Raw genomic sequence first — 57,671 nt, 5'->3', positions numbered from 1 at the left:
GTCCTCGGCGGGGACACTGGTGAGCGCCCACTGGACCTTCGCCGGACGCTTGCCCGACGCGGCCCACGCAGCTTCCAGCTGCGCCTTCGCCCACGCGACCTTGGCGTCGACGTCGAGGCCGGTCACGAGGAACTCGATGCTGTTGCGGAACCCACCGAGCTCGTTGAGGCAGACCTTGAGCTGCTCCGGCGGCGCCGATCCGGTGACGCCGCTGATCGCGACGCGGTCCTCGGACTCCTGCGCGATCGCGATCGACTCGAGGTGCGTGGTCACGTCGGGGTTGAGGTAGTGCGCGGACTGGATCTCGTAGACCAGCTGCGCGGTGACGGTGTCGACGGTGACCGCTCCCCCGGTGCCGGCGTGCTTGGTGATCACGCTGGATCCGTCGGCGGCGATCTCGGCGAGCGGAAAGCCCATCTTCTGCTCCCGCGCGGCGGCGGGCAGCGACATGAAACCGGAGAAGTTGCCGCCGGTGGCCTGGGTGCCGCACTCGATGACGTGTCCGGCCACGACCGCACCGGCGAGGGCGTCGTACTGGTCGGGCGTCCAGCCGTGGAAGTGCGCAGCCGGCCCGACCACGAGGGAGGCGTCGGTGACGCGACCGGTGACGACGACGTCGGCACCTGCGCTCAGGGCAGAGGTGATGCCGAAGGCGCCCAGGTAGGCGTTGGCGGTGAGAGCGTTGTCCCAGCCGAGTTCCTTGGCCGAGGCGCGCAGGTCGTCGCCGACGACAGTGGCGATCCGCGGTGCGAGCCCGAGACCGGACGCGACCTCGCGGAGCTTCTCGACCAGGCCGGTCGGGTTGAGGCCACCGGCGTTGACGACGATCTTGACGCCCTTCTCCAGGGCGAGACCGAGGCTCTGCTCGGCCTGACGCACGAAGGTGCGGGCGTAGCCGAGGTTCGGGTCCTTGAAGGTGTCCTTGCCCAGGATCAGCAAGGTGAGCTCGGCGAGGTAGTCGCCGGTCAGGTAGTCGAGGCTCTCAGATTCAGACGTGGCGCGGGCGAGCATCTCGTGCATGGCCGAGAGCCGGTCTCCGTAGAAGCCGGACATGTTGCCGATGCGGGCGGCGCGGCCCTGGCTGCTGGAGGCGACAGTCCCCTTGTCGCTCATGGCTCAGTTCCCTTCGCTCTGCGTGGCCTTCGGCGGACGTCCGCCACCCGCGGGCCCGGCGAAGGCCTGCGCGATCCGCAGCCACTGCTCGGCGTCGGCGCCGACGGCGGTCAGGTCGGTGTCGTCGCGGTGGACGCGCTGGGTGACCAGCCGGCAGAAGTCGTCGGCGGATCCGGTGACCTTCTGGGCGGCGTCGTCGGGACCGTAGGTCCAGACCTCACCTGAGGGTGCGGTCAGCTCGACCCGGAACTCCTCGGTCGGCTTCTCGAACCCGGCGTTGGTGAAGGCGTAGTTGCGGGTGCGGACGCCGATGTGGGCGACGTGCTTGATCCGGTCGGTCTTCTCGAGCTCGACGCCGAGCGCGTCGGCGACGTCCAGGCCGTGGGCCCAGGTCTCCATGAACCGGGCCGACGCCATCGAGGCCGGCGACATCGGCGGGCCGAACCACATGATCTTCTCGCCGGTCGGGAACTCGGCCAGGGTCTTGGCGAGCGCCGGACGGGCGGTCTGCCAGCGGGCCAGCAACTGGGCCGGCTCGACGGCGGCACCTTCGGCTGCCTGCTCGTCGACGTAGCCGGTGGGGTTCATGATCGCGCCCATGACCTGGGCGTCCCAGGCTTCCTTGTCGGTGGCCGCGTGGACGGCGACCTCGTCGGTCCAGGCGAGGTGGGCGATGGTGGTGGCGATGTCCCAACCTGCGGCGGGGGTGGCGGTGCGCCACTGCTCCGCGGTGAGCGGGGCGACGAGCGCCTCGAGGCGGTCGCCCTCGGCTGCGAGGTCGGTGAGCACGTCGTCGAGCACGGGTTTCTCCCTGTTTCTGTGCTGCCTGCTGAGTGATGGTGAGGTGTTCGTGGGGGTGGTGGGGGTGGTGGATCCGTACCGGCGTCTCGCTCCCTCCGCGGGACGCCGGTTGGTCTGTGTGGGTACTGCCGGGTGGTGCTGGCTGGTGCGGGTGCCGGGTGTCAGCGCCCGAGTTGGGCGTCGACCGTGGCGGCCCAGGCGTCGAGGACGCGGGCCCGGCGTCGAGCGTCGTCGGTGACGGTGTTGGCCAGTCCGAGTCCGCGCAGGAGGTCGAGGGTGGCCTGGACGAGCTCGCGGGGGCCGCGCTCGTTCCCGTCGACACCGAGCGCGGTGGCCGTGAGGAAGTGGGTCTGGCGTCCGACCTTCTCCTCGAGCAGTTCGACGGCCTCGTGGAGCTGGGGTTCGGTGCGGGCCGCGACCCAGAGTTCGAGGGCGGCGGCGAAGATCGGGGCGGTGAAGTGCTCGGCGAGCAACTCCAGGACCGCGCGGGTGCGTCCGGGACCGGTGGGGGCGTCGGCGAGGGCCGCGGTGAGTTCGGCGCCGCGGGTGTCGGCGATGTGTTCGACGGCGGCGACGACGAGGTCGTTCTTGGTGGGGAAGTGGTGCAGCTGAGCGCCGCGGGAGACTCCTGCGCGCTGGCTGACGAGGGTGGTGGAGGTGCCGGAGAAGCCCTTCTCGACGAGGAGCTCGACGGTGGCTTCCATGAGGCGGGCCCGCATGGCGCGGGTGCGTTCCTCCTGGGGGACGCGGGGGGCGGTGGTGCTGGTCACAGGAACAGCGTGGACCCGAACAAACAAACAGTCAAGCCTGTCTGTTTGTTTGTTCACGCCGGTCTCGTCCAGTTCGAGATGTGACCCAGGTCGCGCCCTCGCGCCGTACTGCCTAGAGTTCGGCCCATGTCTTCGACTCCGCCCGACGACCCCAACACTCCCGACGGCCAGAATCCGTACGGCCAGGACCCGTACGGCCAGCAGCCCCCGCAGGACCCGCACGGACGCCCGATCCCGCCGCAGGACCCCTACTCCCAGCCCCAGTACGGCCAGAACCCCTACGGCCAGAACCCGTACGGCCAGCAGCCCTACGGCCAGCCGCAGGGCAAGGCGCAGTACGACGGCACCCAGCCGCTCCAGCGCTGGAGCGCGACCGACTCGTTCGGCTGGGCCTGGCGCGCGTTCAAGGGCAACTGGGGCGTGCTGGTCCTGCTGACCCTGCTCATGGGTCTGCTCACCGGTGGCGTCAGCGTCGGCAGCGTGATCGCCGACGGCGGCTTCGACGAGCTCACCAACCTCGACAGCACCGGCGCTTCGGGCGGCTTCAGCCTCGCCAGCATGATCGGGAACGTCCTAACGATGCTGATCTCGCTGCTCTTCACCGCAGCGTTCGCGAAGGCCGGCATCCTGGCCACGCGCGGCCACCGCCTGAAGTTCGGCGACCTGTTCACCGACATCAACTGGGTCCAGGTCTTCCTGGTCTCGCTGCTGACCTCGGTGATCACCATGATCGGCATCGTGCTGTGCGTCCTGCCGGGCATCATTGCCGCGGTGCTGCTCTGCTTCGCCGTCTACGCCGTGGTCGGTGCAGGCGACAACGCGATCGCCGCGCTCAAGACGTCGGTCAACCTGGTCAAGGGCGCCCCGGGGCAGGTCATCCTGCTGCTGTTGCTCTCGGTGCTCGTCGTGACGGCAGGCGTCTGCGCCTGCGGCGTCGGATTCTTGGTCGCCTACCCGATCACGACCCTCGCTCTGGCCCACGCCTTCCAGGCACTGCGCGGAGAACCGATCGTCGGCTGACGCATCAACCCCCTTTCAACGACGACGGGGACGTGCCACACTCGGCGGCCATGAAGACCGCCCGTGGCACGTCCCCGTCCCGCATGTCCGGCAAGCCCTCGACGGTTCTGGTCACCGGCGCCTCGTCCGGGCTCGGGGCGGAGATGGCCCGCCAACTCGCCGCTGCCGGCCATGACCTCGCCCTCTGCGCCCGCCGCACCGAGCGCCTCGACGCACTGCGCACCGAGATCCTCGCCGCGCACCCCGGACGGACCGTGCTGGTGCGGGCCCTCGACGTCGACGACCACGACGCCGTCTTCGCAGTGGTGCGCGCCTTCCGCGATGACTTCGCCGCCTTGGGTCGGACGCTGGACCGCGTCGTCGTCAACGCCGGGCTCGGCAAGGGCGCCCCGTTGGGCACCGGCCGGTTCGACGTCAACAAGCAGACCGCGACCACCAACTTCGTCTCCGCTCTCGCCCAGGTCGAGGCCGCGATGGAGGTGTTCCGGGCCCAGGACGGCGGCCATCTGGTGGTGGTCTCCAGCGTCTCCGCGATGCGTGGGATGCCGAAGGCGATGACCGCCTACGCCGCTTCCAAGGCGGGCGTCGCAATGCTCGCCGAGGGCCTGCGCACCGAACTCCACGGCAAGCCGCAGTTCCGCTTCACGGTGCTGCACCCCGGCTACATCGCCTCCGAGATGAGCGGCACCAAGGAGGGCGGCAGTCCGTTGATGGTCTCCACCGAGAAGGGTGTGCGGAGCATGGTCGCCGCGATCCTCGCGGAGAAGAAGCACGCCACCGTCCCGGCCTGGCCGTGGGTCCCGGTCGGGTTCGTGCTGCGGCACGCACCGCTCGGCGTCGTCCGGAAACTCGTCTGACGCATCTGCGGCGCCGTGCTACCGCTCAGCGGCTCATCGGCTCAACGGCTCAGCGGTAGGTGGTCTGCTCCCGCGTCAGGTGGACGTGGGTGTTCCAACTGACCAACGTCAGCCCACGCCGTCCCGACAGGACCGTCGTGACGGAGGTGTTGACCATCGCCGGCATCAGCTTGCGGTAGGCAGGGCGGCCACCGTCGACGAGGTGTGCGGCGACGGTCGCGATCGGTCCGCCGGAGGTGACCACGAGCGTCGTCCCCGACCCTGAGGCGTCAGCCAACGCGGCGAGGACCCTCGACTCGAAGGCGTCGCGTGACTCCTGGCCCGGCTCGTCGTCGCCTGCCAACCAGCGATCGGTGGCCTCCTCGTACCAGGTCTGGAAGAGGCGGGCGCCGTCCGGAGCGGTGGTGTCCATGCGTTCGGCCGAGCCGATGAGTTCGAACTCGTCCCACCGCTCGTCCACCGCGACGGGGACGTCCCACCCGGCGGCAGCGATCGCCAGTGCGGCGGTGTCCCGCTGGCGGCGCAGACCCCCGTGGACGATCCGGTCAGGGACGACGCCGGACGCTGCGAGTGCAGCACCGACGAGCCCTGCCTGGTGTTCGCCGGTCGTCGAGAGTCGGTCGTAGTCGGACGTCCCGAAGGACGCCTGACCGTGGCGGACGAGCAGTACCTGCCCCATGGGCTCAGCCTCTTTCCAGAACTCGGGCCAGGAACTCGCGGGTGCGGTCCTCGCGTGGTGCGGTGAAGATCTGCGACGGGGGCCCCTGTTCGAGGACGCGTCCGGCCTCCAGGAAGCAGACCTTCGTGGCGACCTCGCGGGCGAAGTCCATCTCGTGGGTGGCGAGCACCATCGTGGTGCCCTGCGCGGCCAGTTCACGGACCGCTCGTAGGACGTCCCCGACGAGCTGCGGGTCGAGGGCTGCGGTGATCTCGTCGAGCAGCAACAGCGTGGGGCGGGTCGCGAGGGCACGCACCAGGGCGACGCGCTGCTGCTGGCCGCCGGAGAGTTGGTCGGGGTGCGCGTCGGCCTTGTCGGCCAGACCGAAGCGGGCCAGGAGGTCGCGGGCCTGCGCCTCAGCGTCCTTCTTCGCGATGCCGTGAACCCGGCGCGGCGCGAGGGTGACGTTGTCGATCACCGAGAGGTGCGGGAACAGGTTGTAGGCCTGGAAGACGGTTCCGATCCGGGCCTTCACCGCACGGGCGTCGACGTGCGGGTCGGTGATCTCGGCGCCCTCGAGGTGGATGGTGCCGTCGTCGACCTGTTCGAGCAGGTTGAGGCACCGCAGCAGCGTCGACTTCCCCGAACCCGACGCACCGATCAGGCAGACGACGTCGCCGGCAGAGACGTCGAGGTCGACGTCGTCGAGCACGACGCGGTCGCGGTAGGTCTTGCGCAGACCACGGACCTGCAGCAGCGGCGCAGGTGCCTCAGAGGCGGGCGTCTCGGGGGTGGGCGTCCCAGCAGCATCCGTCATCGGGCACCTGCCCTCTCCCGCTCGACGGTGCGTCGCTGCAGGTGGTCAGTGAGGCGTGCCAACGGGATCGTGATGACCACGAAGAAGCACGCCACGACCACCATCGCGGTGTAGTTGAAGTGGTAGTTGCCGTAGTCGCGGGCCGAGAAGACGGCGTCGAAGATGCCGATCGTCGAGACCAGTGCAGTGTCCTTCTGCAGCGACACGAAGTCGTTGAGCAGCGGCGGCCCGACCCGACGGATCGCCTGCGGGACGATCACGTGTCGCATCGCCTGGAACCGGCTCAGACCGAGCGCCTCCGCACTGGCCCACTGCGAGGGGTGGATCGACTCGATGCCGGCCCGGAACACCTCCGCGACGTACGCACCGTAGGAGAGCACCAGCGCGACCAGCGCCCAGAAGAAGAGGTCGTTGGTGACGCCGACCAACCCCAGTGCCGGGATGCCGAAGCCGCACAGCAGCACCAACAGGATCGTCGGGACGCCCCGGAAGAGGTCGGTGTACGCCGTCGCCAGGAGCCGGACCGGGGTCATCAGCGCCGAACGCGACTGACGCGTCAACGCCACCGCCAGGCCGAGCAGCAGGATCAGCGGCTCCGCGATCAGGAACATCTTCACGTTGAGCCAGAACCCCGAGAGGATCTGCGGGAACGACTCCCGAGCGTGCTCGGCGGAGAAGAACGTCTCCTTGACGCGCTCCCAGCCGGGCAGTTGGGTGACGCCGAACGCGACGGCGACGAAGAAGAGCACCGTCACGACGGAGGCGACCACCAACGACCGGCGACGCAGGGTCGCGCGGACCCTGCGTCGTTCCAGTTCGTGCTCACTGGGCCGCCACGTGCCCCCGGCTCCGGGGGCAGGTGCGGTGCCCGGCGCGTCCGGCGTCACGGTCGGGTGTCCCGAGAAGTCCACCGTCGCGATCAGTCGAGGGCGGGAACGCCGACGACCTGCGAGAGCCACTCGTTCTCGATGTCGGCGAGGGAACCGTCGGCGATCATCTCCTCGAGCGCAGCGTTCACGCACGGGGTCAGCTTGCTGCCCTTGCCCAGGACCAGACCGAACTTCTCCTGGTCGGCGGTGTCGGGCTGGAACTGGCCGACGAGCTCGGCCTCGGGGATCTCGACCGCGGTGATGTAGAAGGCGGTGGGAAGGTCGGCGATGATCGCGTCGACCTGACCGTTGAGGAGAGCCTGCTTGGCGGCGTTCGTGGTCTCGAAGACCATCTCCTTCGCCTTCGGCTTGATGACCTCACGGATCGCGGTCAGCGACGTCGTGCCGGTCTGGGCACCGATCTTGAGGTCGGTCAGGTCACCGAGGGACTTCACCTGGACCGCACCGTCCTTGAGGACGATCGCGGCCTGCGCGGCGGAGTAGTAGCCGGTGGAGAAGTCGACGGCCTTGGCGCGGTCGGCCGAGATGGAGACCTGGTTGATCGCGAAGTCGAACTTCTTGGTGCCGGGTGCGTAGATGTTGTCGAACGGGACGGTGGTCCAGGAGACGGCGTCGTCGTCGAAGCCCAGACGCTCGGCGACCTCGTAGGCCACCGCCGACTCGAATCCCTTGGCGTTGGTCGGGTCGTCGTCGACGAACCACGGCTCGAACGCCGGGGAGTCGGTGGCGATGACGAGATCAGCGCCGTCCTCGGCCAGCACCGCGGACTCCGCGCAGGTCTTCGCGTCGTCGGCGGTGACCGTGTTGCCGTCGCCCGGCTCGCTCTCCTCGACGCCACAGGCGCCGAGCGCCAGCAGGAACGGAAGGGTGGCCAGAGCAACGGTTCGACGAGTACGCATGGCGTGAATGCTAGGTCCTCACGCTGCGACGGTGGTGACGACTGCCGCACGACGGATCGGATCGACCCATGCACGACGGGCCCGCCGCAGCCGCACACCCGACCAGACGACGAACGGAACGGCCTCGGCCAGCACGATCCAGAACGGGCCCCCGGTCTGGACGACGATCGAGGCGGTGGTGGAGAAGACCATCGCGGTGAGCGTCGTGGAGAGGGCCAACTTCGCCGAGTAGCCCACCATCACCGACGGCGGTGCGGGGGTGGCACGCGCCGAACGCAGGTTGACCGCGAACGGCTTGCGCACCGACCACGTCATCGCGACCGCGACCACCTGCAACGTCACCACGGCCACCGTCACCGCGACCGCGAGCAGTTCGGCACCCGTGGGGGTGCCGGCCCGCACCGAGGCGAGGAGGAGCGTGATCGCGCAGGCCAGCAGCAGCCATTCGGTCATCACCCAGGCCCGGACGTCGAACACCTTGCCGGCGTCCACGGGCAGGCTCTCGCGCCACAGGCCACCGCGACCGTCCAACGACCACGCGTTGACGCCGAACAGCAGCACGCCGCCGGAGACCACCAGGCCGGGCAGGATCATCACGTTCTCCCACGGCAGACCACCGGCGAGCGCGACCAGACCGGGGCCGACGGCCAGGACGGTGATGCCACGACGCATCGGCACCGCACGCCACACCGAGGCGCGGTCCAGACGCCGCAGCATCGCCGTGACCGTGCGCGGGTTCGGGGAGGGCTGGTGGTGACGCGTCTCGGCCTTGGCCTCGTCGTGGGTGCTACGTCGGGCAGCGACGTTGGCCGCCCAGCCGCCCAGGTAGAGGGACACGACGGTGATCGCCAGCATCGCCACCACCGCCAGCACGAACGCCGGGGAGAACCCCTGGACGCCGGCCGCGACGACCTCGAGCGTCGGGGCGGCGTCGAAGACGTCACCCGTGTGGCCGCTGAGCTGGATCCACGCCGCGAGGGCGGCCAGCGCGAGACCGATGCCGCGCACGACCCAGACCCCGCCGGGGCCACGACGCACCACCTCGACCCACCACGCGACTGCCTGGGCGAGCACGGTGGTGGTGAGGATCCACAGCACCATCAGCGTCTGCAGGTAGGGGAACGCGGACAGCCCCATCGCGAACGACGCCGCGCCCAGCAGGAACCAGGACTGAAGCATCCACGCAATGTTGAACGGGGCCAGCAGCAACGCACCGAAGTGGTCGGTGGTCGCCGAGACCGGGAACGCCGCGGCGTTCTCCTTCGACAGGAGCTCACGGCCACCGCCCGAGGCGATGCCGGAGGCGATCGTCAGCCCCAGGAAACCGATCATGAGGCTGGGCAGCAGGAGCAGGGTGTCGAACGCGATCGTGTCGGCGTCACCGGCCAACGGGGAGAACAGCGGCCCCACCCAGGCAGCCAGCGTGATCACGGACAGGACCCCGAGGACGATCGGCAGCACCTTGGGGTTGCGGACCGTCCCGATCGAGAACCGCACCAGGTGGGCGGTGTCGTCCCAGGCCCGACGCACCTCGACGGGGTGCCAGGCCGGAAGGCTCGCTCCGGTGGCGGGGACACCGCCGGTGGCGCGCACCGACGGGATCTGGCCGCGGTAGCCGGTGGGGAGCCGGACCGGGTCAGTCGAGGAGGGCACGGTAGGCACGCGCTCCCTCCTCACCCTTGAGGTCATAGGTCTCCATGTCGGCCACGCGTGCGCCGCCGCGCAGTACCAGTGCGGTGGAGCAGGCCTCGACGGCGAGCTCGCGCAGGTGGGTGGAGAGCAGGACGGCAGCGCCACGCTCGGTCGCTTCGCGCACGACGTCGAAGGTGGCCTCGACGCCGGTGGGGTCGACGCCGTCGAAGGGTTCGTCGAGCAGCAGCACGTCGGGTTCGTGGAACGCAGCGAGCAGCACCGAGAGGCGTCGGCCCATGCCGTGGGAGAAACCGGTGGTGGTGCGGTGCGCGACGCCGGAGAGTTCGAAGAGTTCGAGCAGGTGGGTGGCGCGGTCCTCCCAGCCGGTCATCCGGCGCAGGGTCGCCGCGAGTTGGAGGTGCTCCCACGGGGTGGCGCGCGGGACGAGACCGCCGACGTCGGGGCAGTAACCCACGGCCCGCTTCACGCCGAGCGGGTCACGCGCGACGTCGATCCCGGCGACGTGGACACGTCCCTCGGTGGGCGGGACGACTCCGGCCAGGACCCGCATGGTGGTCGACTTGCCGGCACCGTTGCGCCCCAGCAGCGCAGTGGACGCGCCGCCGGGGGCAGCGAACGAGACGCCGGTGACGGCCTCGACGGTCCCGAACCGGACGTGGAGGTCGTCGACGAGGACGGCGACGTCGGCCGGGGACGGCAGGACGGGCTGGGGGCCGGGGGTCGTACCGGGAGTGGGTGCGCTCACACCGGCGATTCTCGGGCAGCGCGCCGTGGTTCACCCGGGAAACGCGTGATCGGGTGCCGTGCTCCCCCCGGACGTCATAGGAATCGAGGGTTGTGACCCTCGATTCCTACGACGTCCCGGCGTCGTTGGTGGGGTGGGGCAGATCCCGCACCATGACTCAGCACACGGGTGGCTCTCCTCGGCGCCGACGCGCCTGGGGGTTCGCGGTGATCGGCGCAGCAGTGATCGGCGGCGTCGTCCTCCTTGCACTGCCTGACGGACCCGCCCGCGCCTGCACGATGATCGGGAGTTCGAGTGCGTTGACCGTCGCGCTTCCCACCGACGTCGTCGACGGCGTCGAGACCTTGGACGTCGAGCTCTGTCAGGACGGCGAGTGCCGATCGTCTCGACGACAACCGGTGATCGTCGACGCCGCCCATGACTGGGATCTCACCGTGCTCGCCGAGTCCGGGTCACTCCCTGCCGACGTCGACCCCGAGAAGCTCACGACCCTCGTCGGGGACTACAACAACCTCGTCCACCTGCCACTCCACCCACGCGCTGATCTGGGTGACGCATGGACCGCTGCCCCCGGCACCACCGTGACCGTGGTGGGGACGGCAGCTGACGGCTCCCAGGTGTTCAAGCACTCGGAGGTCTTCGCGTTGATGCAGGACTACCCGAACGGACCTGACTGCGACGCCGGCACGAACTGGCTCCAGCACACCGTTGAGGTTCCGAACCCCGCCGTACGACCCGCCTGACCCGGTCTCCTGCGGGACTTCAGACTTCCGGTCGCTGGAACAGCCACATGTGATGACGTCCCGCAGGGCAGGGTGGCCGGCATGACAGCAATCAGTCGAGGCTCACTGCTGCGGGGCATCGCGGGTGGATCGCTGCTCGCGCTGGCGTCGGGATGCACCGACGACGCGTCCGGCCCGACGCAACGACCAGCGCCGCCGTCGGGCTCCGGTGACCCCTCCCCCAGCGGCACACCTGCGGAGACACCGAGCGTCGAGGTGACGTCGGTGCCCGGGTTCGCCGCCCAGACCCACCACGGCTCCGACATGAGAATCGGCGCCATCCGCGAGCGCGGCGCCGGATGGACGACGTACGACGTCAGCTACTCGGCCCACAGCGAAGGTCCGGGCGCGTACACCGACCCGTTGACGATCTCGGGGGTCCTCACGATCCCGGACGGCGACGGCCCGTTCCCCGTGGCGGTGCTCGCCCACGGCTACATCGATCCGGCGAAGTACGTCACCGGGCAGGGCATGACCCGGGAACGGAAGTGGCTCGGCGAACGCGGCTGGGCGACGCTGCACACCGACTATCGGGGCCATGCCGCCTCCGACGAGGACCCGACGCACGGCGCGGATGTCCGACTCGGATACGCCGTCGACGTGATCGCTGCACTAGATGCGCTCCGCACCTCCGACGACTCCCAACTCGCTGGTCTCGACGTCGATCGCGCTGCCGTCTTCGGACGTTCGATGGGTGGTGGCATCGCCCAGAAGGTCCTGCAGATTGCCCCGGACGCGTTCGGTGTGGGTGTCATGTGGGCGGCGGTCTCGTCGCTGGAGGCAGAGAACGTGGACTGGTTCGTGGGTCTGACCGACGCCCGGACGAAGGCGTTCACGTCGCGGCTCGCGACCCCGGAGGAAGACCCCGAGTTCTGGGAAGGTGTCTCGACGCGTCCCTTCTTCGACCGGATCACCGCCCCGGTGCTGATCGTGCACGGACGCACCGACGACGTGTGCCCGCCGGCGTGGGCCGAGGAGACGTACGACGCGATGCGCCGGGCGGGCGTCGACGTCGAACTCGAGTGGTACGGCGAAGGTCATTCGTTCGATGCCGACTTCGCGCCAGCGATGGAACGGAGCTTCGCGTTCTCACGGAAGGCAATGCCACGAATCAGACAGGCAAGTGGTCTGTAATTAGTCCAATAAATACCTTTTCGCCACTCGGGGAAAAATGCACTCTATTTACATTCCAAGACAGCTTCAAATGCCACTCGCAACGCACTACCTTCTTGTCGAATCTGAAGTCCCGCAACTCCATAAGGCCCCTCTTTTTCTTGGTCTTATTTCCTTCTACGGATGCCTCAACCCCCATAAGTCTGAGCCGACGCTCGCGCTCTTCGGTATCCAAGAAGCCTGCCCAGATCTCGGGAGCATAGTCATTAAGGACGCCGATTGAGGCAACTAGGTCGCGGACGAGATCTGCCTCCCCCCCCTGAAGTTTTCCGGTCTCATCCCATGCACTAGAGGAGAAAACACAATGCGGGAACATCTCACTGGCGCATTGCTTCAAATCTACAAACGTAAACTTGGCTCTATCCAGGAATTCATCCCTCCTTAATCGCCCAATCCCAACATGAGCCCAGAATCCCGGGAGCCCCCTTTTGTCCGCAGCGAGCCGCCCACCCCAGGGGCCGCATTCGGGGCAACTCGAACTAGTTGACTTCCACACCCGTGAATCAGTGCCAAGAAATGATTCACCGCAACGCACATCGTGCATCAAGCCGTTAATCGAGTCGCCATTACTAGGGCTACCCATCAAGGGGGAGTACCCTTCAAAGCAACCCGAGCATCCCGACGGATCCAGGTGAGCCACGCGACTCGCAAACCTGCCATATAACTCATAGAGACTGTTCTTTAAACTCCCCGGCAAGGCAGGGTCGCTATTCAGAAAGCTGCCCAGAATTTTAAATGAATCCGGCGTCATTTTATAGTCATCGAGCGCCGACCACTCAAGGAAGCGGGTCCAGAACTCCGGGCTTCGAACCCCGCTTTCCGATGGAACCACAATTTCCGGGTCTATCCAGAGCTTAGTCATCTTGGGCCGCCTCCGAAAGGCGATTCAGGTTGAGTCTGAACATCGCATCTAGGTCCCCGATATCAGTGGCCATGAAGCCCTTCGGCCAACGATCAAGATCTCCAAATTCGTTAATTCGGATTACTTCGGACGAAGATGAACCATCCCCTTGGGGTTCAACAAATACAATTTCCAGATTTTCGCGTTGAATTTTCCCCTCGGCCACTCGCAACCTGAGCCTATTAACCATAGCCTCGCTATGAGACTCAATCACCACGGTCACATCGGGGCGCGCCAACGTAAGAAAATCTGCCAAATTGGCTTGGACTCGGGGATGGAGATGCAGCTCTGGCTGCTCAACCACGAAGACGGCATCCGATTCGATCGACAGGAAGGCAACAATCAGCGGCAGCGCCTGGCTAACGCCGACGCCAATTGAGGTTAAATCCCGCATCCCTCCAGAGACCTCGACCGCAAGCCCGACCCCCATCTTGTGTCGATCCTCAGGTCGCACCGCTCCACCCATGCCGAGCCTCGCGATCCAGTAGTCGACCGCCCCGGCCAGATCGCACCGAATCTGCTCTTTGCCGTCCCAGAACGAGACGGGCTGCGAACCATTCTTGGAAAGAACGGCTGCAGAGTACTCTCCCCTTGCGCCCACGGGGAGACTGGGCTGAACCTCATTCCAGTGATTCCAGACGACCCTAGGTTCGTCTCTCAATGGCCCCAAGTAGTGGACCCTAGCCCCAAGCCGGCCTAATTCGCCCGCCAACTCCGCTAGGGCGAGACAGTCAGAGTCTCGCTCCTTTCTAAATCTCTTCTCGAGAATCCCTCCCGAGCGCAGCCTTGATCCTCCATGCGCAATTCCAACAATCACTGCGTCACCCTGGGCCCTCGCCGCACCCAAGGATTCCTGAATTTCCTTCATGCGATCTACGGGCAGACTGGACCAATCTTCAATAAAGGTTTCGGGAATTGACGCAACCGAGAGAATTCCACGCTCCCCATCCTCATCACTCGAAAGCCGCGGCAAATCCGCGGAGAGGCGCCGGACTTCCGCCATCATCGAGTGCAGGGAAGTCCATGCTTCATCGTCGAAGTACCACCTTCCCGGGTTCCTCGACGCCTCGAGGATTATGGACCGCAGTTCCCGAGAGTAAGAGACCCCCAGGGCAGTCGACGACTGAATCTTTGTAAGACCGACCGGTATAAGTCCCCTCATTCCAAGATATGTCCGAAGGACCCGCTCCCCTGAGATCACCGCTTTTACGTGCAACACTGAAGTGGCACCTAGCGTCGATAGTGCCTCGAGGGCCAGTATTCCATCCGCGCTGCGCGCATTGGCAACGGAAGCCATGAACTCGCCCTCAGGACCCGAGATGCTCACCTCTGTAACCTTCATGCCCTCCACAGTGCTCGAGGGAGCGAGTGTGATTTGCGCCTGGATTTCAATTCCCGTGGGACCAAAATTCATCCCGATTTTCATTTCTTCGCCTGCCGCGCCCTCGCGAATCAGATCTTTCGCGCGCCCGAGTCTCACAAGGGGACCATTGAGAACAATCCCCGTCGAAGAGTTTATGCTCTGAGCAGCCAATAGAAGTGTTTGAATTAGTGAGGACTTGCCACTGCTATTTACGCCCGTCAGTAGCGTAGCCACACCTGGGTCGAGGTTGATTTCCCCGAATCCTATTCCCTTGAAATCCGAAACAGACCACTTCATGTACAGATGATCTCATAATTTTGGATCCAGTTCTCCCAAATTCGCCTTACGAAACGGCTCGGGCGGGCGGCCCCCATCAAGGGACCGCCCGCCCGGGCTTGCTCGTGCAGAAGCAGTGCGCTGGTCAGCTCAGCGCGTCAGGCTGCATCAGGATCAGGCAGGGAAGCCCTCGCCCTTCGCCGCCAGGTCACGCAGGTACTGCGTCGGGCGGAACTTCTCGCCGTAGGTGTCGGCGAGGGAGTCGGCGCGTGCGATGAACGCGTCGATGCCGACGGAGCCGTCAGCGGCCTCGTAGCCGGTGATGAACTGCGCAGCGCCACCCAGACGGGCCGGGAAGCCAATACCGAAGATCGAGCCGATGTTGGCCGCGGCCGCCGAGGTGATGACGCCCTCCTCGAAGGTCTTCGCGGTCTCCAGAGCCTCGGCGAACAGCATCCGCTCCTGGACGTCGACGAACGGGATCTGGGTCTCCGCCGGCGGGAACGCCTCCGTGATGCCGTCCCAGAGGCCGGCGCGCTTGCCTTCCTCGGAGTAGTTGTAGAAGCCCGCGCCCTTGAGGCGCGAGGAACGTCCACGCTCGATCATCTCGTCGATGACGGCGTAGGAGCCGTCCTGCGGCACCGGCTGACCGGCGGCCTCGGCGGCGGCGATGGTCTGCTTGCGGATCTTGACCATCAGCTCCATGTTGAGCTCGTCGGTGATCTGCAGCGGACCGACCGGGAAACCGGCCGAGGTGGCGGCACGCTCGATCGTCATCGGCAGGACGCCCTCGCCGAGCATCGCGAGACCCTCGTTGATCTGCACGCCGATGACGCGCGAGGTGTAGAAGCCACGGGCGTCGTTGACGACGATCGGGATCTTCCGCATGCCCAGGACGATGTCGTAGGCCTTGGCCAGCGCCTCGTCGGTGGTCTCCTTGCCCCGGATGATCTCCACGAGCTGCATCTTGTCGACGGGCGAGAAGAAGTGCAGACCGATGAAGTCGGCCGGACGGTCGACGCCCTCGGCCAGCGTGCTGATCGGCAGGGTCGAGGTGTTGGAGCAGAGCACCGCGTCGGGCTTGATGTGCGGCGCGATCTCGGCGAAGACCTTCTTCTTCAGCTCCGGGTCCTCGAAGACGGCCTCGATCACGACGTCAGCGCCGGCAGCGGCGGCCGGGTCGGCGGTCGGGGTGATCCGGGCCAGCAGCTCGTCGGACTTCTCCTGCGACAGCTTGCCGCGGGAGACGGCCTTGGCGTTGATCTTCTCCGAGTAGGCCTTGCCGCGCTCGGCGTTCTCGAGAGAGACGTCCTTGAGGACGACCTCCCAGCCGGACTTCGCACAGGCGTAGGCGATGCCCGCACCCATCATGCCGGCGCCGAGGACGACGACCTTGGTGGGCTTGAACTTCTCGATGCCGTCCGGCCGCAGCGACCCGGAGTTGATGGCGGAGAGGTCGAAGAAGAACGCCTGGATCATGTTCTTGGCGTTCTGGCCGGTCACGAGCTTGGTGAACCAGCGCGACTCCACGCGCGAGGCGGTGTCGAAGTCGACCAGGGCTCCCTCGACGGCGGCCGACATGATCGCCTTCTGCGCCGGGTAGTCGGCGCCCTTGGTCTGCTGACGCAGGATCGAGGGGAACGCCGGCAGGAAGCCCTTGAGCTGGGCCGGGGTCCCGCCGGGCAGCTTGAATCCGGGACGGTCCCACGGCTGGACGCCGGCGTTCTCGTCGCCCTTGGCCGAGGCGATCCACGCCTTCGCGGCGGGGACGAGCTCGTCCTGGGTGGCGACGAGGGCGTCGACCAGACCCTTCTCCTTCGCGGCCGAGGCCTTGAAGCGGGTGCCGGGCAGCAGGAACGTCATCAGGGCGTCCTGGATGCCGAACATGCGCACGGTGCGGGTGACGCCGCCGCCACCGGGCAGCAGGCCGAGGGTCGACTCGGGCAGTCCGATCTGGACGTTGCTCGCGTCGACGGCGATGCGGTGGTTGGCAGCCAGGGCGATCTCGAGACCACCGCCCAGGGCGGCGCCGTTGATCGCGGCGACCACCGGCACCGGCAGCTTCTCGAGCTGGCGCAGCACGGCCTTGATGCTCTCGACGTGGGCGAACATGCGCTCGGCGTCGTCCTTGCCGACCTTCATCATGTTCTTCAGGTCGCCACCGGCGAAGAAGGTCTTCTTCGCCGAGGTGATGACGACGCCGGTGACGCTGGAGGCGTCGGCCTCGATCTCCGCGGCGAGACGCTCCACAACGGCCTTCATCGAGGCGGAGTAGAGCTCGTTCATGGTGTTGGCCGACTGGTTGGGGTCGTCCATCGTGAGGGTGACGATGCCGTCGGCGTCCTTGTCGTAACGGACGGCGGTCTGGGTCTGGGTCTGGGTGCTCACTGTGCTCAAGTCCTCTGTTCTCTGTCGTCCGTGCTCAGACCAGCTCGACGATGGTCGCGATGCCCATGCCGCCACCGACGCAGAGCGTGGCGAGGCCGCGGCGCTTGCCCTGACGCTCCAGCTCGTCGATCAGCGTGCCGACGATCATCGCGCCGGTGGCACCCAGCGGGTGGCCCATCGCAATGGCGCCGCCGTTGACGTTGGTGATGGAGTGGTCGATGCCCATGTCACGCATGAAACGCATCGCGACGGCGGCGAACGCCTCGTTGATCTCGAAGAGGTCGATGTCGTCGACGCTCAGGCCGGCCTTGGCGAGGGCCTTGCGGGCGGCCGGGGCAGGGCCGGTGAGCATGATGACCGGGTCGGCGCCGGAGACGGCTGTGGAGATGATCCGGGCACGCGGGGTGAGGCCGAGGTCCTTGCCGACCTGCTCGGAACCGATCGCCAGCAGCGCGGCGCCGTCGACGATGCCGGAGGAGTTACCGGCGTGGTGGACGTGCTCGATGCGCTCGAGCCAGTGGTACTTCTGCAGCGCGGTCTCGTCGAAGCCGGCGTCGCGACCGATCTGGGCGAACGACGGCTTGAGCTTGCTCAGCGACTCCGCGGAGGTGTCCGGGCGGATCGTCTCGTCGCGGTCGAGGATGACGTTGCCGTCGACGCCGCGGACCGGGACGATCGCGCGGTCGAAGCGACCGTCGGCCCAAGCCGCGGCGGCACGGGCGTGCGACTGCGCGGCGTAGGTGTCGACGTCGGTGCGCGACCAGCCCTCGATCGTGGCGATGAGGTCGGCGCCGATGCCCTGGGGGACGAACGGAGCAGCGAAACCGGTGGCCGGGTCCTGCGACCAGGGGCCGCCGTCGGAGCCCATCGGGACGCGCGACATCGACTCGACGCCGCCGGCGAAGATGAGGTCCTCGAAGCCGGAGCGGATGCGCTGGGCGGCCTGGTTGACGGCCTCGAGACCGGAGGCGCAGAAGCGGTTGAGCTGCACGCCCGAGACGGTGTCGGGGTAACCAGCGGCCAGGGCTGCAGCCTTCGGCAGGACCGATCCCTGCTCGCCGGTGGGCGAGACGATGCCCATGACGACGTCGTCGACGCGCGCCGGGTCGAGGCCCGGGTTGCGGTCCAGCGCCGCGGTCAGCAGGCCGGTGGCCAACTGGATCGGCTTCACCTCGTGGAGGGAGCCGGTCGCCTTGCCGCGACCGCGCGGCGTACGGAAGTGGTCGTACACGAATGCTTCTGCCATGACCGTCCTTGGATCTGGATGTGCTCGTGGGTTCTGTGCGTGGAACTCGTGGGCCGATTGTGACACCATCGCTGTCACGGTAGTCAAGGGTTTGCCGGTGATTCGGCCGGATCACGTCGCGAGACAGGCGCGGACGAGAATGTGTCCACCCGTACGACCGCCCCACCGCACACCCACCGGACGAGAGGGAGACGTGGACACACCACGCGAGAACGACCCGAGCCAGGCCGCAGCCGACCTGCTCACCCTCGACGAACTCACCGCCCGCGTGGGGATGAGCGTGCGCAACGTCCGCTTCTACACGACCAAGGGGCTCGTCCCGCCGCCGATCCGTCGGGGCCGTTCGGGCTACTACTCCGCCGAGCACGTCGCTCGTCTCGAACTCGTCCAAGAACTTCAGGGCCACGGGTTCACGCTCGCCGCGATCGAGAAGTACCTCGCCACGATGCCCGCCGACGCCTCCGCCGAGGACGTCTCCCTGACCCGCACCCTGCTGGCGCCGTGGATGGCCGAGCAGCCGGTGCTGATGACGCGCGAGCAGTTGGAGTCACGCGCCGGACGCCCCCTGACCGACGACGACCTCGACGTCCTGCACGCCCTCGACATCGCCACCTCTGTGGGCGAGGGGCGGTACCGGGTCGCACCGACGCAGCTCTCGGTCGGCTTCGGGCTGCTCGAACTCGGCTACCCCGCCGAGGCAGCGGCCGCCGCCCAGGACCTCTACCGGCGTCACGGCCAGGAGATCGCCGACGAACTCTACGAACTGTTCCGCACCGCGGTGTGGCCCAAGTACCGCGAGTCGGGGATGAGTTCGGAACGTCTGGCCGAGGTCGTCGAACGCCTCAAGCCGCTCTCGGTCGCCTCACTCGTGCGCGCCTACGAAGAGGCGATGGACGAGCGTCGTCGTGAAGGCATCAAGCGCCGCGCCAACGCCTGAAATCACCCGCACCCCACCGGTTCGGGTCGTGTTCCGGAGGAAATCACGACCCGAACCGGTGGGGTGCGGCGTCAGGGATGGGTCACTCCACCGGACGGGTCAGGTCTATCCGACTGCGCGAGAAACCACCGACGACGAGTGCGGTCACCAGCGGGACCACCACGACGACCAGCCCCAGTTCGAGCCACGGGATCGTCAGGTTGGACAGCCCCGCCATTGCCCTCGCCCCTGCGACGCCCGGGACGAACCCGACCAACACACCGAGCACCGCACCCACTCCGGTGATCACCAACGTGTGCGCGATCGCGACCCGGCGACGCAGCCGCGGCCCAGCACCCACCGCTTGGAGGGTGGCGAGATCCGGAGCGGCGTCCTGGAGCGCGAGCGCCGTGGCCGTCACCGCTCCGATCACCATCAGCAGCGCACCACCGACCGCGATCACGAGCATGACGATCGCGGCTTCCCCGCTCCGGCCGTAGTCGTACCCCAGTGCGGAGTCGACGGAGGCGGTGGGCGCGAGAGCGACCACGGCGTCACTGAACGCATGCACGTCCTCGGCCGAGGGCAACCCCTCGGCGACCAGCGCCGACCTCTGGAACTCCAGCCCCAGCTCCCGAGCCGTCCGCTCCGGCAGGAGGGCGGGGGAGAACATCTCGCCTTCGAGTTCCGGACGGATCAGGACCAGCAGCGCGTCGACCTCCAGCGTCTCCTTCTCCGCCGACGCACCCGCTCCGGGCACCCCCAGGGAGAGGCGTTCGCTGCGGGGAAACTCCCCCACGTCCATGCCGGGTGTCTCGAGGGGCTCCGGGCGGTAGTCCACGACGAACTGCACGGCGTGGCCGGCGGCCAGCGCCCGCGCAACGTCCGGACGGTCCTCCTCGGCCACCCGCAACGTCGCGAGGTCAACGTCGTCGCCAACCACCGTGACACGGCTGGTGGCTGCACCGTAGGCCCATCCCAAGACGTCGGGAAGCGGTTCGCTGCCGTAGTAGCCGAAGTGCCCCAGGTCCTCGCGTGACAGCGTCACCAGAGACGTCACCGACGTGGCTCCGAGGTCCCGTGCCTCCTGCTCGATCTGGCCCCAGGTCCCCTCCAAGCGAGCCGCCTGATCGGCGTCCCACAACTGCGGAGCCCAATGCACGGTCGCCCGCCCCTCGTCCCGGCCGAGCGTGCCGTACGAGCCCGACGAGTACTCCGAGGCGTCGGAGGCGTTCGCTATCCCCAGGGCGACGACACCAGCGACCGTCGCCGCCACCGCAGCTACTGCAGGCACCGTCCGGGAACGGTGCCGCACCGCGTCACCGGCTGCGAACCGCAACGAAAACGAACGCCCTTCCAGGCTCCTGGCCAGCAACCCGAGCAACGCCGGGATCACCAGCACCATCCCCGTCACCACCGTCACCACACCGACGGTGATGCCCGCCGCAGAACTCCCGACCGACGCCGCCGGAGCGGTCGACGCCGCCGTGATGAGGACGCCGAGCACCAGCGCCACCGCACCCGCGACAGCGCTCACCGACGTCACCAACGACCCCGCGCGGGCGGTACGCCGCCCGGCCATGACGGCGACTGGATCCTGACGCGACACGTTCCATGCCGGCACCGCTGCAGCCAGCATCGCGCACACCACCCCGAATAGCGCCGCGACCAGGACCAGCAGCCATGGCACGCCGAACGGACCCGCCAGCGAGTCACTCCAGCGTTCGATGCGCGGCACCAGCGCCCACGCCGAGCCCACCCCGAGCACAACGCCTCCGATGCTCGCCATCGCACCCAGCACACCTGCCGCGAACGTGACCACGCGACGCGCCTGAACCGGGGTCGCACCGTTGACGGTCAGGAGCGCGACCGCACGGGCCTGCTGCCGGGCCGTTACCGCGAACGCCGGCCCGGCCAGCAACGCGATCTCGATCAGGATCATCGTCACCACGAGGATCAGGACGGCGATGTCGTCGGCGCTCACGCCGAAACCGTGGTTCTGGGACGCCTCCGCGACCACCCCGGACAGAACGGTGACCCCGACCTCCGCGAGATCCGTCACCTCCTCTTCGGAGACTCCGCCGGGGCGTTCGACCAGCCAACTACTGGCGACCGCCGGGAGGTCGACGGTCCCGGGCGCCACCAGCAGCGCCCTGTCGGCGACGGCGACGGCGGCAACGTCATCGGCCACCCCGACCACCGTGACGGGGGCGTCGGTGAGCGACGTCTGGACCCGATCGCCCACGTCGATGCCCCGGGCCCGCAACCCCACGGAGACGAGTGCCTCACCGCTCGCGGCAGGGACCGTCCCCTCGACGAGGCGGTACTGCGCCGCGACGAGGGGGTCGGACAGGTCACCCTGGAGCAGCCGGGCCTCCCGGGAACCGTCACCGTCACGGACGTCGACCGTCGAACCGTCGTCCCACCGGACCAGACGCGCGTCATCGCCCCACCGCGAGGTGACGGCAGCGGCCACTGCGTCGGGCGACATTGCGTCGTCGAGGTCGTCGTAGGCGTAGGCAGCGTCTCGGACCTCCCAAACGCTGCGCCCAGGGAGGTCGTCACCGTAGGAGTTGCCGTTGCCGGCGCCCCCGCCCCACACCTGGGCGTCGGCACCGGCCAGCACTCGTGCGGCCCGTTCTGCGCCGGAGATCTCGAAGGTGCTCACCAGCACCATCACTCCCGAGGCCACGGCCACGGGCAGCCCGATCAGGAGCAGTACCAGCAGGCTGCGCCACGGGTGGCGACGGGCATCGCGCGCAGCGATCCTCAGGACCGCCCGGCGACCGCCCCTCACAGGACGCTCCCCGGCTCCATCAGACCGTAGGCGCCCGAGACACTGGCCTCGTCCACGATCCGGCCGTCACGCAGGAAGACCACCCGGTCGGCCCAGGACGCGTGCCGCGCCTCATGCGTGACCAGCACGACCGAGACGCCACCGTCGGCGAACCCGCGCAGCAGCGCCAGGACCTCCTCACCCGACTCGGTGTCGAGCGCACCAGTGGGCTCGTCAGCCAGGATCAGGCGTCGTTCACCCACGACTCCGCGGGCGATCGCGACGCGCTGCTGCTGACCACCCGACATCTCGTCGGGGAAGCGCCGCGCGAGGTGGGCGATGCAGACCTCCTCCAGTGCAGCCAGGGCGTCGGCGCGGGCCGCTGCGGGCGGGACGCCGTCGAGTTCACGTGGCAGGGCCACGTTCTCGACCGCGGTCAACGCCGGCACCAGGTTGTAGGACTGGAAGACGTAGCCGACCGACGTGCGACGCACCCGGGCCCGCTGGTCGCGGCTGAGCTCGGAGAGATCCTGGCCCTCGACCACAACCTTCCCGTGGGTCGGGGTGTCAAGGCCTCCGGCCAGATTGAGCAGGGTCGACTTGCCCGAACCCGAGGGGCCCATGAGCGCGACGAACTCGCCCGGGGCGACATCGAGGTCGACACCGGCGAGCGCGACGACGCGAGCCTCCCCCGCCCCGTGGACGCGGTGCGCACCGCGGATACTGAGCACCGGCCCGTCGTGACGGGCGGGCGGCGTGGTGGTGTCTGTGGCGTGCTGCTTGGTCATCGTCAGTCCCCCATGACTTCGTGGTGGTGAGTGGTGGTGGTGCCGGGCAGGGCGATGTCGTGGTGTGCGGCAGCGCGGCGCAGGCGGGTCTCGCAGTGGTCGAGCCACCGGAGCTCGGCCTCGGCGTCGAAGAAGAGCGAGTCGAGCACCAGCCCGCGAGCCAGCGACTCGGCGTCCGCCTCCGTCGACGATGCGGCCTCACGTCGGGTCTTCGCGTGGGCCTGCATCGCCTGCATGGTGGCCGTGCGTTGGGCCTGGACGAGCCGTCCGACGTCGACGCCCGGCAGCGTGACCGCGATGGCCAGTTTGATCGCGAGCTCGTCGCGTGGCGGCGCGGTGCGCGGCACCGGTGCGGCGAACCACTCGTCGACCTCGGCCCGTCCGGCGTCGGTGATCGCGTAGCTGACGTGGCTGCGGTCGCTGGCGGCCTGTGAGTCGTCGGCGCCCCCGTGACCGACGTTCTCCTCGATGACTGCCACGAGTGCGTCGCGTTCCAGACGCGTCAACGTCTGGTAGACCTGCCCGACGTTGAGTGGCCAGGTGGCGCCGGTGCGTTGTTCGAACTCCTGGCGCAGTTGGTAGCCGTACTTGGGGCCCTCGCTGAGCAGCGCGAGCAGGGCCTGACGAACGGACATGGTTCCCCCTTCCGACGCATACCCGGTATGCATCTGGGAGATGTCTAGCAGAGATGCATACCGGGTATGCGTCGTTTCGGTCCGCGGTCCAGACCGAGCCTCCGCGCCTCCCTGCCCACAGAAAACGCCACAGGGGGCCAGGCGTGAGCCTGACCCCCTGTGGGAGGAAACCTGTGTACGTCAGCGGCGACCGGAGCTGAACGACGACGCCGAGTGGCTCGAGGAACCACCCGCGCGGCCACCAGCACCACCGGAACGACGCTGGCCGCCCTGCTTGGGAGCACCCTGCTTCGACGCACCCTGGCCGCCCTGGCCGGAACCACGACGAGCCTGGCCACCCTGGCTGGAGCCACCCTGACCGCCGGAACGACGCTGGCCACCCTGGCCGCCACCGTTGCCCTGAGCGCCCTGGCCACGGCCACGGCCGCCGCCCTGGCCCTTGCCAGCGGGAGCGCCGCCGCCGGACTGGCGACCCTCAGCGGTGGGGGTGCCGTCGGCATTGTACTTCGGCTTGCCCGAACGCGTGTACTCGGGGTTGCCACCCTCTGCACGACGCTGACGGTTGCGACCGCCCTCCTTGGGGGTGGAGGAACGCTGCGGCTGGGCCGGAGCGTCGGGCTCGTAACCGCCGGGAATCAGAGTGCGCTTGCCGGGGGCGAGCTTCTCGAGGATCGGGTCCTTGAGCGAGGTGATGCGGGTGGTGGTCGGCTTGATGCCGGCCTGACGCGTCAGGTCACGGACGTCCTTGACCTGGTCGTCGGTCATCAGCGTGACGACGGTGCCCTCGGCGCCGGCGCGAGCCGTACGGCCCGAGCGGTGCAGGTACGCCTTGTGCTCCGACGGCGGGTCGGCGTGGATGACCAGCGCGACGTCGTCGACGTGGATGCCGCGGGCGGCGACGTCGGTCGCGACCAGGGTCATCGCCTTGCCGGAGTGGAACGCCTCCATGTTGCGGGTACGGGCGTTCTGGCTCAGGTTGCCGTGCAGGTCGACCGCGGTGACGCCGTTGCGGTTGAGCTGACGGGCCAGGCCCTTGGCGCCGTACTTGGTGCGCGTGAAGACGACGGTGCGGCCGGGGGCAGCGGTGAGGTCGACGAGCACGGGCAGACGGTCGTCGCGACCGATGTGCAGGACGTGGTGGGTCATCTTGGCGACCGGCGACTGCGCCGAGTCGGCCTCGTGGGTGACCGGGTTGTGCAGGTAACGCTTGACGAGGACGTTGATCGCACCGTCGAGCGTCGCCGAGAACAGCAGACGCTGACCCGACTGCGGGGTCTTGTCGAGGATGCGCTTCACGCCGGGCAGGAAACCCAGGTCAGCCATGTGGTCGGCCTCGTCGAGGATGGTGACCTCGACAGCGGACAGGTCGACGTGACCCTGACCCATGAGGTCCTCGAGGCGGCCCGGAGCGGCGACGACGACGTCGATTCCGCGGCGCAGCGCCTGGACCTGCGGGTTCTGGCCGACGCCACCGAAGATGGTCTGGATCTTGAGGCCGCGCACCTTGGCCAGGGGCTCCAGGGAGTCCTTGATCTGGGTGACGAGCTCACGGGTCGGAGCCAGGATGATCGCGCGCGGCTTGTTCGGCATCGCGGGCATCTTGGATGCGTCGAGGCGGGCCACCAGCGGGAGCAGGAAGGCGTAGGTCTTGCCCGATCCGGTACGACCGCGGCCCAGGACGTCGCGTCCGGCCAAGGAGTCGGGAAGCGTGGCTTCCTGGATCGGGGTGGGAGAGGTGATGCCCTGGCGCTCGAGTTCCTTCACGAGTGCAGTGGGCACGCCGAGTTCGGCGAAGTTCATGTTCGATCTCATCTGTTGGTGTCTCACCAACGCGCATCCCGCCGGCGGCGGGGCTGACGGCTTCTGCCGTCGCGTACCTCGCGAGTGCGAGGGCGAGCGCCGCAGGAGGAGGGCACCGGTGAAGGTGCGGCTCGACGAGGGTCTCGCGGACCGACCGAGGCAAGACTGGACGGCGGTCCATCGTCCACCCTACGGCCGGCAGTTCGTCCGACCTGCATCGTCGTCCCGTCCACCCCCGGGAGAGCGGACGGGACGACGTGCGTGTCCCAGCACCGTAGCGAGGTCGGGCGTCGCCCAGAAGAGCGGTACGGACCGGGCCCCGTCCCGCTCAGGTCTGCACGGCGACGCCGGACGCGATCAGCGCGTCGACGTCGTCGATCCCCCAGGCCAGCAGCGCGGCTCGGGTGTCTGCACCGGGGTCACGCGGGGAGGAGTCGATCGCGGCCGGTGTGCGCGAGAACCTCGGTGCGGGCGCCGGTTGCAGCACCCCGTCGCGTTCGACGTAGGTGCCACGGGCGGCGAGGTGCGGGTGCTCGGCGGCGCGCTTGACCGGAAGGACCGGCGCGACGCAGGCGTCGGTGCCGTCGAAGATCGCGGCCCACTCGTCGAGCGTCTTCGTCGCGAACGTGGCCGTCAGCGTCTCCCGGAGTTGGGCGAAGTTGCGGGGGTCGTTGCGGTCGGGGAGTTCACCGACCAGGTGCGGCGTGAGCAGCTCGACGGCGACGTCGTAGAACTGCGGCTCGAGCGGCCCGACCGAGACGTGCTCACCGTCGGCGGTGGCGTAGAGGTCGTAGTACGGGGTGCCGCCGTCGAGCAGGCCGGCCGCACGTCGTTCGGACTGCAGGCCGAGCTGGCTGAGGGTGGCGCCCATGGCGTTGAGGTGCGCGGCACCGTCGACGATCGCGGCGTCGACCACCTGCCCCCGGCCCGACGTCTTCGCCTCGATCAGCGCCGCGAGCACCCCGATGACGAGGTACGTCGACCCGCCGCCGTAGTCGCCGAGCAGATTGGAGGGGAAGTGCGGGCGCTCGGGCTCCTGGCCCAGTCCGTGCAGGACGCCGGACAGCGCGAGGTAGTTCATGTCGTGCCCGGCCGCCTCGGCGAGCGGACCGTCCTGACCCCAGCCCGTCATGCGTCCGTAGACGAGGGCGGGGTTGACGGCGAAGCAGTCCTCGGGGCCGAGGCCGAGGCGTTCGGTGACACCCGGGCGCATGCCTTCGATCAGGACGTCGGCCTCCGCCACGAGCGCGAGGACGGTCTCGACGGCGGCGGGCTGCTTGAGGTCGAGGGCGACGCTGGGCCTGCCGCGCAGGACGACGTCGGCGGAGCCGAAGACGAAGCCTCCCTTGCTGGAGCGTTCGATCCGGATGACGTCGGCGCCGAGGTCGGCGAGCGTCATGCAGGCGTGCGGCCCGGGACCGATCCCGGCGATCTCGACCACCTTGACCCCGCACAGCGGCCCGGTTCCCTGTCCCAACTGGATGCCCTCTTCGTTGCCCATGACCGGAATCGTGACAGAAGAACTGTCACGGTGGAAGGGGCTCGCGATTCTCTGCGGGACGTCATAGGAATCGAGGGCTGGAAGCCTCGATTCCTATGACGTCCCGCGGCCGGAGGCGAACACCCGCCCCGGAACCCTTGCAACTCGTTGCATAGCCGTGTCATCGTCGTGCCGTGGCACTTGAACACGCACTCCTGGTGGCCCTGGTGGAGAAACCCGGCTCCGGACTCGAACTCACCCGACGCTTCGAGAAGTCGTTCGGGTACTTCTGGGCCGCCACCCACCAGCAGATCTACCGCGTCCTGGGCCGGATGGTCGCCGACGGCCTGCTCGACGTCGAGGTGGTCGCCCAGGACGGGCGTCCCGACAAGAAGGTCTACGCCGTCACCGACGCCGGGCGCGCCTGGATCGCCGACTGGATCGGCACCCCCACCCCGATGGAGACGCTGCGCTCCGACATCGCGGTCAAGATGCGCGCCGCCTCCCTCGGCGACCGCGAGGCGGTGCTCCGCAACGTCGCCGCCGCCCGCGACGACCACCGCGTCCGGCTCGCCCACTACCGCCAACTCGAAGCGGCCTACGGCGACCTCTCCGACCTGTCCCGGCTCGACGACGTCACACGCGACCAGTACCTGGTGCTGTCGGGCGGGATCCGGATGGAGGAGTACCTGATCGCCTGGCTCACCGACTACCTGCGCGCCTACGGCGCCGACACCTGAGCTCCCACCACTCACCGATCACACCGCACCGGCCACACGTCCAGGGGGACGACATGACCAGCCAGCCCAGCACCGCACCCGACGGCCAGCCCGAGGCCGGCCCGTTCCCGCACCTGCTCGCCCCCGTGACGCTCGGTCCGCTGACCCTGCGCAACCGCCTCGTCATGGGGTCAATGCACACCGGTCTCGAGGACCGCGCCAAGGACGTCGACAAGCTCGCTGCCTACTTCGCGGCCCGCGCCGCCGGCGGCACCGGACTCCTGGTGACCGGCGGTTTCTCGGTCAACAAGCGCGGTTGGCTGCTGCCGTTCGGCTCCGAGATGAGTTCCCCGAAGCACGCCCGGCGCGCACTCACCGTCACCGACGCGGTGCACGCCGAGGGTGGCGCGATCGCTCTGCAGGTGATCCACGCCGGACGGTACGGCTACACCCCGATCAACGCGGGGGCGTCGTCGAAGAAGTCCCCGATCACCCCGTTCAAGCCCAAGGCTTTGAGCGCGAAGGAGATCGACCGGACCATCACCGACTTCGCCCGGTCGGTGTCGCTGGCCAAGGCCGCCGGGTACGACGCAGTGGAGATCATGGGTTCGGAGGGCTACCTGATCAACCAGTTCCTCGCGCCCCGCACCAACGACCGCACCGACGCCTGGGGCGGCAGCGCCGACAAGCGGATGCGGTTCCCCGTCGAGATCGTGCGCCGTGCCCGCGAGATGGTCGGCGACTTCCCGATCATGTACCGGATCTCGCTGCTCGACCTCGTGGAGGACGGCCAGACGTTCGACGAGGTGGTCGAACTGGGCCAGCGCCTCACCACGGCCGGGGTGACGCTCTTCAACACCGGAATCGGGTGGCACGAGGCGCGGATCCCGACGATCATCACGCAGGTTCCGCGCGGGGCGTGGCGGCAGTGGACCGCCCACTTCAAGGCCAACGTCGAGGTGCCGGTGGTGGCGTCGAACCGGATCAACACCCCTGAACTGGCCGAGGAGATCATCGCCTCCGGGGACGCCGACCTGGTCTCGATGGCGCGACCGCTGCTGGCCGATCCCGACTTCGCGAACAAGGCCGCCGCCGGTCGTGCGGACGAGATCAACACCTGCATCGCCTGCAACCAGGCGTGCCTGGACCACACCTTCAAGGCCAAGCGGGCCTCCTGTCTGGTCAACCCGCGCGCCTGCCACGAGACCGAACTGGTGCTCGCGCCCACCCGCAAGCGACTGCGGGTCGCCGTCGTCGGGGCCGGTCCGGCAGGGCTCGCCGCCGCGACCAGCGCCGCCGAACGCGGACTCGACGTCACCCTCTTCGAGGCTGGCGACGAGATCGGTGGGCAGTTCCGCCTCGCGATGCAGGTCCCGGGCAAGGAGGACTTCCGCGACACGATCCGCTACTTCACCCGACGCCTCGAGGTGCTCGGCGTCGACGTCCGACTCGGCACCTCCGCCGACGTCGCGAGCCTGACCGAGTTCGACCGGGTGGCGATCGCGACCGGCGTCCGCCCGCGGGTCCCCGCGATCGTCGGGATCGACCATCCCAGCGTGGTGCGCTACGACGACGTCCTCGACGGGACCGTGCAGGTGGGCGGCCGGGTCGCGGTGCTCGGCGCGGGCGGCATCGGCGTCGACGTCTCGCACTTCCTGACCCACTCCCCCGACGCACCCGAGAACGACCTGCCCGGCTGGCTCGACGTGTGGGGTGTCGGCGACGTCGACGACCCGACCGCGCAGCGCGGCGGACTCATCACCGCGGCACCGCGTCAGGTCGCCCGCGAGGTGACTCTGCTGCAGCGCAAGGAGACCCAGATCGGCAAGGGCCTGGGCAAGACCTCGGGTTGGGCGCACCGCGCGGTGCTCAAGCAGTCGCAGGTGACGCAGGTCAGCGGCGCCTCCTACGACCGGATCGACGACGACGGTCTGCACGTCACCGTCGGCGAGGAACAGCGGGTGATCGCGGTCGACCACGTCGTGATCTGTGCCGGCCAGGAGTCGGTGACCGACCTGGTGCAACCGCTGCTGGACGCGTTCGCCGGCACCGGGAAGGCCGAGTCAGTGGCCGTGATCGGTGGCGCCGAGCACGCGGGCGAGCTCGACGCGAAGCGCGCGATCAGGCAGGGGACGCTGTGGGCCGCCGAACTCTGAGCCGCCGGGATCGATGTGACCGGGCTGACTGGACCGACCGGGGCAGCCTCCGGACATCAGCGGCGCCGGGCGGTGTCTCACCTACACTCGCCGAGTGACGAAGACCCGCATCACCGTCGTCGGCCTCGGATACGTGGGCCTCTCCGTGGCCGTCCTGCTCGCGCAGCACCACCGCGTCGTCGGGCTCGAGCTCGACGCCCGCAAGGTCGAGCTGCTCCGCGCCGGGACCTCACCGATCCACGACGACGAGATCAGCGAGTACCTCACCCACCGCGACCTCGACCTGACGTTCACCACCTCGGCCGACGACGCGTACGCCGACGCCGAGTACGTCGTGATCGCGACCCCCACCAACTACGACCCCGACACCAACTCGTTCGACACCACCTCGGTCGAGTCCGTGATCCGCGCCGTCACCGACGCCAACCCCGACGCCGTCATGGTCATCAAGTCGACCATCCCCGTCGGCTACGTCACCGACGTCCGTGCCCGTCTGGGCACCGAGAACGTCATCTTCTCCCCCGAATTCCTCCGCGAAGGCAAGGCACTCGCCGACAACCTCCGCCCCTCACGCATCGTCGTCGGAGAAACCTCAGAACGCGCCCGACGCTTCGCCGACCTCCTCCTCGAAGGCGCCGAACCCCGCACCGACGGCACCGAGATCCCCGTCCTGCTCACCGGCCCCACCGAAGCCGAAGCGATCAAACTGTTCGCCAACACCTACCTCGCGATGCGCGTGGCCTACTTCAACGAACTCGACTCGTTCGCCCTGGCCCGCGGCCTCGACACCCGCCAGATCATCGACGGCGTCGGACTCGACCCCCGCATCGGCGAGCACTACAACAACCCCTCCTTCGGCTACGGCGGCTACTGCCTGCCCAAGGACTCCAAGCAGCTCCTGGCCAACTACGCCGACGTGCCGCAGACGCTGATCCGGGCCGTCGTGGACGCCAACGACACCCGCAAGACGTTCATCGCCGACGACATCTGCCGGCGTCTGGGGATCTCGACGTCCCCGACCCCGACGGGCGGCACCAGCGCCACTGTCGGCATCCACCGCCTGATCATGAAGGCGGGCAGCGACAACTTCCGCGAGTCCTCGGTGCAGGGAATCATGAAGCGGCTCAAGGCCCGCGGCATCGAGGTGATCGTCTACGAGCCGGAGTTCACCGAGAGCCACTTCTTCAACTCCGAAGTGGTCACCGACCTGAAGGAGTTCACGCGTCGTTCCGACCTCGTGGTCACCAACCGACGCAGCCCCGACCTCGCTGACGTCGAGCACAAGGTCTACACGCGGGACCTGTTCGGAAACGACTGAGCGGGAATGACTGAGCGGGAATGACTGAGCGGGAATGACTGAGCGGAACGACTGACGCTCAGCGTCGGCGCAGGCGACGCAGCGCCTTCTGACCGCGCTCCTTCACCGCACCGGCCAACGAGTCGGCCACCGCGACCGGCACCGGACGACCAGGCGTCTCCAGCGCAGGACGCTCAGCGAGACCCAGCGACTCCAGGGCGAGCCGCCACGACTCCGCGGCGTCCATCTGGACGATGTCGTGGCGACGCTCGCGCGGCACCACACGGCGACGCCAGTGCACCCAGCCGGTGTTCTTGACCGGGACGGTCGCGGCGCCGAACGCCTCGGCCACCGCGACGTCGAGCGGGGAGGGCTGCACCGAAGCAGGCCGGGAGAAGAAGTCGCCGTCGGTCCACTCGACCCGGGCGAACGCGGAGATCCGCTCCAACCGGGCGTACGGGACGGCGCCGTCGTCGAGGTCGCCGTCGACGAAGATCCGCAGGCCGTTGCGGCTGCGGTCGGCGTCCTCGGTCCAGGCGCGCAGTGCACCCGCCACGGGGACGCGGTCGTTGCCGGCCACCACGAGTCGGTGGACGGCCTCGGGACGCGAGGAGAGCGCGGCGTCGTCGGGAGTGACCAGACGCACCCGCGGGTCGTTGACGTAGCGGCGGTACAGGACGCCGAGGTCGCGCAGCGGGTCCTTGAGCGGCGAGACCCGGCCGTCGTGGATCTGGTCCCACGCACCGACCAGCAGCACCTGCACGTCGGTGAGGTCGGAGTCGAGGACGGCGTCAGCGCTGCGCATCACCTCACGCAGTGAACCCGTGGTGGGCAGCACGACCTGCAGGTAGGGGACGGCGTACACACGGCCGCGCTTGGCGCGGCGGCTGCGCAGCGTCGGGACGTGGTCGGCGAACGCGGGCTGGTTGTAGCGGATGACGTTCTCGGCGTGTTCCATCGCGTGGCTGTTGCCCAGGTGCCACGCCTTCGCGGCGTACTCGGGCACCAGCAGGCCACCGGCCTGGGCCAGCTTGTGGCCGTACTCGGTGTCCTCGCCCAGACGCATCGAGGTGCGCATCCCGCCAGCAGCATCGACCATCGCGCGACTCATCGACGCGGTCGCGGAGACGAAACAGCGGAACCCGGCGGTGCCCGCGGTGACGAGGTCGTCGGTGGACTCCCAGATCTCGTCGATCCAGGTGTGCGGGGTCGCGGTGTCCCAGTCGTGCAGGGACGCGATCGACCCGTCGGCGACGGCGTCGTGGACCTGCTGCGGCGTCATCGTGATCTCGGGGTCGACGAATCGCTTCACCCCCATGACGACGGTGAAGTCGTTGAGGTGGTGCCAGCGGGCGTGGGCCTCGACGTGCTCGGCGAACGGGAGCATGTCGTCGTCGAGCCAGACCATGATCTCGCCGTCGGTGGCGTCCATCCCGAGCTGGGTGGCGCCAGCACGTCCCCATCCTTCGGTCACGCGGATGACACGGGAGTTCTCCGGGCGCAGCTCGGGCAGCACCACCGGGACCGGGTTGCCGTCGTCGACGACGACGACCTCCATCAGGTGCGCCGGGTAGGTCTGTGCGGCCAGCGCGGCCATCACCGGGGACAGGTCGCGGCCACCCCAGGCGGGGAGCACGACGCTGACGGTCTTGGTGGGGGTCCACTCGCCGAGGGCCGGCGGGGTCAGAGGACGCCAGTCGTTGTGGCGCACGCGGGTCATGCCGAGGCACCGGGAACGACGGGGCGTCCCGAACCGGGCGGCCGGAAGCCGTCGAAGAGTCTCTCGACCTGGTCGTGACGACGGAACTCCTCGGGATCGAGGGTCCAGGTGTGGCCCTCCTCGTGGCGCACCAGGACGTAGCCCAGGCCGTGGGTGCGGTACGCGGAACCACCGAGCGCGGCCACCGCGGCCAGCAGCTGGGCGTCGACCCAGCGACGCACGGGACGGAACCAGCCGACCTCACGCAGCAGGTCCTTCGACAGCGTCATCGTGCCACCGGCGACGTGGACCGCGAAGGTCTCCGACGGTTCGCGGCGCCACACCGTCTGGTCGAAACCGACGAGGTGGACGAACTCCGTGGGCATGCCGACGAGGTCGGCGCCGGAGTAGTGGCGTGCCATCAGCAGGTCGTGGACCGCGTGCGGGGAGTACCAGTCGTCGTCGTCCATCTTCATCAGGACGTCGTGGGCCGCGGCCTGCGCAGCAGCGGTGAGGACGTCGCCGAAACGGGCGTCGGCGTCGAAGCCGAGGACGGTCAGGCCGTGCTCGTCGCCGAGCATGTCGCGCAGCTTGGTCTCGTCGGCGGAGAACCCGTGGGTGGCGACGACGAGCTCGATCTCGACGCCGATCTGCTTGCGGACGTTGGCGATCGCGTTGGGCAGCTCGTGCTCACGGCGGGTGGCCAGGAGCAGCGAGATCGCCGGGAGGCCGGCGGTGGCGGCGCGCTGACGCTCCACGCCGGCCACGGCCGAACGGGCGGCGCGGTGCGCGAGCGTGGAGTGAGCGTCGAAGGTGGCGCGGCGCAGGCGCAGCGAGTACTCCTCGCGCTCCAGCGCGTCGGAGAGGTCCACCCACCCGGTCGACGAGGCTTCGGCAAGGGTGTCCAGGACGGTGTCGGCGACACCGGCGAGACGGCCGGCAGCGCGGGCCTCCTCGAGGCCGCGGGCCTGCACCGGGACGCCGCCCATCGCCAGACGCAGCACGTCCTGGACGTCGGCGGTGGCCAGGTCGGCGTCGACGTGGTGGTGGTAGCGGGCGTGGTACAGGTCGGACTCGGTGACCCGGCGTCCGGGCACCACGAGGTCGGCAAGATCGACGGCCGGGCGGTCGGGGCGCTTGACCCAGCGGACCGGGTTGAAGACGCCTTCGTCGACGGGCTGGACCTGCGCCTCGGCCACCACCACGGGGGCACGCCCCAGGACGTGGTGCTCACCTTCGATCCGCAGAGTCGCCGCAGGGGCATCTGTCGCAGCGACCAGGACGTCGACGGGGACGACGAGTTCGTGCTCGACGGTGTCCTGTGCGGAGGCGAAGATCCGGGCGCCCGCGTCAAGGCCCTGTTCGGGCATCTGGTGCAGGTAGCCGGTGAAGAGGCCGGGGTGCGAAGGACGAGTGGTGCCGTTCTGGACGGCGATCTCGACCAGCACGGCGCGCGCGGTGGCGCGGTGGTGGAACTTGACCCGCAGCAGCACGCCCGGTCCGTCGGGACGGAAGCGACGCGACTCCAGTTCGGCCATCCGCGGCCATTCACCGCGCGGGTGGATGCCCAGGGGGCGTTCGGCGGAGGTGAGCAGGACCGCGATCTGACGCATCAGTCCGAAGCGCGGGATCGCTCCGACCACCCGACGCAGGCCGGCGCGGTCGGCGGCGACCAGGACCACCGACTCCCAGGCACGGTCGATGTGGACCGGGTGCGTGGCCTGATCATCGACCTCGACCAGGGTGACCAGGCCGCGGGTCTCGCCCGAGGGGATCTGCTGGACGTCGATCGGCAGCTCGGAGCGCGAACCGGCGTCGGCCACGATCACCAGAGTGGGCCCGACCGGCACCTCGAAACCGAAGGTGCTGAGGACGGCTTCGTCCGCGAGTCGGTGCGCGTGGGCGCGCAGTCGACGGGGAAGCTCACGGAGGGCCTGACGCATGGGTTCGATGCTACCTGCGTGCTCCGTCGGACACTTCAGACGACGCCTTCATGATCGCCTGGAATCGCGCGTGAGGGTGCGCTCAGTCGGTGGCTGCGCCGTCGGGGGACTCGTTCATCGCGTCCGGCTGGGCCTGCAGGACCCGCTTCAACCAGTCGAAGGACTGTTTGGGGGTGCGGTCGTTGGTGGTGCGGTCGACGTGGACGAGACCCTGTCCGGGCTCGTAGCCGTCCTGCCAGTGGAAGTTGTCGAGCAGGGACGCGACGTGGAAACCGCGCACGTCGACTCCCCGGTCGACAGCCTGGGAGACGGCCGCGAGGTGGGCGTCGAGGTAGGCGATCCGCTGCGGGTCGGCGACCGTGCCGTCGGGCGCGACGGGAGAGTCGTAGGCGCACCCGGACTCAGTCACCATCAGTGGCGGCAGGGCGGCGCGGTAGCGGGCCCGGAACATGACGAGCCACTCGCACAACGCCTCGGGAACGATCGGCCAGCCCAGGTCGGTGACCTCGTGCCCGAGGACCTCGCGGAACTCGAACGGGACCTCGTTCCCCTCCGGGGACGCGCCGACCCGGACGGGTCCGTAGAAGTTGACGCCGTAGAAGTCGAGGGGCTGTCGGATGGTGGCGAGGTCGCCGGGACGCAGGACGTCGTCGAGCAACGGGAGGAGCGGGAACGGGTAGCGGCCCAGCAGGATCGGCTCGGCGAAGGCCCCGTTCCAGAGCATGTCGAACAGCTTCGAGGCACCGGTGTCCTCCGGTTCGTCGCTGCGCGGCCAGACCGGGGCGTGGTTGGTCGCAGACCCGACGCTCGTGGCTCCGGCAGCACGCAGCACCTGGGTGGCCAGGCCGTGGCCGAGCAGCATGTGGTGGGCAGCCGGGAGACAGTCGAAGACGAGTCGTTTGCCGGGGGCGTGCGAGCCCATGCCGTAGCCCAGGATGCTGGCGACGTTGGGGTCGTTGACCGGGATCCAGTGCGCTACCCGGTCGACGAGGCGCTCGGCCACCACCCCGGCGTACTCGGCGAACGCCTCGGCGGTGGCGCGGTTGAGCCAGCCGCCGTCGTCCTCCAACGCTTGGGGCAGGTCCCAGTGGTAGAGCGTCAGCATGGGTTCGACGCCTGCCTCGAGGAGCGCGTCGACGTAGCGGTCGTAGTGGTCGAGTCCGCGCGTGTTGACCGCTCCACGGCCTTCGGGCACGACTCGCGACCACGCGACGGAGAAGCGGTGCGAGGTGACACCGAGGTCGCGCAGGAGCGCGACGTCCTCGGGCCAACGCCGGTAGGAGTCGGCGCCACGGGCACCGGTCTCGCCCCGGTCGATGCGTCCGGGGGTCTCGGCGAACGTGTCCCAGATCGTGCGTCCGCGTCCGTCCACGTCGACGGCCCCCTCCGTCTGGTGGGCTGAATCGCTGGTTCCGAACCGGAAGCCTGCCGGGAGCAGAGGCAAGCCTGCGGCGTCCCGGTTTGTTCGTGGGCTCGTCACCCCGCGACCATAGCCGGATGCTGCTGCGCGTGTGTCCCGCTTCCCAGAGGTATATCGAGCCGCAACCTGACCGGGTCACGGCGCACTCGTTCTCGTTCGGCCACCACTACGATCCCGAGAATCTGGCCTTCGGCCCGATGCGTGCCTTCGACGACCACCGACTGGCCTGGGGCGCGGGGTTCGACGAGCACAAGCATTCCGCGGTCGAGCTGGTGACCTGGGTGGCCCACGGGACGCTCGTGCACGCCGACGACGCGGGCCGCACCGAACGTCTGCCGGCCGGAACGGTGGCAGTGCAGTCCACGGGTCCGGGCATCCGGCACGCGGAGCACGCCGACACCGGCGCGGAACCGACACGATTCCTGCAGACCTGGTTGGTCTCCGACGACGTCGACGCTCCCCCGGCGCGGTACGTCGCCGAGGCGATGGACGCCGAGGCCCTGCACCCGGTGGCCGGCGAGGGCGCCCAGGTGCCGGTGGGAACACAGGGGGCAACGTTGTGGTTCGGCCGTCCCGCGCCCGAGTCGCCGACCGCACTGCCGGTCTGTGCGGCGCACCACCTCTTCGTGGTCGCCGGAGCGGTGCTGCTCACGACGCCGGACGAGGTGGTCGAGCTCGCCGACGGGGACGCCGCCCGGATCCTGGAGGCCGACGACGTGGAGATGACGGTGACTGCGGTGGGCTCCTCCGCCGAGATCCTGCTCTGGACGTTCCGCTCGGCCTGAGAGGCACTGGTCCGCACCGGAGGCACAAGATTCCGAGAGCGGCTGCCGAGGTCCCTCACTCCTCGTACTATCTCTGGGACGAGAGCTCCTTGCTGACCCCATGCAGCAGGGGGCTCTCGGCTTTGCGGGGCGTGTCGAAGAGTTCAGTTCGGACGGGCCACCCCCTGTTGCAAACCGCTTCCGAATGGCAGTGTGTGGAGCGAGGCGCGCCGGAGGGAATGAATCGCGCACGCCCGTCGTTACCTAGTTGAACCTTGAACTACTTCTGAGTGGAGCGCACCATGGGAATCTTCAACCGCAACAAGAACGCCGACTCCTTCGACGCGCCCACCCAGGCCGTCACCGACATCTCCGGCTCCTACGCACTGGACGCGAGCCACACCCGCCTGGGCTTCTCGGCCCGCCACGCGATGGTGACCACTGTCCGCGGCCAGTTCGGCGACTTCGAGGGAACCGCCGAGGTCAACACCGCCTCCCCGGCCAACTCGCGCGTCAACCTCACGATCCAGACCGCCAGCGTCGACACCGGCTCCGCCGACCGCGACGCGCACCTGGTCTCGGCCGACTTCTTCGACGCCGCCGCGTTCCCGACGATCACGTTCGCCTCCACCCAGGTCGAGGCCGACGGCGACGAGTGGACGATCACGGGCGACCTCACGATCAAGGGCATCACCCAGCAGGTGTCGATCCCGTTCGAGCTCACCGGCTCCGCCCAGGACCCGTTCGGCAACACGCGCATCGGCTTCGAGGGCCAGACCTCGATCAACCGCAAGGACTTCGGCCTCACCTGGAACGCCGCACTCGAGACCGGCGGCGTCCTCGTCTCGGAGAAGATCAAGCTCGACTTCGACATCTCGGCGATCAAGACCGCCTGACGCCTGCCCGTTTCACCTCGCGGACGTCGCTCCGCTCTCGGACGTCATAGGAATCGGGGCCCCTGGCCCGCGATTCCTATGACGTCCCGGCGTTTGAGGGGGGCCCGAAATACGACGAGACCCCGCCGACCATCAGGATCGGCGGGGTCTCGTGCGTGGATCAGATGCTGATCAGATCAGCAGATCAGTCCTTGTGACGCGGCTTGCGGTCGAAGTCGCGACGGGGACGGTCCTCGCGGTCGCCACCCTTGTAGCCACCACGGTCACCACCCTTGTAACCGCCACGGTCGCCACCGGACGCACGGCGCGGGCCGTTGTCCTTGGTGAGCTCGATGAGCTGACCCGAGATGCGGGTGGCCGCGAGGGCCTCCACGGCACCGGCCGGCAGGTTCGCCGGGAGGTCGACCAGCGAGTGGTCCATGCGGATGTCGATCTTGCCGAAGTCGTTGCGGCCCAGGCCACCCTCGTTGGCGAGAGCGCCGACGATCTGGCGGGGCTCCACCTTGTGACGGCGACCCACCGAGATGCGGTAGGTGGCAAGGTCGGCGTCAGCACCGGCACGACGCGGGGCACGACGGTCACCACGGTCGCCGCGGTCGCCGCGGTCGTTGCGTCCACGGCCGCGGTCGTCACGACCACCACGGTCGTCGTTGCGCGGGGTGTGCAGGACTTCCTGCTCCGGGGTGAGGGTCAGCGGGTTGTCACCGTGCATGACAGCAGCGATGGCAGCAGCCACGTCGACCTCGGGGACGTTGTACTCGTCCACGTAGTGCTTGACGACGTCGCGGAAGAAGTCGATCTTCTCGTTGTCGGAGAGAGCGGCGGTGATGCCCTCGTCGAACGCGGAGAGGCGCTTCTTGTTGACGTCGTCGACCGACGGCAGCTGCATCTGGGTCAGCGGCTGACGGGTCGCCTTCTCGATCGCGCGGAGCAGGTGGCGCTCACGCGGGGTCACGAAGGCGATCGAGTCACCGTGGCGACCGGCGCGGCCGGTACGACCGATGCGGTGGACGTAGGACTCGGTGTCGGTCGGGATGTCGAAGTTGACGACGTGGGAGATGCGCTCCACGTCGAGACCACGAGCAGCGACGTCGGTGGCGACGAGGATGTCGAGCTTGCCGTCACGCAGCTGGTTGATCGTGCGCTCACGCTGGTTCTGGGCGACGTCACCGTTGATCGCGGCGGCGGAGAAGCCACGGGCGCGCAACTTCTCGGCGAGCGCCTCGGTCACCTGCTTGGTGCGGACGAAGATGATCATGCCCTCGAAGTTCTCGACCTCGAGGATGCGGGTGAGGGCGTCGACCTTCTGCGGGTACGACACCATCAGGTAGCGCTGGGTGATGTTGGCCGAGGTGGTGGTCTTGTTCTTGACCGTCACCTCGATCGGGTTGTTGAGGTGCTTCTTGGAGATGCGGCGGATCTGGGCCGGCATGGTGGCCGAGAACAGCGCGACCTGCTTGGTCGCGGGGGTGTCGGCGAGGATCGTCTCGACGTCCTCAGCGAAGCCCATCTTGAGCATCTCGTCGGCCTCGTCGAGGACCAGGAAGCGGAGCTCGCTCAGGTCGAGCGTGCCCTTCTCCAGGTGGTCCATGATGCGGCCGGGGGTACCGACGACGACCTGGACGCCGCGACGGAGCGCGGACAGCTGGACGCCGTAGCCCTGGCCGCCGTAGACGGGCAGGACGCGGACCTTGGGCATGTGGGAGGCGTACTTCTCGAACGCCTCGGAGACCTGGAGCGCGAGCTCGCGGGTCGGGGCGAGGACCAGAGCCTGGGGGGTCTTCTGGTCAGGGTCGATGTTGCTGAGCACCGGCAGCGCGAATGCAGCGGTCTTGCCCGTTCCGGTCTGTGCCAGTCCAACGACGTCGCGGCCTTCGAGCAGCGAGGGGATGGTGGCGGCCTGGATCGGGGAGGGGGTCTCATAACCCACCTCGGTGATCGCCTTCAGGACACGGGGGTCGAGGTCGAGGTCGGAGAACTTGATGGTCTCCGGCTCGGACGCGGGGGCTGCCTCGTGCGCGAGGGCGGATTCCGGGGCAGGGTCACTCATGCCTCCACGGTAGTCCTTTTCATGAGTGTGACGAGATTCGCGGACAGCGCGACCTCGATCACCACCTCACGAGCAGGAGCCTGATCGCCACTTCGGTGTCACACGGACGCAAAGTTAATTAACCCAGTCGAAATGATAGACATTGAAGGTGACGCCGCCTTCTACCTCGCCCACCTCACTGCTTCCGAACAACGCCGTCGACACCCCCGGCAACAGCCCCCGACGTCGTCCGGCGTGGCTCGTCACCGGTGTGCTCGCCGCCGCTGGCATGGCCGTCTCCTTGCAACAGACGCTCGTCATCCCGCTCGTTCCGGTGCTGCCCGAAGCCTTCGACACCAGCCCCGACACGGCGTCGTGGCTGCTCACCGTCACGCTGCTCTCCGGCGCCGTCGCCACACCGGTCCTCACCCGCCTGGCCGACCTGTACGGCAAACGCCGGATGGCGCTGGTCGCGATGAGCGTCATGACGCTCGGTTCGCTGGTGCTGGCCGTCACCACGTCACTGGTGGCCGCGATGGTCGGACGCGGGCTGCAGGGGCTCGCCGCCGCGATCATCCCGATCGGCATCTCGATCCTGCGCGACGAACTCCCGCCGCACCGGGTGGGGTTCGGGATCGCCCTGATGTCGACGACGCTCGGGATCGGCGGCGCACTCGGGCTGCCGCTGTCAGGAATCCTCTACGAGACGTCGGGGTGGTCGTCGCTGTTCTGGGTGACGGGCTCGTTCACCGCACTGATCCTCGTCGCGGTCGCGATCGGGGTGCCGGAGTCCCGGACCAGGGCCCGCGGCAGCTTCGACCTGGTCGGTGCCCTGGTGCTCTCGTTCGCGTTGGTGACGCTGATGCTCTTCGTCTCCAAGGGCGGCAGCTGGGGATGGGCGTCCCCGGTGACGCTCGGTCTGCTCGTGGCCAGCGTCGTCACGTTCGCGGCGTGGGTGCCGTCGCAGTTGCGGCGCGAGACCCCGATGGTCGACCTGCGCACCTTCTCCCGACGTCCGATGCTGCTCACCAACGTCGCCTCGGTGCTGCTGACAGTGGGGATGATGGCCAACAACCTGCTCACGATCCCGTTCGTCGAGGCGCCCGAGGCCACCGGTCACGGGTTCGGCATCTCGGTGATGGGCGCCGGGCTCGTGATGATCCCGTCGGGCCTGGCGATGGTGGTCTTCGCGCCGGTCTCGGGACGGATGCTGAACCGGGTCGGCGGACGCGGGACGCTCCTGGTCGGCGCCCTCGTCATGGCCGTCTCCTACCTGACGCGGCCGCTCCTGGCCGCGGACGTCACCCAGGTCGTCGTCGCCACGACGCTCTGCGGGATCGGCGCGGCGATGTCGTTCGCCGCGATGCCGGTGCTCGTGATGGCCTCCGCGCGTCCCGACGAGACCGCCAGCGCCAACGGGATCAACTCGCTGATGCGCTCGATCGGCATGGCCGGGGCCAGCGCCGGAATCGCCGCCCTCCTCGCCGGACTCACCACCACCCACGTCGTTGACGGCGTTGCCACCACCCACGCCTCGACGTCGGCGTTCACCGTCGGCTTCCTGACGTGCGGCGTCCTCAGTCTCGTGGCGGCCGTCACGGCTGCGTTCATCCCGCCCGCGGCAGCCTCCCGCAGGGGCACCACGACGCTGGGACGAGGAATCGGAGAGCGGCAACGGGTGGTGGGAGACTCTGCCGCGTGAGTGACGAGCAGGACAAGAGGCCCACCCCCGAGGAAGCCATCGCCGAGGCGAAGGCGATCACGATCGATGCCGACGGCAACGAGTTCGGTCCGGGCATCGACCCCGACGAGTTCGCCATCGCGATCAAGGTCCTGCGGTCCCTGCCGCCCCTGGGTCCTGACCACCCCGACGTCCGCCTCATGAAGCGCGAGGCGTCGTACATGTACAAGCTGGTCAAGAAGTCGCGTCGCGCGGAGATCCGTCAGGAGAAGATCCGCCACGACCAGAAGATCATCGAGTCCACCGCCACCGGTTCGCCGATGCGGATCGACGACGAGACCGCCGGCATCCCGCTGGTCTCGAACACCAAGGGTGCCTTCGCAGGCGAGCTGATCACCGCGCGTGGTTGCTACATCTGCAAGGAGGACTTCACCCTGGTCGACGCCTTCTACCACTGGCTCTGCCCCAAGTGCGCGGCGATGAGCCACGCCAAGCGCGACCAGTCCACCGACCTGACGGGCAAGCGCGCCCTGCTCACCGGTGGCCGCGCCAAGATCGGCATGTACATCGCGCTGCGCCTGCTCCGCGACGGTGCGCACACCACGATCACGACGCGTTTCCCCAAGGACGCCGTGCGTCGGTTCTCCGCGATGGAGGACTCCGCCGACTGGATCCACCGCCTCAAGATCGTCGGCATCGACCTGCGTGACCCGACGCAGGTGATCTCGCTGGCCGACGACGTCGCCGCCGCGGGTCCGCTCGACATCATCATCAACAACGCCTGCCAGACCGTGCGTCGTTCGCCGGGCTCCTACACCCCGCTGACCGACGGCGAGCTCGCGCCGCTGCCCGACAACATCGCGCTGCCCGAGATGGTCTCCTTCGAGCGCATCTCCGAGGCGCACCCGGCCGCGATCGCGGGTGCCCTGGCCGGCACCGCCGTGGCTGCGCACGACGGCGAGTCCGGCGAGTCCGCGCTGGCTGCCCACAACGCCGCGTCCCTGACCGCCCTGGCACTCCAGGCCGGAAGCGCGTCGTTGGAGGCCCACCTGGCCGGCACCGCCGTCGACGCCGGTGGCCTGCTGCCCGACCTGCAGTCCACCAACTCGTGGACCCAGCTGATGGGCGAGGTCGACCCGCTCGAGCTCCTCGAGGTGCAGCTGTGCAACTCGATCGCGCCGTTCCTGCTGGTCTCGCGCCTGCGTCCGGCCCTCGCCGCTGCGGCGAAGGCTGCGAAGTCGGGGCGTGCCTACGTCGTCAACGTCTCGGCGATGGAGGGCCAGTTCTCGCGTCGCTACAAGGGCCCCGGCCACCCCCACACCAACATGGCGAAGGCCGCGCTCAACATGATGACGCGCACCTCGTCGGGCGAGATGTTCGAGACCGACAAGATCCTGATGACGGCCGTCGACACCGGCTGGATCACCGACGAGCGTCCCCACCAGGAGAAGCTCCGCATCGCCGCCGAGGGCTGGCACGCCCCGCTCGACCTGGTCGACGGTGCTGCGCGCGTCTACGACCCGATCGTCCTGGGCGAGGCCGGCGAGGACCTCTACGGCTGCTTCGTGAAGGACTACAAGCCCAGCCCCTGGTGATCTGCTGACGCTGACGCCTGAACCCGCGGGACGTCATCACATCTGGTCGCCATGGCAACCGATCGTGATGACGTCCCGCGGGTGCGTTCAGGAGGTCTCCGGGGTCAGTCCTCGACGGCCGGGAACGGCTCCTCGGGCTCGGTGCCGGCGATGTTGAGCATCCAGTGGATCTCGTAGCGGTCCACCACGGAACCGAACTCGTCTCCCCATGGCGCGATCAGCAGCGGATTCTCGATCCGGCCGCCGTCGGAGGCGAGGGCGGCGAAGATGCCGCGCAGACGTTCGGCGTCCTCGGCCTCACCGTCGATCGCGATCGAGACGTTGTCACCCACGGTGATCTGGACGATCTCCTCAGGGGCGTCCGCGACCATGAGCTTGCGCCCGGTCTCGGTGATGAGTTGACCGTGCATCACGAGGTCGGCGATCCGGCCCTCTCCCCCGAACTCGCCGAAGGTCATGACCATCACCTCCCCGCCGAACACGGAACGGTAGAACTCGAGCGCTTCGCGCGCGAGACCTCCGCGGATGTTGACGTAGGGATTGAGCTTCGTGGCCATGCGACGACGCTAGACCCGTAGCCAGACGCTGTGAAGGGCTCTTTCCCGACCCGGCATCGGCCCGTGACCTACTCGACGGGCGGGAGTTCTCCGCGCGGCTCGCGGTCGACGTCGTCGTCAGAGGTGGAGCCGGCGCGCTTGTCGGCCACCTTGTCGAGACCGGCGAGCAGGACGTCGCGCAGCTTCGAGACCCGGTCGGCGTACTTTCCGTCGGTCTTGGAGTTCACCGTCTCCGAGGCCTTGTCGAGCCAGCCGACGACGTCGTCGCGCCGGTCGTGGGCCAGGGTTCCGGCCTTCGTGACGGCTTCGTTGACCAGCTTCTCGCCGTCGTCGACGAGGTCACCGAGCTTGCCCTCGACGTCGGACTCCTTGATCTTCGCCTTGATCTTGTCGCTGTAGGACGTCATGACTGCCTCCGAGGTGGATGGACGCCGCGGCACGGCGTCCATCCACAGTAACCAGCAGGCGGTGAGACGTCAGCCGACGTCAGTCGTCATCGGTCGCAGCCAGCAGACGACGCAGGCGACGCTCGGCGCGCCACGAACGCAGGCCTCGCCAGCTCAGGCGCGGAGGCGCGGACGACGCAGGCTCCCCGAACGCTGTCGCGCGGGGAACTCCGCCGCCTCCGCCGCGAGGGCGTCGGCTGCAACCGTCAGGACGTCCTGACTGATCCGGAACTGCAGCACGTGGACGCCGCCGAGCCAGTCACGCGGCTCGCCGACCTGCAGCGACGGCGGCAGCGCCTCGTGCGAGAACGCGACCTCGACGACGCCGTCGGCGTCCGGGGCCCGACGCAGCGCGACGAGCGGCTCGACGAACTCCACCGACCGGGTGTGCGGGCTCCGCAACCAGTGCGTCAGCGCGATGAGCTCGGAGACCGTGAGGCAGGGGTGCGTCACCGTCCAGAACTCCCCCGCGACCTGCTCGACGCCGATCCGGACCCGCAACCACTCGTCGTCGTCATGGCGGTCCGGGACGGCGAGCTCGTACCCGACCGGGGTGATCTCGACGGTGGTGGTGCCGTCGTCAGAGCGCAGCTTCATGGGTTCTCCTCTTCTGGAGGTCTCCGGGGCGCGCCACAGCGCGCTGGGGGCCGGAGCCTCAAACGTCCCGAGGAGTCAGGGACCTGAGCAGATCTCATCACACCGTCCGGACCCGCCCCACACGCGGGTCAGCGCCCCAGCATCGCGACCTCGGCGACCTCCGCGGTGAGTTCCTCCATGCCGTGCGCGACGGCCTCCATCGCTTGCTCGGCCCGACCGGTGGAGGCACGCTGTTCGGCCACGGCGTCGCCCATCTCCTGCTGCCGCACCTCGGCGGCGCCGAGGGCACGGGTGAGTTCGGCAGCGTTGGCGACCACCGAACCCGCACCCGCCTGGACGCTCGCGATGGTGGTCCCGATTCCGACGGTGACGGCAGCGGTCTCCGTCGCGAGGGCCTGCACCTCTCCGGCGACGACGGCGAACCCCCGTCCGGCGTCCCCGGCCCGCGCCGCCTCGATCGTGGCGTTGAGGGCGAGCAGGTTGGTCTGGGCAGCGATCGCGTTGATCTTCTTCACCATCGCCGAGACCTCCGCGACCGAGACGTCGAGCTCGGCGAGGACCTCGTCGGTGGCGTGGGTGAGGACGACGGCCTGCCGCAGCGATCCCTGCGCGTCGCGCGCGGAGTCACCGATGCGGTGAGCCGCGGAGGCGAGCTCGGCGATCTCGCGGCGCGAGTCGAGGACCTGGTCCTGGAGCCCGCGGGCGAGGGCGGTGAGCTCGTCGAGACGTCGTTCGGCGTCCACCCGGGCACGGCGAGCACTCTCGGCGCGAGCAGTCTCCTCGACGCGCGCTGCTTCGAGAGCAGCGAGGGTCTCGGTGGCGCGTCGGGCCTCCTCACGCGCCTCGTCGGCGGCGGCGCGGCTGCGTGCGTCGGCGGCGGAACGCAGGGCGTCAGCGGCCTCGGTGAACTTCCACGACCACGCCAGAGCGGCACACTCGGCGAGGAAGAACCCGGCGTGCAGGATCGCGAAGACCAGTGGATGGTCCTGGGCGAGCTGCACCGAGAAGACCATCGAGGGCATCCACAGCCCCATGACGACGTGGTGCGCGGCGACCAGTGCGACACCGACGAGGAACGGCGCCCATGCCTGGTAGAGCGAGACCAGGGCGGCCACCACGAAGAAGTGCAGGTGCATGTCGGTCATGCCGCCGAAGACGTGCACGAGGGTGGTCGAGCCGATCACGAGACCGGCCGCGACCGACGTCGACCGCGCCGTCGCCGAACGGGCGATCCCTGCGACGACGGCCGCGAGGACCATCAGCGCGATGCCGCCCCAGACGAAGATCCCGAGGTGGGAGTCGTGCTGGTGCGCGCCGTACTGGTGTGCACCGTGCGTGGCCTGCTCACTCCAGGTGGTGGTGGGCCACCACCACGCCAGCAGCGCCAGGACCGGCACGTGGATCACGAGGACGGTGAGGAGCATGCGGTGGCGGGCCGCGAACTGGGTCCCTGCGAGTGGTCGTCCTCGGGGGATCCAGGACGTGGCGCGGGCGGCGGGGGCGGCGTGAGGCATCGGGGGCTTCCTGCAAGGGGACGTGCGTCACGGCTGCACGTCATCTGCACCGAAAATACCCTTGATGCGCCTGTCGCTCCCAAGCCCGCGGGCGGACGGCGTTCAGCCGGCCGGAGCCAGGCTCACCCGTGCCGGCGCACCCGTCACCGTCGCGTCCTCGTCACCGGTGACGGCAGCGACCGTCACGGCCAGGGCCCGTTCGGCACGGAACCCGGTCAGCGAGAGCTGACGACGCCCAGCAGGCAGCGTCACCTCACGGTTGCCCACAGTGACCGCCCACTCCTGCACAGTGGCACCGTACAGACGCGCCGGAGCGTCCCAGACCAGACGAGTGCCGGACGCGTCCTCGACGATCTCGACGTTGCGCGGCGCGGACGCCGGGGACGGCGCTGCAGCGCCTGCGTCACCCACGGTGAACGTCACCGCCGCGGGCGCGCTCTCCCCGCCCTCGTGAATCGCCTTCACCCGCACCGTGTGCTCACCTGCGGTCAGGCCGTGCAGCGTGTGCGCGAACGTGAACCCGTTCACGGCCGTCCACGGCCCGTCGTCCACGCTCAACCGGTAGGCCGCGAACGCCCCACCGTCGTCGAGGGGAAGGTCCCAGGCAACGTCGACCTCGTCGCCGACGACGGAGGCGCGCACCGCCTGCGGGACGGACGGGGCCGTCACTGCGTCACGCACGACGTACGGCACGCTCACGTCCCCGAGAGCCCCCCGGAGCGTGTAGAACCTGTTCCCGTCCTCCGTGAAGTACTTGGCGTCGGCGATCATTCGGGGGGCCGAAGCAGCGGTCGCGAAGAACGACTTCCCCCCGTTCCACATGATGTTGAACCGCGCACTGTCCGGGTCGTCCGACGGGATGAGATCGGGCGCATGGACGACCCTGAACTGGACGCTCCTCCCGTCCTCGCTCTTCAGTGCGGAGACGTGGAGGGGAGCCTTCGCAACGAGGTACGGAGTACGCACCGTCACCCACGGACCCGCGCCCGTGGCGTTGACCGCACGCACACGCACGTGCGTGCCCTGCTCGGGCAGGTCGGTCAGTCGGACGGACGTGACACCGGCCTCCACTTGCTGGACACGACGCCCGTCCACGGCCACCTCGTAGGTGAGAGCACCGGACCCGGGCTGCAGCGGCGCCTCCCAGGCGACCGTCACCGCTCCGGAACCCCGGGTCGCGACGGCCGTCACCCCGACAGGCTCACTCGGCGCCACAGCCGGCAGGTCGCAGCCGTCGCCGGAGACGGCGGCCACGTACTGCCCGTACGGGTGCACGCTTCCACCCGCCCATGTCGCACCGTTCGGGTCGCTGTCCATCCGCACGGTGTAGGTGACGTCGGGGTCGGCCTCGAAGTCGAGCGTGGCGCCCAGCCCAGCAGCTCGCGTCGCGGTTCCCGCCTTGGTCGTCTCGGTGGCGGTCGCCACGACCGTGTCGCCGTCGAAGAGTCGGATCCGCGCATCGAACCCGGGGTTGAGCTTCGCGGCCGGCTCCACCCTGACCCGGACGCTGCCGGTGCAGCGGAACGTTCCGAGCACCGCCGATCGGTTCATTCCGTCGGGGAAGTACCTGGACTGGGTACTGCCCGACCACTTGCCGGTCACCAGGCCGGCCCTCGCGACGGGCACGCCGGAGGAGTCCGCGGGGCGGATCAAGCCGAGCGACCTGTACGCGAGGCTCGTCCCCTGGCCGGACCCGCCCAACACGTAGTCACGTTCCTCGCGCGTAAAGTAGAACGCCGCCGCAGAACTCGCGTAGTCCATGATCAACGCACTGAAGGCGGTCGCCGAGGATCCCTGCGCGATCTGCTGCTGGTACGGCGGGTTCTCGAAGGAGTGCCGGAGATTGAAGTTGTGACCGAACTCGTGCGAGATCGTCGAGGCAAACGCCGCGTCGGAGCCTTCTCGCAGAGGCGTGGCGAACACCAACGCAGGTGAGTCGTCGTACCCCCTGGTGCGAGACGTCCCCACGTAGGCGAGGCCGACCGTCCCGCCCACCGCGGACGGGGTGTCCGTGGGATCGATCCCCACGACGAGCTTGGAGTTGACGGTGGTGCGCGTGAGGGACGGTGAGATCACGACCCGCAGCGCGTGCTTGTCCGTTCCCCCGAACAGGCTCGCGGGCGGCTCCCGGGTGGTGACGTCGACGTCGAAGAACGAGTAGTGCTCCGCCACCATCTGCCAGATCCTCTGGACCCGGATCCTCTCCGCGTCGCTGAAGGCGGGACCGTCGCCAGCCGGGTCCCATGCGTTGGCGCGTTGACCGGCCAGCCCGGGCCACACCGTCCCGGGCGCGAAGGTGTGGCCGTCGAAGTCGAGGTGCAACGTGATCGGCGCGCCCTGGGGCGCGGAGTGCAGGCGGAACGTGTCCTCGAGTGGCGCGATCGCTCCCGCCGCGGACGCCCCTGAGGCGGCGCTGCCGCTGGTCGCGAACCCGGACGTCTCCGGGTCTCCTTCCGCCTCAGGTATGGGCTGCGTCGCGTCGCCGTGCCCGTGATCGTGGTCGTGGTCGTTCGACGCGGCCGCACCGTGGCCCTCCAAGGTGTCGGCGTAGAACAGACGTCCCGAGGGGTCGATGTGCAGGGTCGCGTCGTTCTCGAGGGTCTCGGCAACCTCCGCCTCACTCCAACCGTGCGCTTCCGCGACGGCGGCGAGGTCCTTGCCCTCGCGTCCACCGAGTACCTCGAGAGCCTCCGGTCCCGACATCACCGACGGCAGCTCGACGATGGGCTCCACGGCCAACGGCGGTGCTGCCTCGGCGTCCTGACCGGCGGTGGACTGCCCCAGGATCACGGCTCCGGAGACCGCCGCGACGGCCATGGCCGTCGACACTGCGAGCACTGCACGGGCACGAACGGACACGCGACGCCTTGATACACGGAACACGTCCCCCATGATCTCGTTTCACGAACTGGTTGTGCAGCAAAACACCGAAATCAATGGACTCGGCCCAAGAATCGCCGCGGTACTCACTCCGCGAATGCGCGAAGGGCCGCTTCTCCTGTGCGGAGAAACGGCCCTTCGTCAGAGGCTTGGCGCCCAGCCGTTGTCGACGGGGGATACGACAACGACCAGGCAGTCACAATTTACGACACCGCGCGATGCGCGATCCGCCAAGGCGGCGAAGATCCGACAACTTCTTATATGCCGGACACTTTGTACCGCCTGGAAGTGTGGCTGACGCCGATCAGCGAATGGTGACCTGTCGGTTCAGCAGACCCGCGCGGGCCGAACGCTGCTCGGCGTTCAGCGGGGACTTCAGCTTCATCGTCTTGTTGAGCGCGGTGCGGAACTTCTGTGCCGGCATGTCGATCGCCTTGGCACCGGTGCCGACCGGGAGGTCCCAGACGGGGACGAGCAGGCCGTGGGCACGGAACATGCCGACGAAACGTCCGCCCTCGACGAGGTTGTCCTCACCGGCGACGTGCAGACGGGCCAGCGCGTCGAGGAGGACGTCCTCGTCGTGCGGCATGACCCAGCGCAGGTGCTCCTTGGTGCCGACGTTGGTCCAGTAGGCACCGTCGACGCGCTTGAGACGCGCGGAGGGGAAGATCGACTCGTTGGCGTCCTCGAGGGCGTGCATGAAGTCGTGGCCGGGCTCCTCGACGTCGGAGACCCAGAACTCGTAGGTGTCCTCGACGGTGACGTCGAGGGTCTCGTTGGCGACGAGGTCCTGCAGACGCGGACCCTCACCCGGAGCGGCGTTGAGGCCGACGATGCCGGACTCGCCACGCTCGGCCTGCTCCAGCGCCTTCAGCAGGACGGCACCCAGGTCGCGCGAGGGGTCGCCGTAGTTGTGCTGGACCTGCAGGCCCAGCCACACCTCGCCGGAGTCGCGCACCATCGCGGGCGCGCCGACCGGGAGGGCGGTGTTGAGGCGGACGACCGTCTTGCCGGCGCCGACGACGCCCTCGGCCAGCTCCAGCGGAGCGGTACCGGCGTGCACGAACTCGCGCAGCGCAATCAGGTCGCACTCGCCCGGCATGCCCTCGAAGGGACGCGCGACGTACGGGGTGGTCACGCCGCCGGCGGCACCGTGGCACGCCTTGTAACGCTTGCCGGAACCACAGGGACAGGGCTGACGCGGGCCGACCTCTCCCTCAGCGAGGGGGGCAGCTGCGACGTTCTTGCGGGACTTCTTCGCCATGGGGCAAAACTACCCGTCGAGCAGCTCCAACATGTATCCCGGACGGTCACTGATGACCGCCTTGACGCCGAGGGAGAGGCACAGGTCGAGGTCCTTGCGGCTGTTCACCGTCCAGACGTGGATGTCGCGTCCCGACGCCACCAGCCGCTTCGCCAGGCCCGGGTGGGCCCGCAGTTCCTTGACGCCGGGCCCGACGATCCAGTCCGGCCCGATGACGCGACGCAGCATCGGCCACAGGTGCGCCTTCTCGATCAGCTGCACCAGGCGGACGTCGGGAGCGAGCCGTTCGACGCGCTGCAGAGCCGTCCAGGAGAAGCTCATGACGCGCACCGGGGAGTCCGGCCCGTCCCACCCGAACTCACGCAACAGCTCGACGAGCTTGCGCTCCACCGCGCTGCCGTAACGCACCGGATGCTTGGTCTCGACGGCGATCTCCACCCGACGCGGGTAGTCACGCACGGTCTCGAACAGCCTGCGCAGCGTCAGCACCGAACGATGACTGCGGTCGGCGTCGAACCGGTCCTCGTCGAGCTCGCCCCACGGGTTCTTCCACGCCGTGAAGTCGAGCTGGTCGAGGTCGGCCAACGTCTTGGTCGACACCACGCCCTTGGTCTGCCCGGTGCGCCGCAGGTCGCGGTCGTGGAAGCAGACCAGGTGACCGTCAGCGGTCAGTCGGACGTCGCACTCAAGCCCTTCCGCACCGGCGTCCAGGGCAGCGATGTACGCGCCCAGCGTGTGCTCGGCCTTCTCGAAGCTGGCGCCACGATGGGCGACGACCTGAGGTCTCATGACCTCGATTGTGCTCCTGCTCCGCGTCGGTTCCGATTTCTCGTCTCACCCACCGCCACGGATCAGGCGATGCCGCGCAGACTCCGACGCCCACGCCAGTACTCGTCCACCAGCGTCATCATCTGCACGCACAGATGCCGTTCCACCGCGTTGCGGTGCGTCGGGAAGAAGAACGCCTCCACCGGTCGGGCGTCGTGCTCGGCGACCACCCGGAACGCGTGGAAGGCCGCGAATCGCTGCGGCTGCTCGACGCCGAGGACGTCGTCGAGGGAGATCTCGAAGGCGGTGCCCTCGGGGTCGCGCGGGTCGACGCTGCGCCACAGCAACCGGTGGCTGGTGAGGAAGAGCGTCCCCGACGCCTCCACCGTGCCTTCGACCCGACGCAGGTGCGCGTGGTGCACGGGCTCCTCACCTGCCCCGAGAACCGGGCGCACCAGCTGCCAGAAGGGGCCGTCGGACAGGCGCTGCGCAAGGTCGGGACTCATGGGCCGGACCGTAGGCATCGAGTTCGCAACCCCGCAGGAGTACGGCGACCAACCACCCGAATGATTCTCGACGGGTGACCCTTTCGGGCCATGGGCCCGACGGGAGGACGGGGTGTCGACGTTGACCTACCGTGAAAAGGAAAGGTCGTTTCCCTCTGGAGGTGACGCGATGGTGCCTCGTGTGGCCCAACGCCTGTGGTCCCGCGTCCTGTTCACGTTCCTGTTGATGGTCACGCTGGCACTGGTCCTCGCCGTGCGCGTGCCCTCCTCGCCGTCGGCGAACGAGGAGCAGGAGGCCGCCACCGCTGCATTCCTGGCGAGCAACGAGGTGAGCGTCGACCTCTCGGCCCCCCCGACACGCGAGCAGTTGGCGGTCGCCGACGGCCGCGGAACCGTCTACCACCGCAAACCCGACGGCAGCCCGTTCGACGTGTCGGTGCGGATGGCCGACGGCCACCTGATCAGGCTGGAGGCGACCTTGGTGGCCGTCACCACGCGTGACGGTGGCGCGCCGGTGGAGATGCTCGTCGCCCACGACGACATCAGCCCGGCCGAGCTGCGCGCGACGCTCGACATGGCCGTCGCCGACCTCGGGGTGGAACCGCTGTGGGCCCGCACCGCGCTGGAGGACGTCCGCAGGGCGAAGCTCCGCAAGACGCGGTTCAGCGAGTACCTGAGCGCTCAGTCGATCGCGTTGCCCGAGCACGTCTCGTTCGACCCCAGCGTGAAGGACGGCGTCATCTCGTTGCACGTCCGGATCTCGTGGACGCCGCCGACCTTGGGTGACGGGGTCGTCTCCGTCAACGGGTGAACGCTGCCTCGTCGCGCTCCCTGTTCCCCTGCCCCCCTGCCGGACGTCATAGGAATCGGGGCCTCTGCGCCCGGGTTCCTATGACGTCCCGACGGCCTTGACCCCGGACGTCATAGGAATCGGGGCCTCCAGCCCCGGATTCCTATGACGTCCCGCGGGTCAGAGGGTCAGAGGGTCAGCCGAGCTGGGCCGCGGCGGCACGCACGGCGTCATGGATCGAGGTCGGGACGCGACCGATCAGCTGCTCCAGGTCGTCGGAGGCGACGAAGAGGTCGCCCTGCGCCGCGCCCTGCTCGGAGGAGACGAGGACGTCGACGAACGGCGCAGGGACGCCGGAGTCGGCGAGGACCTGGGCGTAGGCCTCGGCCGAGAGGTCGGTGTAGACGACCTCGGTGCCGGTGACGTCGGTGACGGCGGCGGCGATCTCGGGCATCGTCACCGCGTGGCCACCGAGCTCGTAGACCTCGGCAGGCTCCTTCGCGACGAGAACGGCGGCTGCGGCCTCGGCGAAGTCCTGACGCGTGGCGGGGCTGACCTTCGCGTCGCCCGTCGCACCGAGGATCGCACCGTGCTCGAGCTGGGTGGCGAGCTGACCGGTGTAGTTCTCGGTGTACCAACCGTTGCGCAGGAAGGTGTGCGCCAGACCGGAGGCGAGGATCAGTTCCTCGGTGGCGCGGTGCTCGACGGCAAGGCTCAGCATGCTGTTCTCGACGTTGGCCAGCGACGTGTAGGCGATGAAGCCGACGCCGGCCTCCTTCGCTGCCTCGACGACGTTGGTGTGCTGCGCAATCCGCTGACCGACCTCGGAGCCCGAGATCAGCAGGAGCCGGTCGACGCCGTGGAACGCGGCAACCAGGGCCTCCTTGTCGCTGTACTCGGCGACGTGGGTCTGGACGCCGATCGGGGCGAGTTCGGCGAGCTTCTGCGGGTTGCGGCCGATCACGACGACGTCGGACGCGGCGAACCCGTGCTTCTCGACGAGGGCGTCGACGACGAGACGGCCGAGCTGGCCGGTGGCTCCGGTGACTGCGATGCGCATGGTGTGGTCCTTTGGCGTAGGGGTTCCGACACTTCTCCGAACCAGCACCTCACTGCAATACTTCCCAAAAGTTAGTACGCACTTTGAAGTCAGGTACGCACATGCAGGTAAGTACGCCCCCGGCCCCCGTGCTCGACGCACCGCCCGTCCCGGAGGTCTTCCCCGCCGGATGCCCGTCGCGGACCCTGCTCGACCACGTCGTCAGCAAGTGGGGCGTCCTGATGCTGGTCTCGCTCTCGGAGCGCCCGCACCGGTGGAGCGAACTGCGTCGTCGGGCCGAAGGAATCAGCGAGAAGATGCTGGCCCAGACGCTCAAGACCTTGGAGAACGACGGCCTCGTCGTCCGCGAGCAGGCACCGGTGATGCCGCCGCGCGTCGACTACTCCCTCACCGAGCGCGGCCACGAGGTCGCGACACTCCTGCGTCCGTTGCTGCACTGGGTCGGCGAGAACGCCGAGGAACTGCTCGGCGAGAACTGAGCGCTCCCCGCGCCTCCCCCGCGCCTCCCCTCGCCTCCCCGCCCCGGACGTCATACGAATCAGGGCCCCTGGGCCGCGATTCCTATGACGTCCCGAGGGCTTGGCCGGGGACGTCATAGGAATCCGGGGCTCTGCCCCTCGATCTTTATGACGTCCCGCAGCGGGCTTCAGGCCTGGGCGAGCAGGTACTTCCCGAAGTGCGGCACCGTGAACGCGATCTTGCCGCGTTCGCCGGAGTAGATCAGCCCCTTCTTGAGCAGCGCGTCGCGTGCCGGCGAGAGCGACTGCGGCTTCTTCCCGAGCATGTCGGCGACCGCTGCAGTGGGGACCGACCCGACGTCGTCGACCTGTTCTCCACCGTCGGCAGCGATCTTCAGGGCGACCTCGGCCATGGCACGCAGGTACTCGCGCTCGCCGGGCGTCGCGCGTTCGTAGCGGGAGCCGAAGAAACCGACCGCGAGTTCGGCCTCGGCCTCGGGGGCGGCGATCGCGACGTCCTCGGCGGTGATCGGTGAAGCGGGCGCGCGGTCCCAGACCGCCTTGCCGTAGGCCTGGATGAAGTAGGGATAGCCGCCGGTCGCGGCGAAGAGCGCCTCGAGCGCGGCCTCGGCGTAGAAGGCGTCCTCGTCCTCGGCAGGGACGGTGAACGCGACGTCGGCGGCCTCGCGAGTGAGCCGGTCGATGCGCTGGTAGGAGAAGAGGCGTTCGGAGTACGACTTCGACGCGCTCAGCACCGCAGGGAGGTGCGGGAGACCCGCGCCGACGACGATCACTGGTAGCCCGGACTGGCTCATCTCGTGGCAGGCGGCGCAGAGCGCAGAGACGTCGTCGGGGCCGAGGTCCTGCATCTCGTCGATGAAGACGGCGACGCCCTTGCCAACGTCCTGGGCGAGGCCACCGATGTCGGTGAAGAGTTCGACGAGGTCGATCTCGATGTCGCCGGAGTCAGCGCGACCGCGGACGACGGGGGCGTCGATCCCGGGGTTCCACTGCTCGCGCAGTTTGGCGCCTCCTCCGGCGTCGCGTTGGGCGAAGGATCGGATGACGCCGAGGACGTGGTCGGCCTCGCCGGGCTGGGGGTGGCCGAGTTCGCGGACGGCCTGGTGGAGCGCGGAGGCGAGCGGGCGGCGCAGGCCTTGGTCGGGGCGCGCTTCGAGCTTGCCCGTCCCCCACCGTTTGCGGACTGCCGCCGAGCGCAGCGCGTTGAGCAGGACGGTCTTGCCGACGCCGCGGAGTCCGGTGAGGACGATCGAGCGTTCGGGGCGGCCGCGTTGGACGCGTTCGAGGACGACGTCGAACGCGTCGAGTTGATCGCCTCGCCCGGCGAGCTCGGGTGGGCGTTGGCCGGCGCCGGGCGCGTAGGGGTTCCTGATCGGGTCCACGATCGGAACGTATCGACCGTTCTAGCGGCGGTGACAGATTTCGCCAGAGTGTCGGATCGACGTTTCTCCGATTGATCCGTCTAACCGTTTCTAGATTGTTCGCTAGATATCTGGATATCGGTGCAGCGTCGCGTCGCGACGGCAGAATCGCCCCATGCAACCCCTCGTCTTCGGCGTCACCACCCGCGGCGAACGCCTCCAGTGGACCGTCGACGGGGCACCCCTGCGCAACGTGGTTCCCGGACTCAAGCAGGCTGACACCTTCGGCGACCCGAACTACTCGCCCCAGCACCAGATGCTGCTCGCTCTCCTCGGCGAGGAGTCCCCCGAACGACGCTTCGAGGTCCGGATGGCCACCGGTGAAGTCATGGTCGCCTCGGACTGCAGCCCCGCCTGCTGCCCGGCCGTCACCGCCCGCGTCGAACTCACCGAGACCGAAGCGATCTGGCACGACATCGCGTGGCGCGACTGGTGGGACGGCTCCTTCGCGTACGGCAGCAGCCCAGAGACGCTCCGCTTCGGCCGCGCCTCGTATGAGGCGACGATCCGGGAGCTGCTCGCGGCCATCCCGGACAAAGAGCTCTGATTCGTCGACCACCACGTCGGCAGTTCGAGCCGATTCGGCCCTCCCGAGGCCGAAAACACGCGAACTGCCGACATGGTGGTCACGCCGCCCCGCGACGCCTAGGTTGGAGGAGTGCCTGAGCTCCCCGAGGTCCACGCGTTGGCCCACGATCTCGACCGCCGCCTGCGCGGACGCGCGATCACCCGCGTCGACCTGGCGTCGTTCCAGGCACTGAAGACCTTTGATCCGCCGCTGACAGCACTCCACGGCACGATCGTCGAGAGCGTCACCCGGCACGGCAAGTTCCTCGACGTCGACGCCTCGGGCGTGCACCTGGTGATCCATCTGGCCCGGGCCGGCTGGATCCGGTGGCTCGACGACGTCCCCGCCACGCCCCCGAAGCCGGGCGGCAAGTCACCGCTCGCGGCCCGCGTCACCCTCGACGAGGACGACGACGGTTCCGGCTTCACGCCGGGCCTGTCGATCACCGAGGCGGGGACCAAGAAGTCGCTCGCGATCTGGGTGACCACCGACCCGTCGTCGATCGAGCAGATCGCCCGCCTCGGCCCCGACCCGCTGGAGGAGACCTTCACCCGCGACGTCCTCGCGCAGATCCTGAGCGACGCCGGGCGGGCACAACTCAAGGGCGTCCTGCGGCACCAGGGCACCATCGCAGGCATCGGGAACGCGTACTCCGACGAGATCCTGCACGCCGCCCGGATGAGCCCCTACAAGGCATCGAACTCACTCGACGACGCCGAGATCACCACCCTCTACGACGCCCTGCGCTCGACGCTGACCACCGCCGTCGAGCGAGCCACCGGGACCCCCGCCGCCGACCTCAAGGCGGAGAAGAAGGCAGCGATGGCCGTCCACGGACGCACCGGCGAGGCATGCCCGGTGTGCGGCGACGTCGTGCGGGAGGTGTCGTTCGCGGACCGTTCGATGCAGTACTGCGCGACCTGTCAGACCGGCGGGAAGGTGCTGGCCGATCGGCGGATGAGCAAGCTGCTCAAGTGAGCGTGGGCCCTCACAGGACGTCGAGGATGCGACGCACGATCGCAACGGGGATCCGGAAGAACAACGCGAACACCGACTCGGCGACCACGTCGCTGGCTGCCTCTCCCGTCCCGCGTGCAGCCTTGCGCCCCCGGCGACGTCCGCGCTTGGCCACGGGGCGCGCGCTCGGACCGGCAGCGCCCGCGAACGGGTCACCCTCGATGTCACTCATGCCTCTCACCCACGCGCCCATTCTCATCGAGCGCCCGACTGACCGCAGCAGTTCGGGACGGTGCTCCAGGGCGGTACCGGGCGTCAGGGCAGCAGCGCCGCGACCTGGACGTAGGTGAACCCCATGCCCCAGGCCGGGTTCCACGGTCCGCCGAGCCATCGGTAGAGGTTGGCGTCAGCGTCGTCGGTGAGCGCAGCCAGGACGAACGGGGAACGTCGGGCGTCCTCGCCGAGGACAAGGGCCACGTGGTCACCGATCTCAGGCAGGGGCGCGCCGTCGACCCACCGCACCTCCAGCTTGCGTCGCACGCCGGCGTTCGCGCCGTCGGCGAGCACTTCGGTCCCGTCGAGGGCGAGGTGGACGACGACGGCCTGCTCACCTGCTCCCCCGCCGCCGGCCGTCCGGGGCGGCGTGCGGGTGCCGCGTCCCTCGACCTCAGCGGTGACGACACGGTCCACCCGGTCGCTCGCGACGAAGGCGGCCAACGTCGGGGCCGCGTACCCGTCCGGGAGCGCGGTGACGGCGGCCGGGGAAGGCGTCGCTCGCTCGGCCACCGGCAGCGACGAGGGCTGGATCGCCTGTTCACGGATGCGAGCTGCCGACGTCGGGGAATCGCTCGGCGTCGGAGCGTCCGCACCTCCACGCGCAACCCCACTGACCACGGGGACCACCACCAGCACGGCGAG

At 68.9% G+C, this 57,671-nt stretch carries 50 protein-coding genes (2 of these 50 cut by a window edge); 16 read left to right on the top strand and 34 right to left on the bottom strand.

Features of this window, described 5'->3' with window-relative positions; genetic code table 11:
* The 3 genes from EOV43_RS00950 to EOV43_RS00940 form a co-directional block, all read right to left on the bottom strand.
* Positions 1 to 1,113, bottom strand: partial view of an acyclic terpene utilization AtuA family protein gene (locus tag EOV43_RS00950; protein WP_128219279.1) — the 5' portion only. 738 nt of this gene lie to the left of the window's left edge; the window shows 1,113 of its 1,851 coding nt (coding positions 1-1,113); its start codon is at positions 1,111 to 1,113; its stop codon lies off the left edge, out of view.
* 3 nt (positions 1,114 to 1,116) lie between these two features.
* Positions 1,117 to 1,914, bottom strand: a complete 798-nt coding sequence (locus EOV43_RS00945) for a TIGR03084 family metal-binding protein (protein ID WP_128219278.1) — start codon at positions 1,912 to 1,914, stop codon at positions 1,117 to 1,119.
* A 161-nt stretch (positions 1,915 to 2,075) separates the two neighbouring features.
* On the bottom strand, positions 2,076 to 2,684 hold the full coding sequence (locus EOV43_RS00940; RefSeq protein WP_239022166.1) for a TetR/AcrR family transcriptional regulator: 609 nt from the start codon (positions 2,682 to 2,684) through the stop codon (positions 2,076 to 2,078).
* Positions 2,685 to 2,810: 126 nt separating this feature from the next.
* On the opposite strand from EOV43_RS00940, the gene EOV43_RS00935 reads away from it, so the two are divergent.
* Both EOV43_RS00935 and EOV43_RS00930 read left to right on the top strand, forming a co-directional pair.
* Positions 2,811 to 3,704: a DUF7847 domain-containing protein gene (locus EOV43_RS00935; RefSeq protein WP_128219277.1), complete on the top strand. Its 894-nt coding sequence runs from the start codon at positions 2,811 to 2,813 to the stop codon at positions 3,702 to 3,704.
* A gap of 50 nt (positions 3,705 to 3,754) precedes the next feature.
* Positions 3,755 to 4,561 carry an SDR family oxidoreductase gene (locus EOV43_RS00930; protein WP_239022165.1) on the top strand — a complete coding sequence of 269 codons (807 nt, stop codon included), beginning with the start codon at positions 3,755 to 3,757 and terminating at the stop codon, positions 4,559 to 4,561.
* A 49-nt stretch (positions 4,562 to 4,610) separates the two neighbouring features.
* Here EOV43_RS00930 and EOV43_RS00925 read toward each other — a convergent pair whose 3' ends face one another.
* From EOV43_RS00925 to EOV43_RS00900, 6 genes are read right to left on the bottom strand one after another with little or no spacing between them, the layout of a single operon-like run.
* Positions 4,611 to 5,240, bottom strand: coding sequence for a histidine phosphatase family protein (locus EOV43_RS00925; protein WP_128219276.1), 630 nt, complete (start codon positions 5,238 to 5,240; stop codon positions 4,611 to 4,613).
* Between the two features lie 4 nt (positions 5,241 to 5,244).
* A complete protein-coding gene (locus EOV43_RS00920) occupies positions 5,245 to 6,036 on the bottom strand; it encodes an amino acid ABC transporter ATP-binding protein (protein WP_128219275.1) in 792 nt (263 codons plus the stop codon).
* Positions 6,033 to 6,947 (bottom strand): amino acid ABC transporter permease, encoded by a 915-nt coding sequence (locus EOV43_RS00915; protein WP_128219274.1) that lies wholly within the window; start codon positions 6,945 to 6,947, stop codon positions 6,033 to 6,035. The genes EOV43_RS00920 and EOV43_RS00915 overlap by 4 nt, the downstream gene beginning before the upstream one ends.
* Before the next feature lie 8 nt (positions 6,948 to 6,955).
* Positions 6,956 to 7,825, bottom strand: coding sequence for an ABC transporter substrate-binding protein (locus EOV43_RS00910; RefSeq protein ID WP_206611359.1), 870 nt, complete (start codon positions 7,823 to 7,825; stop codon positions 6,956 to 6,958).
* An 18-nt stretch (positions 7,826 to 7,843) separates the two neighbouring features.
* The gene (locus EOV43_RS00905; RefSeq protein ID WP_128219272.1) at positions 7,844 to 9,487 is read right to left on the bottom strand and encodes a hypothetical protein; all 1,644 of its coding nucleotides are present in this window, start codon (positions 9,485 to 9,487) and stop codon (positions 7,844 to 7,846) included.
* Entirely contained in the window at positions 9,462 to 10,223 is a 762-nt protein-coding gene (locus EOV43_RS00900) for an ABC transporter ATP-binding protein (protein WP_239022164.1), read from the bottom strand. Before EOV43_RS00900 ends, EOV43_RS00905 begins: the two co-directional genes overlap by 26 nt.
* Before the next feature lie 152 nt (positions 10,224 to 10,375).
* Between EOV43_RS00900 and EOV43_RS00895 the strand changes: the two genes are divergently transcribed.
* Complete coding sequence (locus EOV43_RS00895) at positions 10,376 to 10,966, top strand: hypothetical protein (protein ID WP_128219271.1); 591 nt, start codon at positions 10,376 to 10,378, stop codon at positions 10,964 to 10,966.
* A gap of 81 nt (positions 10,967 to 11,047) precedes the next feature.
* The gene (locus tag EOV43_RS00890; protein WP_128219270.1) at positions 11,048 to 12,139 is read left to right on the top strand and encodes an alpha/beta hydrolase family protein; all 1,092 of its coding nucleotides are present in this window, start codon (positions 11,048 to 11,050) and stop codon (positions 12,137 to 12,139) included.
* On the opposite strand, the gene EOV43_RS00885 is transcribed toward EOV43_RS00890, so the two are convergent.
* From EOV43_RS00885 to EOV43_RS00870, 4 genes are all read right to left on the bottom strand, one after another.
* Positions 12,117 to 13,040, bottom strand: coding sequence for a hypothetical protein (locus EOV43_RS00885; RefSeq protein WP_128219269.1), 924 nt, complete (start codon positions 13,038 to 13,040; stop codon positions 12,117 to 12,119). The two genes, EOV43_RS00890 and EOV43_RS00885, sit on opposite strands and share 23 nt — an antisense overlap.
* On the bottom strand, positions 13,033 to 14,739 hold the full coding sequence (locus EOV43_RS00880; protein ID WP_128219268.1) for an AAA family ATPase: 1,707 nt from the start codon (positions 14,737 to 14,739) through the stop codon (positions 13,033 to 13,035). The genes EOV43_RS00885 and EOV43_RS00880 overlap by 8 nt, the downstream gene beginning before the upstream one ends.
* 153 nt (positions 14,740 to 14,892) lie before the next feature.
* A complete protein-coding gene (locus EOV43_RS00875) occupies positions 14,893 to 17,106 on the bottom strand; it encodes a 3-hydroxyacyl-CoA dehydrogenase NAD-binding domain-containing protein (protein ID WP_277745816.1) in 2,214 nt (737 codons plus the stop codon).
* Between the two features lie 34 nt (positions 17,107 to 17,140).
* Positions 17,141 to 18,352 (bottom strand): acetyl-CoA C-acetyltransferase, encoded by a 1,212-nt coding sequence (locus EOV43_RS00870; protein ID WP_128219266.1) that lies wholly within the window; start codon positions 18,350 to 18,352, stop codon positions 17,141 to 17,143.
* A 193-nt stretch (positions 18,353 to 18,545) separates the two neighbouring features.
* On the opposite strand from EOV43_RS00870, the gene EOV43_RS00865 reads away from it, so the two are divergent.
* Positions 18,546 to 19,289, top strand: a complete 744-nt coding sequence (locus EOV43_RS00865; protein WP_239022163.1) for a MerR family transcriptional regulator — start codon at positions 18,546 to 18,548, stop codon at positions 19,287 to 19,289.
* A gap of 82 nt (positions 19,290 to 19,371) precedes the next feature.
* Here EOV43_RS00865 and EOV43_RS00860 read toward each other — a convergent pair whose 3' ends face one another.
* The 5 genes from EOV43_RS00860 to EOV43_RS00840 form a co-directional block, all read right to left on the bottom strand.
* The gene (locus EOV43_RS00860) at positions 19,372 to 22,065 is read right to left on the bottom strand and encodes an ABC transporter permease (RefSeq protein WP_128219264.1); all 2,694 of its coding nucleotides are present in this window, start codon (positions 22,063 to 22,065) and stop codon (positions 19,372 to 19,374) included.
* A complete protein-coding gene (locus EOV43_RS00855) occupies positions 22,062 to 22,838 on the bottom strand; it encodes an ABC transporter ATP-binding protein (protein ID WP_378529026.1) in 777 nt (258 codons plus the stop codon). The genes EOV43_RS00860 and EOV43_RS00855 overlap by 4 nt, the downstream gene beginning before the upstream one ends.
* A complete protein-coding gene (locus EOV43_RS00850) occupies positions 22,835 to 23,467 on the bottom strand; it encodes a PadR family transcriptional regulator (RefSeq protein ID WP_128219262.1) in 633 nt (210 codons plus the stop codon). Before EOV43_RS00850 ends, EOV43_RS00855 begins: the two co-directional genes overlap by 4 nt.
* 180 nt (positions 23,468 to 23,647) lie before the next feature.
* Entirely contained in the window at positions 23,648 to 25,267 is a 1,620-nt protein-coding gene (locus tag EOV43_RS00845) for a DEAD/DEAH box helicase (RefSeq protein ID WP_239022162.1), read from the bottom strand.
* A gap of 328 nt (positions 25,268 to 25,595) precedes the next feature.
* Entirely contained in the window at positions 25,596 to 26,768 is a 1,173-nt protein-coding gene (locus tag EOV43_RS00840) for a CaiB/BaiF CoA transferase family protein (RefSeq protein WP_128219260.1), read from the bottom strand.
* A gap of 173 nt (positions 26,769 to 26,941) precedes the next feature.
* Here EOV43_RS00840 and EOV43_RS00835 point away from each other — a divergent pair, with 173 nt between their 5' ends.
* The 3 genes from EOV43_RS00835 to EOV43_RS00825 all read left to right on the top strand — a co-directional run bounded on the left by EOV43_RS00835 (position 26,942) and on the right by EOV43_RS00825 (position 30,940).
* Positions 26,942 to 27,487: a PadR family transcriptional regulator gene (locus tag EOV43_RS00835; protein WP_128219259.1), complete on the top strand. Its 546-nt coding sequence runs from the start codon at positions 26,942 to 26,944 to the stop codon at positions 27,485 to 27,487.
* 53 nt (positions 27,488 to 27,540) lie between these two features.
* Positions 27,541 to 29,622, top strand: coding sequence for an NADPH-dependent 2,4-dienoyl-CoA reductase (locus EOV43_RS00830; protein WP_128219258.1), 2,082 nt, complete (start codon positions 27,541 to 27,543; stop codon positions 29,620 to 29,622).
* A gap of 94 nt (positions 29,623 to 29,716) precedes the next feature.
* Complete coding sequence (locus EOV43_RS00825; protein ID WP_128219257.1) at positions 29,717 to 30,940, top strand: nucleotide sugar dehydrogenase; 1,224 nt, start codon at positions 29,717 to 29,719, stop codon at positions 30,938 to 30,940.
* Positions 30,941 to 30,998: 58 nt separating this feature from the next.
* On the opposite strand, the gene EOV43_RS00820 is transcribed toward EOV43_RS00825, so the two are convergent.
* The 3 genes from EOV43_RS00820 to EOV43_RS00810 form a co-directional block, all read right to left on the bottom strand.
* Entirely contained in the window at positions 30,999 to 32,639 is a 1,641-nt protein-coding gene (locus EOV43_RS00820) for a glycosyltransferase family 2 protein (protein ID WP_128219256.1), read from the bottom strand.
* Entirely contained in the window at positions 32,636 to 34,561 is a 1,926-nt protein-coding gene (locus tag EOV43_RS00815; protein ID WP_128219255.1) for a glycosyltransferase family 2 protein, read from the bottom strand. Before EOV43_RS00815 ends, EOV43_RS00820 begins: the two co-directional genes overlap by 4 nt.
* 82 nt (positions 34,562 to 34,643) lie before the next feature.
* On the bottom strand, positions 34,644 to 36,041 hold the full coding sequence (locus tag EOV43_RS00810) for a GH1 family beta-glucosidase (RefSeq protein WP_128219254.1): 1,398 nt from the start codon (positions 36,039 to 36,041) through the stop codon (positions 34,644 to 34,646).
* Between the two features lie 17 nt (positions 36,042 to 36,058).
* On the opposite strand from EOV43_RS00810, the gene EOV43_RS00805 reads away from it, so the two are divergent.
* Positions 36,059 to 36,766 carry a pirin family protein gene (locus tag EOV43_RS00805; RefSeq protein WP_128219253.1) on the top strand — a complete coding sequence of 236 codons (708 nt, stop codon included), beginning with the start codon at positions 36,059 to 36,061 and terminating at the stop codon, positions 36,764 to 36,766.
* 281 nt (positions 36,767 to 37,047) lie between these two features.
* On the top strand, positions 37,048 to 37,641 hold the full coding sequence (locus EOV43_RS00800) for a YceI family protein (RefSeq protein WP_128219252.1): 594 nt from the start codon (positions 37,048 to 37,050) through the stop codon (positions 37,639 to 37,641).
* A 184-nt stretch (positions 37,642 to 37,825) separates the two neighbouring features.
* Here EOV43_RS00800 and EOV43_RS00795 read toward each other — a convergent pair whose 3' ends face one another.
* Entirely contained in the window at positions 37,826 to 39,691 is a 1,866-nt protein-coding gene (locus EOV43_RS00795; RefSeq protein WP_128219251.1) for a DEAD/DEAH box helicase, read from the bottom strand.
* Between the two features lie 148 nt (positions 39,692 to 39,839).
* Between EOV43_RS00795 and EOV43_RS00790 the strand changes: the two genes are divergently transcribed.
* Entirely contained in the window at positions 39,840 to 41,372 is a 1,533-nt protein-coding gene (locus EOV43_RS00790; RefSeq protein WP_128219250.1) for an MFS transporter, read from the top strand.
* On the top strand, positions 41,369 to 42,946 hold the full coding sequence (locus EOV43_RS00785) for an SDR family NAD(P)-dependent oxidoreductase (protein WP_239022161.1): 1,578 nt from the start codon (positions 41,369 to 41,371) through the stop codon (positions 42,944 to 42,946). Before EOV43_RS00790 ends, EOV43_RS00785 begins: the two co-directional genes overlap by 4 nt.
* A 104-nt stretch (positions 42,947 to 43,050) precedes the next feature.
* Here EOV43_RS00785 and EOV43_RS00780 read toward each other — a convergent pair whose 3' ends face one another.
* The 8 genes from EOV43_RS00780 to EOV43_RS00745 all read right to left on the bottom strand — a co-directional run bounded on the left by EOV43_RS00780 (position 43,051) and on the right by EOV43_RS00745 (position 51,478).
* Positions 43,051 to 43,503: a VOC family protein gene (locus EOV43_RS00780; RefSeq protein ID WP_128219249.1), complete on the bottom strand. Its 453-nt coding sequence runs from the start codon at positions 43,501 to 43,503 to the stop codon at positions 43,051 to 43,053.
* A gap of 68 nt (positions 43,504 to 43,571) precedes the next feature.
* Complete coding sequence (locus tag EOV43_RS00775; protein ID WP_164878810.1) at positions 43,572 to 43,910, bottom strand: Rv0909 family putative TA system antitoxin; 339 nt, start codon at positions 43,908 to 43,910, stop codon at positions 43,572 to 43,574.
* Positions 43,911 to 44,063: 153 nt separating this feature from the next.
* Positions 44,064 to 44,546 (bottom strand): WapI family immunity protein, encoded by a 483-nt coding sequence (locus EOV43_RS15260; protein WP_164878809.1) that lies wholly within the window; start codon positions 44,544 to 44,546, stop codon positions 44,064 to 44,066.
* A gap of 128 nt (positions 44,547 to 44,674) precedes the next feature.
* The gene (locus EOV43_RS00765; protein ID WP_128219247.1) at positions 44,675 to 46,060 is read right to left on the bottom strand and encodes a methyl-accepting chemotaxis protein; all 1,386 of its coding nucleotides are present in this window, start codon (positions 46,058 to 46,060) and stop codon (positions 44,675 to 44,677) included.
* Between the two features lie 102 nt (positions 46,061 to 46,162).
* Positions 46,163 to 48,919, bottom strand: coding sequence for a reprolysin-like metallopeptidase (locus tag EOV43_RS00760; RefSeq protein WP_164878808.1), 2,757 nt, complete (start codon positions 48,917 to 48,919; stop codon positions 46,163 to 46,165).
* A gap of 325 nt (positions 48,920 to 49,244) precedes the next feature.
* A complete protein-coding gene (locus EOV43_RS00755) occupies positions 49,245 to 50,204 on the bottom strand; it encodes a DUF5926 family protein (RefSeq protein WP_128219245.1) in 960 nt (319 codons plus the stop codon).
* 9 nt (positions 50,205 to 50,213) lie between these two features.
* Positions 50,214 to 50,993: a glycerophosphodiester phosphodiesterase gene (locus EOV43_RS00750; RefSeq protein WP_128219244.1), complete on the bottom strand. Its 780-nt coding sequence runs from the start codon at positions 50,991 to 50,993 to the stop codon at positions 50,214 to 50,216.
* A 62-nt stretch (positions 50,994 to 51,055) separates the two neighbouring features.
* Positions 51,056 to 51,478 carry a GRAM domain-containing protein gene (locus tag EOV43_RS00745; protein WP_128219243.1) on the bottom strand — a complete coding sequence of 141 codons (423 nt, stop codon included), beginning with the start codon at positions 51,476 to 51,478 and terminating at the stop codon, positions 51,056 to 51,058.
* Between the two features lie 169 nt (positions 51,479 to 51,647).
* On the opposite strand from EOV43_RS00745, the gene EOV43_RS00740 reads away from it, so the two are divergent.
* A complete protein-coding gene (locus tag EOV43_RS00740; RefSeq protein WP_128219242.1) occupies positions 51,648 to 52,289 on the top strand; it encodes a hypothetical protein in 642 nt (213 codons plus the stop codon).
* Positions 52,290 to 52,464: 175 nt separating this feature from the next.
* Here the strand turns inward: EOV43_RS00740 and EOV43_RS00735 are convergent, their stop codons facing one another.
* The gene (locus tag EOV43_RS00735) at positions 52,465 to 53,328 is read right to left on the bottom strand and encodes an SDR family oxidoreductase (RefSeq protein WP_128219241.1); all 864 of its coding nucleotides are present in this window, start codon (positions 53,326 to 53,328) and stop codon (positions 52,465 to 52,467) included.
* Positions 53,329 to 53,429: 101 nt separating this feature from the next.
* On the opposite strand from EOV43_RS00735, the gene EOV43_RS00730 reads away from it, so the two are divergent.
* Positions 53,430 to 53,807, top strand: a complete 378-nt coding sequence (locus EOV43_RS00730; RefSeq protein WP_128219240.1) for a winged helix-turn-helix transcriptional regulator — start codon at positions 53,430 to 53,432, stop codon at positions 53,805 to 53,807.
* Positions 53,808 to 53,974: 167 nt separating this feature from the next.
* Here EOV43_RS00730 and EOV43_RS00725 read toward each other — a convergent pair whose 3' ends face one another.
* Positions 53,975 to 55,189, bottom strand: coding sequence for an ATP-binding protein (locus EOV43_RS00725; protein WP_128219239.1), 1,215 nt, complete (start codon positions 55,187 to 55,189; stop codon positions 53,975 to 53,977).
* Positions 55,190 to 55,343: 154 nt separating this feature from the next.
* Here EOV43_RS00725 and EOV43_RS00720 point away from each other — a divergent pair, with 154 nt between their 5' ends.
* Positions 55,344 to 55,775 carry a hypothetical protein gene (locus EOV43_RS00720; protein WP_128219238.1) on the top strand — a complete coding sequence of 144 codons (432 nt, stop codon included), beginning with the start codon at positions 55,344 to 55,346 and terminating at the stop codon, positions 55,773 to 55,775.
* Between the two features lie 111 nt (positions 55,776 to 55,886).
* Positions 55,887 to 56,774, top strand: coding sequence for an Fpg/Nei family DNA glycosylase (locus tag EOV43_RS00715; RefSeq protein WP_128219237.1), 888 nt, complete (start codon positions 55,887 to 55,889; stop codon positions 56,772 to 56,774).
* A 10-nt stretch (positions 56,775 to 56,784) separates the two neighbouring features.
* Here the strand turns inward: EOV43_RS00715 and EOV43_RS00710 are convergent, their stop codons facing one another.
* Both EOV43_RS00710 and EOV43_RS00705 read right to left on the bottom strand, forming a co-directional pair.
* Positions 56,785 to 56,985: a hypothetical protein gene (locus EOV43_RS00710; RefSeq protein ID WP_128219236.1), complete on the bottom strand. Its 201-nt coding sequence runs from the start codon at positions 56,983 to 56,985 to the stop codon at positions 56,785 to 56,787.
* 83 nt (positions 56,986 to 57,068) lie between these two features.
* A protein-coding gene (locus tag EOV43_RS00705) for a hypothetical protein (RefSeq protein ID WP_128316366.1) crosses the window boundary here: on the bottom strand, positions 57,069 to 57,671 show its 3' portion. 72 nt of this gene lie beyond the right edge of the window; 603 of the gene's 675 nt are visible here — the last part of the coding sequence; its start codon lies beyond the right edge, outside the window — the gene reads right to left on this strand; its stop codon occupies positions 57,069 to 57,071.

Origin of the sequence: Nocardioides yefusunii, assembly GCF_004014875.1 — a bacterium.
GTDB lineage: Bacteria > Actinomycetota > Actinomycetes > Propionibacteriales > Nocardioidaceae > Nocardioides > Nocardioides yefusunii.
The sequence above is the reverse complement of the archived record's forward strand: the minus strand, read 5'-3'. Positions and strand labels throughout refer to the sequence as shown.

Bases quoted from the DNA above. Each gene is read 5' to 3' on its own strand.
- EOV43_RS00935 (WP_128219277.1), top strand. From the start codon at position 2,811: ATGTCTTCGACTCCGCCCGACGACCCCAACACTCCCGACGGCCAGAAT.
- EOV43_RS00930 (WP_239022165.1), top strand. From the start codon at position 3,755: ATGAAGACCGCCCGTGGCACGTCCCCGTCCCGCATGTCCGGCAAGCCC.
- EOV43_RS00925 (WP_128219276.1), bottom strand. From the start codon at position 5,240: ATGGGGCAGGTACTGCTCGTCCGCCACGGTCAGGCGTCCTTCGGGACG.
- EOV43_RS00920 (WP_128219275.1), bottom strand. From the start codon at position 6,036: ATGACGGATGCTGCTGGGACGCCCACCCCCGAGACGCCCGCCTCTGAG.
- EOV43_RS00910 (WP_206611359.1), bottom strand. From the start codon at position 7,825: ATGCGTACTCGTCGAACCGTTGCTCTGGCCACCCTTCCGTTCCTGCTG.
- EOV43_RS00895 (WP_128219271.1), top strand. From the start codon at position 10,376: ATGACTCAGCACACGGGTGGCTCTCCTCGGCGCCGACGCGCCTGGGGG.
- EOV43_RS00890 (WP_128219270.1), top strand. From the start codon at position 11,048: ATGACAGCAATCAGTCGAGGCTCACTGCTGCGGGGCATCGCGGGTGGA.
- EOV43_RS00885 (WP_128219269.1), bottom strand. From the start codon at position 13,040: ATGACTAAGCTCTGGATAGACCCGGAAATTGTGGTTCCATCGGAAAGC.
- EOV43_RS00880 (WP_128219268.1), bottom strand. From the start codon at position 14,739: ATGAAGTGGTCTGTTTCGGATTTCAAGGGAATAGGATTCGGGGAAATC.
- EOV43_RS00870 (WP_128219266.1), bottom strand. From the start codon at position 18,352: ATGGCAGAAGCATTCGTGTACGACCACTTCCGTACGCCGCGCGGTCGC.
- EOV43_RS00850 (WP_128219262.1), bottom strand. From the start codon at position 23,467: ATGTCCGTTCGTCAGGCCCTGCTCGCGCTGCTCAGCGAGGGCCCCAAG.
- EOV43_RS00845 (WP_239022162.1), bottom strand. From the start codon at position 25,267: ATGAACTTCGCCGAACTCGGCGTGCCCACTGCACTCGTGAAGGAACTC.
- EOV43_RS00840 (WP_128219260.1), bottom strand. From the start codon at position 26,768: ATGGGCAACGAAGAGGGCATCCAGTTGGGACAGGGAACCGGGCCGCTG.
- EOV43_RS00830 (WP_128219258.1), top strand. From the start codon at position 27,541: ATGACCAGCCAGCCCAGCACCGCACCCGACGGCCAGCCCGAGGCCGGC.
- EOV43_RS00820 (WP_128219256.1), bottom strand. From the start codon at position 32,639: ATGACCCGCGTGCGCCACAACGACTGGCGTCCTCTGACCCCGCCGGCC.
- EOV43_RS00815 (WP_128219255.1), bottom strand. From the start codon at position 34,561: ATGCGTCAGGCCCTCCGTGAGCTTCCCCGTCGACTGCGCGCCCACGCG.
- EOV43_RS00805 (WP_128219253.1), top strand. From the start codon at position 36,059: ATGCTGCTGCGCGTGTGTCCCGCTTCCCAGAGGTATATCGAGCCGCAA.
- EOV43_RS00800 (WP_128219252.1), top strand. From the start codon at position 37,048: ATGGGAATCTTCAACCGCAACAAGAACGCCGACTCCTTCGACGCGCCC.
- EOV43_RS00795 (WP_128219251.1), bottom strand. From the start codon at position 39,691: ATGAGTGACCCTGCCCCGGAATCCGCCCTCGCGCACGAGGCAGCCCCC.
- EOV43_RS00780 (WP_128219249.1), bottom strand. From the start codon at position 43,503: ATGGCCACGAAGCTCAATCCCTACGTCAACATCCGCGGAGGTCTCGCG.
- EOV43_RS00775 (WP_164878810.1), bottom strand. From the start codon at position 43,910: ATGACGTCCTACAGCGACAAGATCAAGGCGAAGATCAAGGAGTCCGAC.
- EOV43_RS15260 (WP_164878809.1), bottom strand. From the start codon at position 44,546: ATGAAGCTGCGCTCTGACGACGGCACCACCACCGTCGAGATCACCCCG.
- EOV43_RS00765 (WP_128219247.1), bottom strand. From the start codon at position 46,060: ATGCCTCACGCCGCCCCCGCCGCCCGCGCCACGTCCTGGATCCCCCGA.
- EOV43_RS00755 (WP_128219245.1), bottom strand. From the start codon at position 50,204: ATGGCGAAGAAGTCCCGCAAGAACGTCGCAGCTGCCCCCCTCGCTGAG.
- EOV43_RS00750 (WP_128219244.1), bottom strand. From the start codon at position 50,993: ATGAGACCTCAGGTCGTCGCCCATCGTGGCGCCAGCTTCGAGAAGGCC.
- EOV43_RS00745 (WP_128219243.1), bottom strand. From the start codon at position 51,478: ATGAGTCCCGACCTTGCGCAGCGCCTGTCCGACGGCCCCTTCTGGCAG.
- EOV43_RS00740 (WP_128219242.1), top strand. From the start codon at position 51,648: ATGGTGCCTCGTGTGGCCCAACGCCTGTGGTCCCGCGTCCTGTTCACG.
- EOV43_RS00735 (WP_128219241.1), bottom strand. From the start codon at position 53,328: ATGCGCATCGCAGTCACCGGAGCCACCGGCCAGCTCGGCCGTCTCGTC.
- EOV43_RS00730 (WP_128219240.1), top strand. From the start codon at position 53,430: ATGCAGGTAAGTACGCCCCCGGCCCCCGTGCTCGACGCACCGCCCGTC.
- EOV43_RS00720 (WP_128219238.1), top strand. From the start codon at position 55,344: ATGCAACCCCTCGTCTTCGGCGTCACCACCCGCGGCGAACGCCTCCAG.
- EOV43_RS00710 (WP_128219236.1), bottom strand. From the start codon at position 56,985: ATGAGTGACATCGAGGGTGACCCGTTCGCGGGCGCTGCCGGTCCGAGC.